Origin of the sequence: Uliginosibacterium sediminicola (assembly GCF_039631295.1) — a bacterium.
Taxonomy (GTDB): Bacteria; Pseudomonadota; Gammaproteobacteria; order Burkholderiales; family Rhodocyclaceae; genus Viridibacterium; species Viridibacterium sediminicola.
The window spans coordinates 114,825-172,157 of record NZ_JBDIVE010000002.1; the positions used below are offsets into that span (position 1 = coordinate 114,825).

A 57,333-nucleotide genomic window follows, 5' to 3' on the forward strand; every position below is an offset into this window, starting at 1 on the left:
ACCATGTCCGGCAGATGTTCGAGCATGCCGGTAACGGCCAGGTGGACACAATCGGTGGGCGTGCCATTGACATAATGGAAGCCGCTGGGCGCACGGCGCAGCTGCAGCGGACGGTCAAGGGTCAGCGAATTGCTGGCGCCGCTGCGGTCCCTCTCGGGGGCCACCACGGTAATGTCGGCAATCGGATCGAGGGCATGCGCCAAAGCGGCGATCCCCGGAGCGTGATACCCATCATCGTTGCTCAGGAGAATACGCATGGAACCACTCGAAAGTAGGCTGTCAGGATGATCAGGAATCCTGCACGCTGCGCGGCATGATCCTGGTGATCAGCCGCGGCGCCTGCCCGCTTACATCCATGCAAGCGACGCCATGACAGCAAACAGAAGAACTACGGAAGGATTTGGTCGGGGCGGCGGGATTCGAACTCGCGACCCCTTGCACCCCATGCAAGTGCGCTACCAGGCTGCGCTACGCCCCGACACAAGGCGCGCATTGTAGCAGGGATACCCCGCTTCTGCACGCCTGAAAACGTAATTTCAGTGCTTGAGAAATTCCAGCAGATCGAGTAGCTCGGCGCGCACGCTTTTGACGCGATCGAGCACGCGAACATTCTCTTCCGCAACCTCGTGCTCGTACAGCGCATTCTCTTCAAGACGATTGCGCGCACCGCTGATGGTGAAGCCATCACGGTAGAGCAGTTCGCGGATGCGCCGCACCAGCAGCACCTCGTGGTGCTGGTAGTAGCGGCGGTTGCCGCGCCGCTTGACGGGCTTGAGCTGGGTGAATTCCTGCTCCCAGTAACGCAGCACATGGGGCTTGACCGCGCACAGCTCGCTGACCTCACCAATGGTGAAGTAGCGCTTGGCTGGAATCGGCGGCAAGACCAGCGGTTCAGGCGTCGGCTGTTCCGTTTGCATCACTCAGTTCTTCCACTGCAGCCTTGAGCTTCTGGCTGGCATGAAAAGTAACCACGCGGCGCGCGGTAATGGGAATCTCTTCCCCGGTCTTGGGATTGCGGCCGGGGCGTTGCGGCTTGTCGCGCAGCTGGAAGTTGCCAAAGCCCGAGAGCTTGACATCATCGCCTTGCGACAAAGCATTGCGGATTTCATCAAAGAAACACTCGACCATATCTTTGGCCTCGCGCTTGTTGAGCCCCACTTTGTCGAAGAGCAGATCGGCCAGTTCGGCTTTTGTCAAAGTCATGTTTGTTGTCTGCCTGTTCATGAGCGCAACTGCCCACCCAGTTGCTCACCTGCTGCCTTGACCAGGGCCTGGATGGCCTGCTCAATTTCAGCCTCTTCCAGCGTGCGTTCAGTGTGCTGCAGCACGACACGCAGGGCAATACTACGCGTATCCGGCTCCAGCCCCTTGCCTGCATAGACATCGAACACGCGAATCGAGCGCACGATCTCGCTGGAGGCTGTCTTGAGCACCGCCAGCAATTCGGCCACTTGCACTTGCGTGCGCAAGACCAAGGCGATGTCGCGTGTGACCGCCTGCTGCCGCGCCAGTTCCTGATACGCCGGCAAGTTGCGCGCAAGCGCCGCATCGAGCTCCAGCTCGAAGAGCACCGGCGCAGACAGCAGATCATATTTCTGCACCCAGGCCGGATGCAATTCACCCACAAAGCCGACGCTGCGTCCATCCAGCACAACCCGCGCACAGCGCCCCGGATGCAGGGCCGGATGCACGGCGGCTTCAAATACTGCCGCGCTACCGAGCAAGGCTTCAACATCCGCCTTCACGTCGTAGAAATCCAGCTTGCGCGTGGCCACGCCCCATTGCTCGGCCAGCGCCGGGCCCCAGGCCAGCGCTGCGACACGCACTGGCTGTTCGTAGCCGGCAACGGGTTCAGTGGCGGAGCTGCGCAGGAAGCAGCGGCCGATCTCGAAAATCCGCACACGTTCGGCACGACGACGCAGATTGCTGCCCAGCACACCAACCAGACCGCCGATCAGCGACGAGCGCATCACAGCCAGCTGACTGGCAATCGGATTGGCCAAGCGAACCGGATCAGTATTGCCGGCGAAGTCCGCTTCCCAGGCTTCCTCGACGAAGGCGTAGCTGATCACTTCCTGATAATCACGCCCCGCCAGCACACGGCGCAGACGATGCGGGCTGCGCTTGCTCTCAGGCAGGGGCAGCATGCTGATGCCGGCCTGCGGCGCAATCGGCGGAATATTGTCGTAGCCAACGACGCGCGCGACTTCTTCGATCAGATCTTCTTCAATGCTGATGTCAAAGCGATACGAGGGCGGCGTCACCTGCCAGCTGTCGCCGGCCGCCATCACGCGCATGCCCAGGCGCTCGAAAGCAGCCTGCATCACACCAGCCTCGACATCGATGCCCAGCACGCGGCAGGCGCGCTGCGGGCGGAAGGCCACGGCCGTGCGCTGCGGCAGCTGCGCCTCAGCAATCGTCTCGCTGACCGGCCCGGCCTCACCGCCACAAATCTCAAGCAGCAAAGCCGTAGCGCGCTCCAGCGCACGCAGCGCCAGATCGAAGTCGACACCACGCTCAAAGCGATGCGAGGCGTCCGAGGAGAAACCCAGCGCCCGCGCACGACCCGCAATGGCATCGGGCTGGAAAAACGCACTCTCGAGAAAGACATTGCGCGTCGCCGTCGTCACTCCGCTCGCCTCGCCGCCCATCACACCGGCCAGCGCCAGCACGCGTTCATCATCAGCGATGAGCAGGACATCGTCAGCCGGCGTGACTTCCTGAGCATTCAGCAAAGTCAGCTGATCGCCCGCGCGCGGCATGCGCACGTGGATCGCGCCACGCAACACATCATCATCGAAGGCGTGCATCGGCTGACCAAGTTCAAGCAGCACGTAATTGGTGATGTCCACCACCGCGCTGATCGAACGGATACCCGAGCGCAGCAAGCGCTGGCGCATCCAGTCCGGTGTCGGCGCTGCGGCATCAACATTGCGCACGATGCGGCCAGCATAGCGCGGGCAGGCTTGCGGCGCGTCGAGCAGCACGGTGCGGCGCGCATCATGCTGCGGCGCCACGGGTGCAATCTGCGGCAATGCCAGCGGCGTATCGCTCAGCGCAGCCAGCTCGCGCGCGATGCCGGCCAGACTCAGACAGTCAGCGCGGTTGGGCGTGAGCTTGATGGTGATCTTCTTGTCATCCAGCGTCAGGTAGTCGCGCAGATCCGCACCGACCGGTGCGTCTTCTGGCAACACCAGCAAGCCGTCGTGATCCTGCGTCATGCCGAGCTCGTCGGCCGAGCACATCATGCCGAAAGACTCGACACCGCGCAGCTTGGCCGCCTTGATGTCGAAACCCGGCAGCTTGGCGCCCACCGTCGCGCAAGGCGCTTTCATGCCGAGCACCACATTCGGCGCGCCGCAGACGATCTGCAGCAGCTCGCCGCTGCCGACATCCACGCTGCAAACCTTGAGCTTGTCGGCGTTCGGGTGCTTTTCGAAGGCGACGATCTGCGCTACGCGCACACCGCTGAACGGCGGCGCCACCGCTTCGACTTCTTCAACCTCAAGACCGGCCATCGTCAACAAATGGCACAGGGCCGCGCTATCGAGCGCGGGATTGCACAAGCTGCGCAACCAGTGTTCAGAGAACTGCATATCAATCCTTGAATTGCGTCAGGAAGCGCAGGTCATTCTCGAAGAACAAGCGCAGATCATTGATGCCATAACGCAGCATGGTGAGACGGTCGAGGCCCATGCCGAATGCAAAACCGGTGTAGTGCGCCGGATCGACGCCGCCATTGCTCAGCACGTTCGGATGAACCATGCCGCAACCGGCAATCTCCAGCCAGCGCCCCTTGTTGGGCCCGCTCATGAAGGCGAAATCGATTTCCGCCGACGGCTCGGTGAACGGGAAGAAGGAGGGACGGAAACGCACCTGCAGTTCCTCGGTTTCGAAGAAACGCTTGAGGAAGTCGATGATCACGCCCTTGAGACCGGCAAAGCTGATGTGCTCGCCAATCCACAGCCCTTCGAGCTGATGGAACATCGGCGAATGCGTCGCATCGGAATCGACGCGATACACGCGACCCGGCGCAATGATGCGCAACTCGGGCATGTCGCCGCCAGCATAGCGCGCCGCATGCGCCTGCATGGCGCGAATCTGCACCGGGCTGGTATGCGTGCGCAGCAATACGCCGGGCGCATCCTGCAGGTAGAAGGTGTCGTGCATCGAACGCGCCGGGTGGTTCGCCGGCGTGTTGAGGGCCGTGAAGTTGTGCCAGTCGCCCTCGATTTCGGGGCCATCCGCCACTTCAAAGCCGATCGAGCGGAACAGCTCGTCCACCCGCTCAAGCGTGCGCGTCACCGGATGCAAGCCACCCAGGCCCGCACCGCGGCCGGGCAAAGTCACGTCCAGCGCTTCGGCCTGCAGCTGAGCTGCCAGCTGGGCCGCACGCAAGGCTTCGCGACGCGCTTCAAGTGCGGCTTCGACCGCGCTCTTGCAGCGATTGATTTCGGCGCCCGCCGTGCGGCGAGCTTCCGCATCGAGCTTGCCGAGGCCCTTGAGCTGCTCGGTCAGGCTACCGCTCTTGCCGAGGAACAGCGCCTTGGCTTGCTCCAGAGCAGGGATGTCCAGCGCCGCAGCAAAGGCTGCCTGTGCGTCGGAGAGGATTTGATCTAGTGGGTTCACGGCGATCCGTCAGCGCTGCAGACCGCCTCGCGGCAGCCCACAAAAAACACGAAGAAAACGATACAAGACCTTGAATTTTATCGGAAGCCCAGATCGATTGCATCTGAATCCATCAAATCCGGGACGAAAAAAAGGAGGCCGCAGCCTCCTTTTTCCGACAGGCGCTTGCGCTTAAGCCAGCTGAGCCTTGGCTTGTGCAGCCAGTGCAGCAAATGCGGGCTTGTCGAACACGGCCAGATCAGCCAGAACCTTGCGGTCGACTTCGATCGCAGCCTTCTTCAGGCCGTTCATGAAGCGGCTGTAGGTCAGACCCAGCTCGCGCGAAGCGGCGTTGATACGGGCGATCCACAGTGCGCGGAACTGACGCTTCCTTTGACGACGGTCACGGTAGGCGTATTGACCGGCCTTCATCACCGCTTCTTTAGCGATGCGATAGACCGTGGAACGACGACCGCGGTAACCCTTGGCCTGGTTCAGAACTTTCTTGTGACGGGCGCGAGCCGTTACACCACGCTTAACTCTAGGCATTTTCTATCTCCTCTCTATTAAGCGTAGGGCATCATGGCGCGGATACGATCGGTATCCGTGCTGTGCACGGCCGTCATACCACGGAGCTGACGCTTCGATTTGGTGGTTTTCTTGGTCAGGATGTGGCGCTTGAACGCTTGACCGCGTTTGACGCTGCCACCGGCGCGAATCTTGAATCGCTTCGCCGCGCCAGACTTTGTCTTCATCTTGGGCATTGCTTACTCCAGTTTTTGACATGACAGCCGGTGGTCTGCCCTACAACGTAAATACTGCACCTACATGCAAGACGCTTGCTTACCGGACCATCACTTGTTGTGCAGCACCTTTTGCGGCGGTGCTGCGAGCCGTGCAGGGCGCGAACCCCGCGAAACCTTAAACCTTCTTCTTGGGCGCCAGCACCATGATCATCTGGCGACCTTCAAGCTTGGGGAACTGCTCCACCACGGCCAGTTCTTCAAGATCGGCCTTGATGCGCTCAAGCTGGCGAATACCGAACTCCTGGTGAGCCATTTCACGGCCCCGGAAGCGCAGGGTCACCTTGACCTTGTCACCGTCCTGCAGGAACTTGGTCATGTTGCGCATCTTGATCTGGTAGTCGTTCTCGTCAGTCTGCGGCCGAAGCTTGATCTCCTTGACCTGGATCTGCTTCTGCTTGAGCTTGGCTTCGTGAGCCCGCTTCTGCTCCTGATACTTGAACTTGCCGAAGTCCATCAGACGACAGACCGGTGGCTTGGCCTGAGGCGCAATTTCCACGAGGTCGACGGCAGCTTCTTCAGCCATAGCGAGCGCCTGCTGGATCGACACGATCCCGAGCGGCTCGCTCTCTTCTCCTACCAAACGCACTTCGGGAACAGTGATTTCCCGGTTGATGCGATGCGACTTGTCCTGAGCGATGGTTAGTTCTCCGTAAATTCCAAAAAAATCAAGCGCCTGCGCCGCGTGCCAAAACCTCGCGACGAAGCCGCTCGATGAGTTCGCTTACCGGCATGACGCCCAGATCCTGACCGCCACGTGCCCGCACCGCAACCGTACCGGCTGCCTTTTCCTTATCGCCGGCAACCAGCAAATAGGGGTGCTTCTGCAAGCTATGTTCGCGGATTTTATAGGTAATCTTCTCATTCCGCAAATCCGCTTGCGCACGAATGCCTTGCGCGAGCAGGGTTTTCACGACTTCCGCAACATAATCAGCCTGGCCTTCGGAGATATTCATCACCACGACTTGCGTCGGCGCCAGCCACAGCGGGAAGGCGCCACTGAAGTTTTCGATGAGAATCCCGATAAAGCGCTCCAGCGAACCAAGGATCGCGCGGTGCAGCATCACCGGGCGTTGGCGGCTATTGTCTTCGGCAACATATTCGGCGCCAAGACGCTCGGGCAGCACGAAGTCAAGCTGAATGGTGCCGCACTGCCAGGAGCGACCGAGCGCATCCTTGATGTGGTATTCCACCTTGGGGCCGTAGAAGGCGCCCTCGCCCGGCATCTCTTCCCATTCCTTGCCGGACGCACGCAGCGCCGCGCGCAAACCTTCTTCGGCACGATCCCAGGTTTCATCCGAACCGGCACGCTTTTCCGGACGCAGCGCCAGCTTGACAGCCACGTCGGTAAAGCCGAAGTCGGTGTAGACACTCATCAGCAGCTTGTCGAAGGCCGTCGCTTCCGCTTCGATCTGCGCTTCGGTACAGAAGATGTGGGCGTCGTCCTGCACAAAGCCACGCACGCGCATCAAGCCATGCAGCGCGCCCGAGGGCTCGTTGCGATGGCAGGAGCCGAATTCGGCCAGGCGCAGCGGCAGATCGCGATACGAGCGCAGGCCGTGATTGAAGATCTGCACGTGACCCGGGCAGTTCATCGGCTTGACGGCGTAGTCGCGCTTTTCGGACTCCGTCGTGAACATGTTGTCGCGGTAGTTTTCCCAGTGGCCGGACTTCTCCCACAAAGTGCGGTCCATGATCGTCGGCGTGCGCACTTCGTCGTAACCGGCATCGATCAGACGTGCCCTCATGTATTGCTCGACCTGCTGCCACAGCGTCCAGCCCTTGGGATGCCAGAACACCATGCCCGGCGCTTCGTCCTGCATGTGGAACAGATCGAGCTGGCGACCGAGGCGACGATGGTCGCGCTTATCCGCCTCTTCCAGCATGTGCAGATAGGCTTCAAGCTCTTCCTTCTTGGCCCATGCCGTACCGTAGATGCGCTGCAGCTGCGCGTTCTTGGCGTCGCCGCGCCAGTAGGCGCCGGCCACCTTCATCAGCTTGAAGAATTTGAGCTTGCCGGTCGAGGGCACGTGCGGGCCGCGACAGAGGTCGATGAAATCGCCTTCGCGGTAGAGCGAAATGGTTTGTCCGGCGGGAATCGCCGCAATCAGTTCGGCCTTGTAGTGCTCGCCGAGGCCGAGGAAGAATTTGACCGCTTCATCGCGATCCCACTCTTCGCGCGTGACGCAAATATCCTTCTTCGCCAGCTCGCTCATGCGCTTTTCGATGGCGACCAGATCTTCGGGCGTGAAGGCGCGCGAATAGGCGAAGTCGTAATAGAAGCCGTTTTCGATCACCGGGCCGATGGTGACCTGCGCCTCGGGGAACAGCTCCTTGACCGCGTAAGCGAGCAAGTGCGCGGTCGAGTGGCGAATCACCTCCAGGCCATCCGCGTCCTTGTCGGTGATGATGGCCAGCGCGGCATCGCGATCGATGACATAGGAGGTGTCGACCACCGCGCCATCGACCTTGCCCGCCAGCGCCGCCTTGGCGAGACCTGCGCCGATCGAGGCAGCAACGTCGAACACGGAGACTGCTGCATCAAAACTGCGCACTGAACCGTCAGGAAGCGTGATGTTGGGCATGATGATCTTTAAAAACGTGGACGAAAAAAAAGTGCGGACAAGCCGCACTTTTTCTTTTACAGACTATCTTCAGGTGACGAAGTCTGGAACTGAGGCCGGCTTGTTTTACAACGCGAGTTGAAAGCAAGTTCGAAACATCATTTCCTGCATCTCCGTCATGCAAAAATTTGGTAGGCGCGATTGGACTCGAACCAACGACCCCCACCATGTCAAGGTGGTGCTCTAACCAGCTGAGCTACGCGCCTGAAGAGCTGCGCATGATAGAGAGTGACTGAGGCTTTGTCAAACCTCTGAAGGCATTTTCAGAAAAGTATTTCGATAATGCTGCAATTCAGCGATCGATTCCTGGATGTCCGCCAGCGCCGTATGCGCGCCACGCTTGACGACGCCCTTGAATACTTCGGGGTTCCAGCGCCGCGCCAATTCCTTCAGGGTGCTGACATCGAGGTTGCGGTAGTGGAAATATTCTTCCAGCTTGGGCATCCAGCGCGCCATGAAACGGCGATCCTGACAGATGGTATTGCCACACATCGGTGAAGTGCGCGAAGGCACATACTGTTTCATCCAGTCGAGGAGGAGCTGCTCGGCCTGAGCGTCGTCGAGCGTCGAAGCCTTGACGCGATCGATGAGGCCGGAGCGGCCATGGGTGTTCTTGTTCCACTCGTCCATCGCATCGAGCACGGCATCGCTCTGGTGCACGGCGATCACCGGGCTCTCGGCAATGGTGTTGAGATTGGCATCGGTGACGATCATCGCCACTTCGATGATGCGATCACGATCCGGCTCCAGCCCGGTCATCTCCATATCCAGCCAGACGAGGTGGTTCTGGTCCTGTGCCATAATCTTTGTTACTCCGCAAAATTGGTGCGGCATTGTCGCACGCAGCCGATCACCACTCCACCTTCCATGAGCGCATCGAACTTCACCAGCCTGTTCCTCCTTGTCCTGATCATCAGCCTCACGCTGCGCCTGTGGCTGAGCTTGCGTCAGGCGCGCCATGTCGCTGCGCATCGCTCGGCCGTACCGGCCGCCTTCGCCAGCAGCATTGCACTGGCCGACCACCAGAAGGCAGCGGACTACACGCTCGCCAAGGGCAAGCTGGGGCGCATCGATCTGGCTATTTCGACGCTGTGGCTGCTGGTGCTCACGCTCGGCGGTGGCCTGCATTATCTATATGAAGTCGCAGCACTGTGGATCGCGCCGACCAGCCTGTGGCATGGCGTGCTGCTGTTCGGCCTGCTGTCCGGCGCCGGCTTCGTCATCGATCTGCCACTGACGCTCTACCGCACCTTCGTGCTCGAAGAGCGCTTCGGCTTCAATCGCACCACGCCGCGCCTGTTCCTCATCGACCTCGTCAAGCAGAGCCTGCTCGGCATCCTCATCGGTGCGCCGCTGCTGTGGGCCGTGCTATGGCTGATGCAGGGCATGGGCGAGCATTGGTGGATCTGGGTGTGGGCCTTCTGGCTGGGCCTCAATCTGGTGACCATGGTGATCTACCCGATCTTCATTGCGCCGCTGTTCAACAAATTCACGCCGCTCAACGACGAAGCAATGAAGACGCGCGTCGAAGCGCTGCTGACGCGCTGCGGTTTCCGCTCGCAAGGCCTGTTCGTGATGGATGGCTCGAAGCGCTCGGCGCATGGCAATGCCTATTTCACCGGCTTTGGCGCCGGCAAGCGCATCGTTTTCTTCGACACCTTGCTGAACAGTTTGCAGCCGGCTGAAGTTGAGGCCGTGCTGGCGCACGAGCTGGGCCATTTCAAGCACAAGCATCTGTGGCAACGCATCAGCGTGATGGGCCTGGCGGTGCTGGTGCTGCTGTGGGTGCTGGCCTGGCTGATGCAGCAACAAGCCTTCTACAGCGGCCTCGGCGTCGAGGCGCAAAGCAATGCGCTGGCGCTGATCCTGTTCTCGCTGACCCTGCCCTTGCTGCTGTTCCCGCTCACCCCGCTGACCAGCATGTGGTCGCGCAAGCATGAATTCCAGGCCGATCGCTACGCACGAGAGCAGGCCAGCGCGCAAGACCTCGTCAATGCGCTGGTCAAGCTGTATAAGGAGAATGCCTCGACGCTGACGCCCGACCCGCTGCACTCGCTGTTCTATGATTCACACCCGCCAGCCTCGATCCGCATCGGACAATTGCTCAAGCCATGACCCACGGCACCATCGTAGCGGCCTTCGGTCGCCAGTACGAAGTCCTGCGCGACGACACCGGCGAGACCACGCGCTGTTTTCCGCGCGCCAAGAAGAGCAACTTTGCCTGCGGCGACCGCGTCGCGATTGCTGCGGCGGGCGACGTGATCGACGAGTTGCTGCCGCGGCGCAACCTGCTCTACCGGGCAGATGCGTTCAAGGAAAAGCTGATCGCCGCCAATCTCACCCAGGTCGTCATCGTCGTCGCCACCGAACCGGGCTTCAATGACGAGTTGATCACGCGCTGTCTCTGCGCCGCCGAATCGCAGGACATCCAGGCGCTGATCGTGCTCAACAAGTGTGATCTGAGCGACAGCCTGCCGCTGGCACGCGAAGCGCTGCGCCCTTTTGCCGAGATCGGCTACCCGGTGCTGGAGCTGAGCGCCAAGGAAGATGTCAGCGCACTGCGCGAACGCCTGCAGGGCGAAATCAGCTTGCTGGTCGGGCAGTCCGGCATGGGCAAATCGACGCTGACCAACGCGCTGATTCCCGAGGCGCAGGCAGCAACACGCGAGATTTCCACCGTGCTCGATTCCGGCAAGCACACCACCACCCATGCGCGGCTTTACAAGCTGCCCGAAGGCGGCGCCCTGATCGACAGCCCCGGCCTGCAGGTATTTGGCCTGGCTCAGCTGGGCACCGGCGAACTGGAAGCGAGCTTCCGCGAGATTCGCGAGCTGCTGGGCACCTGCCGCTTCCGCGATTGCGGCCACGCCAAGGAGCCGGACTGCGCAGTGCTGCAAGCCGTCGCCCAGGGCCGCATGCACCCGCGCCGCCACAAGACCTTGCTGGCCTTGCTGGCCGAAAAGCGCGCCTCCATTACCGCCCTCTATTAAGCCGTCCGGCGCGCCTGACTCAAGCAGCGCGCGATAGCTTCCGTAAAGGCTGCAGATCGCCTCGATTTGACGAGGTGGCTGAACGCCGCAATGCGGAAGGGGCTGTGCATGAAATCGGCGCAAATTTCACTCCAGGCGGTCGATCAGATCCGCGCTGAACAGCTGCAGACGCTGGCGAGTCTTGAGCCGCACTTGCTGATCGTCTTTGGCAGTAGCGCAGTCTTCCGCCATCCGGAACTGGTCGAGCGGCTGCGCCGAAATTTTCCGACGGCAGAGATCGTCGGCTGCTCGACCGCCGGTGAAATCTGCAACGACGGCGCCCACGACGGCAGTGTGCTGATCAATGCCCTGCACTTCGAACACCCCGCCCTGCGCGTCATCTCCACCCGGCTGGCCGATATGGATGATTCCTTTGCCGCCGGCGAGCGCCTGGGGCTGGCCCTCAAACCCTCGGGCGTGCACACCGTGCTGGTCTTCGCGCCCGGCACACAGATCAACGGCAGCCTGCTCATCGAAGGCATGCGCAGCCAGCTGGGCAAGGCGCACATCGCAGGCGGGCTGGCCGGCGATGGCGCCGACTTCAAGCAGACCTACACCCTGCACAATATGTCGATTGCAAGCGAACAGGTGGTCGCTGTCGGGCTGAGCAGCAATCGCCTGAACACCGGCTTCGGCTCCTATGGCGGCTGGAAACCCTTCGGCCCGGCACGCAAGGTCACGCGTTCGCAGCACAACCTGCTGTTCGAGCTCGATGGCGAGCCGGCCCTGGATGTCTATAAACGCTACCTGGGCGAACATGCCGAGCGCCTGCCCGCCTCCGGACTGCTGTTCCCTTTCTCGATGCTCTCGGAGTCGCGCGCAGAGGTCGGCGTCATCCGCAGCATTCTGGCGGTCGACGAAGAACAGGGCGCCCTGGTGCTGGCCGGCGATGTCGTCGAAAACGGCTTCCTGCAACTGATGCACGCCAGCACCGACGCCCTGGTCGACGGCGCGGTCACCGCCGCCGAAGCCGCGCATGTCTATGGCGCCGGACAAGGCTTCGCCCTGCTGGTGAGCTGCGTGGGGCGCAAACTGGTGATGGGCGGCCGCACCGATGAAGAAGTGGATGCCGTCATCGAGGTGCTCGGCAGCAACAATACCTATGCCGGTTTCCACAGCTATGGCGAGATCAGCCCCGGCAACACGCAAAAGGGCTGCAATCTCTACAACCAGACCATGACCATCGCCTACCTGGTCGAGCAGTAGGGCGTGTCACATTCACCCGGCGGATTGCGTTGAATGTGAACACGCCCTAGCAGGCCGACTTAAGCGGGGAAAAGTCAGAGATCCGCGAGCCAGTCCGGACGCGGCAGCTCGTCGAAGGCATGGCGCAGGGACTCGCCCCAGCGCGTACGCAAAGCGGAAAAATAGGGATTGGCGGCGTCGATGCTCTGATGCAGGGCGACGCGGAAAGCGTCGCTGCGCACACAGACCAGATCCAGCGGCAAGCCCACCGAGAGATTGGACTTGATCGTCGAATCCATCGAGATCAGCGCACACTTGACCGCATCGTCCATCGGCGTGGCGCGGGTGATGGTGCGGTCGATGATCGGCTTGCCGTACTTCGACTCACCGATCTGGAAGTAAGTCGTCTCTGGCGTCGCTTCGATGAAGTTGCCCGCGGCATAGACGGTGAACAGACGCGGCGCCTCGCCCTTGATCTGGCCACCGAGAATGATCGAAGCATTGAATTCGATGCTGAACGCGGCCAGGCCCTCGGCATCGCGCTGGTGCACCTCGCGCAGGGTTTCGCCGACATGGCGCGCGGCGGCGAACATGTCCGGCACGTTGTAGAGGCTTTCCACATCCTCGCCCGCATTGAGCTTGGAACGCAGCATCGACACCATGGCCTGAGTCACCGCCAGGTTGCCCGAGGTCATCAGGACCAGCACGCGCTCGCCGCTGCGCTCGAAAATGAAGGTCTTGCGGAAGGTGCTGATGTGATCAACCCCCGCGTTGGTGCGCGAATCAGCGAGAAAAACCATGCCTGCGTCGAGCAGCATGCCTACACAATACGTCATGCGGAAATCCGTGAAATTGTTAATGCAAACCGGAGTTTAGGTGCCAGACCGCAACTGCACAAGCTAGACACGCGCCGCGCCCGCTCGCCCGGCATGGGCGCGGACGGCCTGCCAGGGGCAGGCCGTCCGCGCCGGACAGATCAATTGACCGGAACGAGGAAGTCGTTGGAGATGCGCCCGCCCAGATCGGCGACACGCTCGATGAAAGTCGTCAGCCAGTCGTGCAGGCCGTCTTCGAAGATGTCCTCGATCCGCCCGAAGCGCAGGGAAGCGGCGATCTCGCCGGCGCGGCGCTCGGTCTCGGCCGAGCGCTGGTTGGCCACCTTCTGCAGGAGTTCGTGCACTTCTTCCATACAGCTGGCCAGCGAACGCGGCATGTCACGATGCAGGATCAGCAGCTCGGCGACGCGGCTGGGCGTGATCGAATCGCGATAGACCTTGCGGAAGATCTCGAACGCCGACACCGAGCGCAGCAGCGCGCTCCACTCGTAATATTCGGCGGCTTCGTCGGCGCGGCCGGAATTGCTCAGCTCGTTGAATTTGACATCGAGCAGGCGTGCCGTGCTGTCAGCGCGCTCCAGGAAGGTGCCCAGGCGCATGAAGTGCAGCGACTCGTCACGCAGCATGGTGCCGACCGAGACACCACGCGAGAGGTGGGAGCGGAACTTGACCCATTCGAAGAATTCGCTGGCGCCATCCCCTTCCAGCCCGGCCTGGCTGAAGCTGCGCATGGCAATCCAGGTGGAATTGGTGGTCTCCCACAGTTCCGAGGTCAGGGTGCCGCGCACCGCGTGGGCGTTTTCACGCGCCGAGCGCAGGCAGGAGAAGATGCTGGAGGGATTGTTGCGATCAAGCACCATGAAGCGGATCACATCGGTCGGTGCATAGGCGCCGCCGGTTTCCTTGTACAGATCGAGCAGGCCCATGGTGTCGAGCGCGGCGCGCCACTGGCGTTCGACCGCCGCATCGCTCTGCGGCAGCAGGCTCATGCGGTAATTGACGTCGAGCATGCGCGCGACATTCTCGGCTCGCTCGATATAGCGAGCCATCCAGAAGAGGTGGTCTGCGGTACGGCTTAACATTGATGAGCCTCTGTTTGACGCCATCCCCACCAGCGGGGATCGCGATGTATTCCAAGATGGGCAAGCCCGCTCGTGCTGCACAAGGCGCGGGCCAGGCCCGCGCGCCGCTCAGCTCTCGAGTACCCAGGTATCTTTCGTACCACCGCCCTGCGAAGAGTTCACCACCAGAGAACCTTCCTTGAGCGCGACACGCGTCAGCCCGCCCGGCACGAAGCGCACTTCCTTGCCCGACAAGACAAAGGGACGCAGGTCGATGTGACGCGGTGCGATGCCTTTTTCGACAAAAGTCGGGCATGCGGACAGCGACAAGGTCGGCTGGGCGATGTACTTTTCCGGCGCGGCAAGGATGCGCTTGCGGAAGTCTTCGATCTCTTCCTTGGTCGACGCCGGCCCGACCAGCATGCCGTAGCCGCCCGCGCCGTGCACTTCCTTGACCACCAGCTCGGGCAGATGCGCCAGGGTGTATTCGAGGTCTTCCTTCTTGCGCAACATGTAGGTCGGTACATTGTTGAGCAAGGGCTTTTCGCCCAGATAGAACTCGATCATGTCCGGCACATAGGGATAGATCGATTTGTCATCCGCCACGCCGGTGCCGATGGCATTCGCCAGGGTCACGCCGCCATCGCGATAGGCATCAAGCAGGCCCGGCACGCCGAGCATGGAATCGGGACGGAAGGCGAGCGGATCGAGGAAGTCGTCGTCGATGCGACGATAGATCACATCGACCTGTTTCGGACCTTGTGTGGTACGCATGAAGACGCGGCCTTCACGCACAAAGAGGTCACGGCCTTCGACCAGTTCGACGCCCATCTGCTGCGCCAGGAAGGCGTGCTCGAAGTAGGCGCTGTTGAAGGCTCCTGGGGTCAGCACGGCCACTGTGGGGCCGGAGACGCCCTTCTGGCCCAGCACGCGCAGGGTATCGAGCAGCAGGTCGGGATAATGCTCGACCGGCGCCACACGATACTTGGCAAACAGTTCGGGGAAGAGCCGCATCATCATCTTGCGGTCTTCGATCATGTAGGAGACGCCGGAAGGCACGCGCAGATTGTCTTCGAGCACGTAGTACTCGCCGGCCCCGGCACGCACCACATCGATCCCGGCAATCGCCGCGTAGATGTTGCCCGGCACATCGACTCCCTGCATCTCGCGCCGGTACTGGCCATTGCTCAGCACCTGCTCGCTCGGGATGCGCCCGGCCTTGAGGATTTCCTGATCGTGGTAGATGTCGTGGATGAAGGCATTCAGCGCCTGCACCCGCTGGCGCAGACCGGCCGCCATATCCACCCATTCCTGCGCCGGGATGATGCGCGGAATGACATCGAAGGGAATCAGGCGCTCGGTACCCTCGGCCTCGCCATACACGGCGAAGGTGATACCCACCCGGTGAAACAGCGCATCGGCCGCTTCACGCTTGTCGGCCAGCCTTTGCGGCGGGGTGCTTTGCAGCCAGTCAGCAAACTTGTTGTAGTGAGGACGGATCGTTCCTGCGCTGTCCGTCATCTCGTTGAAGAATTGCGCCACGGTCATGGATTAGCCTCATTGCATCCTTCAAACAGGTACTGAAGCATAAGCGAAACACATGCCATCGCATCATGCCCCCGCCCAAAAGCCTATTTTGCACCAGAGCCGAACACTTGCTCCAAAGCTGCGCTCTAGACTAGCACCATACCGGTGCAAACACACACGCACATAAGCTTCCTGCTCAGACCTTCAAAGATGCGCAGCGGGCGCGCTGCGTAACCGGATTCAGCCCTTCCAGGCGCATCCGGCCTGCATACTCCGCTCAGGCCGGGTGCCGCCCATCATGCTCCAGTACTGTGACGAGGATGCCTGCGCGCCGCTACCACCCAAGAGGCAGCATGCGCGCCGGCCGACGCACCACAAGCGCGCCTCAAGCGCGCAGATGCAATTCATCCGCCGCATAGCTCAGGGCCAGCGGCTCGATGACCACCTGCTTGGCGCCTGCTTCAACGCGCCCGGCCAGCCAGGCCTGCACACCCAGCGACTGGGCGATGCGCACAACTTCGGCGCCCTGCCCGGCCGCCACGTAAAAGGCGAAGCCGGCGCCCATATTGAGGCTGCCATAAGCTTCACGATCATCGATGCCGGCGTGCTGCTGGATGAAGGCGAGCACCGGCGGCACATCCGGCAGCGTATGGATGCGATAGGTGAAATTGCCGGCGTGACGCATGATCTTGCGCCAGCCGTGGCCAGTGATGTTGGCCGAGTAATGCGGCACGATGCCCGCAGCGAACAGCGCTTCGGTCACCGGCACGTAGAGCACGGTCGGATCAAGCAGGGCTTCGCCGTACAGACGGCCGTCCGAGAGCTTGCTCGCATAACCTTCCGGCAGACGATCGACCAGCTTACGCGCCAGGCTCACGCCATTGGCGTGGATGCCGCTGGAGGCCAGCAGCACGATTTCATCGCCATCGCCGAGCTTGTCGCCGAGGGTCAGGCGCTCGCGGCTGGGGATGATGCCGACCGAGGAGGCCGCCAGATCGATGCGGCCGGCTTCGACCACGCCCGCCAGCGCCGGCGTCTCGCCGCCGCCCCAGCTGACCTTGCAGACATCGCAGGCCTTTTGCCAGCCGCTGACCAGGTCGCGCATGCGCTGCTCGTCGGCAAACCAGTCGCTGCCGCCGGCCGACCAGTAGGCGTGCACCGACAGCGGCGTGGCGCCGACGGTGATCAGGTCATTGACCGCCATGGCGATGGTGTCCTGCGCAATCGAGTCGTAATGCGTCTTGCCGCTGATCGGGCGCACCGCGTCAGCCACCAGGGCCTTGGTGCCCAGGCATTCGGTGATCGAGGCGATCAGCAGATTGCCAATCTCCATGACGTAGGCCGATTCCCCGCGCGAGGCGGCAATTTCGCTGACGCCGTGGGCGGCAAGATTGCCCTGGGTACTGCGTGCCGCCTGCTGGGCCAGGATCTTGAGCGGGTCGATCTTGCTGTAGTCAACGCCGGCGGCGGTGTAGTCGAGGGGCTGGGATGTGGGAGCTTGCGACATGGAATGTCCGGTCAATGCAGAAAGGCGGCATTTTACCTGTTCGCGGCGGTCACGCCGCAGGCGCGGTAAGATTGCGGCCATCATGCGCTGTGCCAGAGCCTGGCCGACGCCGTCCAAACCGCCTGCCATTGCTACTTTTGCCCCTTGAAACAGCTCATTCTCGACGTCCGCCCCGATTTTCAACCGAGCCTCGCCAACTTCGTCCCCGGCGACAATGCGGCCCTGCTGGCTGCGCTGCAGGAGCAATGCAGCCGCGACGATGGCAGCCTGCTCTACCTGTGGGGCGAGAGCGGCAGCGGCCGCAGCCATCTTTTGCAGGCCGCTGCGGCCAGCGCCAGCGCCCGCCCGGTGGTCTATGCACAGCCGGCGCAGGGCATCGAATCGCCCGGGCCGCGCGGCCTGCTGCTGGTCGATGACCTGGCCCGCCATGACGAAGCCGCGCTGGCCGAGCTGTTCCGCCTGATGATCAATGCGCGCACCATGCAGCAGAGCTTCATCATCACCGGCGATGTGCCGCCCACCGTCCTCACCCTGCGTGCCGACGTGGCCAGCCGCGTGGCGCAAGGCCTGGCTTTTGAAATCCGCCCGCTCAGCGATGCGCAGAAAAAGACCACCTTGCTCGAACACGCCCGTGCGCGTGGCATGCAATTACCCGGCGAGCTGATCGACTACCTGCTGCGCCACAGCCGCCGCGACCTGCCCTGGCTGATGGCGGTGCTCGACGCGCTGGATGAAGCCAGCCTCAGCCTGGCGCGGCCGATCACCCTGCCCTTGCTGCGCGAAATCCTCAAAACTCCTTAAGAAGCCCAGAGCATGAACCTCGCCCTTTTTGATCTCGACAACACCCTGCTGGCCGGCGATTCCGACCACGCCTGGGGGGAATTCATCTGCGCGCGCGGCGCCGTCGACGCCCAGGCCTACCAGGCGCGCAACAATGCCTTCTACGAGCAGTACAAGGCAGGCACGCTGGACAACAATGCCTTCCTGGCCTTCGTGCTGGAGCCGCTGGCGCGCCTGACGCGTGGCGAACTCGATGCGCTGCACGCCGATTTCATGCGCGAAGTGATCAGCACCATGATTCTGCCGCAAGGCCAGGCGCTGATCCGCCAGCACCGCGAAGCCGGCGATCTGGTCGCCATCGTCACCGCCACCAATGCCTTCGTCACCGCGCCGATTGCCCGTGCGCTGGGCGTCGAACACCTGATCGCCACCATCCCGGCGCAGGAAGACGGCCGCTTTACCGGCGCGCCGCGTGGCACGCCGGCCTTCAAGGCCGGCAAGATCACCCGCGTCGAAGCCTGGCTGGAGTCGCTGGCGCTGAACCTGCACAGCTTCCCGCGCAGCTGGTTCTACAGTGATTCGCTCAACGACCTGCCCCTGCTCTCGCGGGTCAGCGATCCGGTGGCCGTCGATCCGGACCCGACCTTGCGCCAGCATGCCGAGCAAGCCGGCTGGCCAGTCATCAGCCTGCGCTGAAAAAGCGCTGCCGGCACGCCGTGTTCGCGTATTGTCGAAGCCTTCCAATCTCCTCGCACCCAAGCCACCTTGCCCGACACTACTGCGGAATCCCTGCTCCAGGCCCTCACCCACGCCCTGCATGCGCGCAGCGCGCTGATCGCACAGCTGCACGCCGAGCAGACCAATGCCTACCGTCTGTTTCACGGCAGCGTCGAGGGCGTGGCGGGCCTCTGCGTGGATCGCTACGGCGAGCTCCTGCTGGTGCAGAGCTTTCATCGCCCGCTGCCGGCGGCCTTGCTCGACACCTTGCGCGCGTTCTACGCGCAGGCGCTGCCCGGGCTGCAGCTGGTCTATAACGACCGCAGCCAGGCGCATTCACGGATCCGCAACACGCTCGATGCGGCCGAGCAGATCGCCGCCGCGCAAAGCCATGAAATCAGCGAGGGCGGCGTCAAATACCTGATCCAGGCGCGCCATGGCGGGCAGGACCCGTGGCTGTTCCTCGACCTGCGCGCTGCGCGCCGGCGCGTCATGCAGGAGGCCGCCGGCAAGCGCCTGCTCAACCTCTTCGCCTACACCTGTGGCGTCGGCGTGGCGGCCGCCTGTGCCGGCGCGGCACAAGTGCTCAATATCGATTTCGCCGAGGCCAGTCTGGCCGTCGGCAAGCAAAACGCCCAGCTCAACCGCCCGCCCATCGGCGTGCGCTTTCTCAAGAGCGACGCCTTCGCCGCGATGCGCCAGTTGAGCGGCATCGGCCAGCCGCAGATCGTGCGCGGCAAGCGCCTGCCGCCCTTCCCCAAACTCGACAAGCAAAGCTTCGACCTGGTCTTCCTCGATCCGCCGCGCTATGCCAAGAGCCCTTTCGGCGTGGTCGACCTGATCAATGACTACCCGGCCGTATTCAAACCGGCCCTGCTGTGCACCGCCGAAGGCGGCAGCCTGATCTGCAACAATAATGTGGCCGACGTCCGCCGCGACGCCTGGCTGGCGCAGCTCGAACGCAGCGCACTCAAAGCCGGCCGGCCGATTCGCGAGATCGAATGGATCCAGCCTGACAGCGACTTCCCATGCCGCGACGAACACGTACCGCTGAAGACCGTGCTGCTGCGGGTGTGAGCACGCCAGCCACGCGCCTGCAGAGCCTGCCGCCGCGCGCCCGCAGCGATGCGCGCCTGCTGATCCTCGGCAGCATGCCGGGCACCGCCTCGCTGCGTGCGCAGCGCTACTACGCCCATCCGCAGAACCAGTTCTGGCGCCTGCTCGGCGAGCTGCTCGGCTTTGACCCGGCGCTGCCCTATGAAGCACGCATCGACGCCATGCAGCAAGCCGGCATCGCGCTGTGGGACGTGCTGCACAGCTGCGAGCGGCCGGGCAGCCTGGATGCCGACATCGTCCGCGATTCACTGCAGGTGAATGATTTTGCAGGCTTCTTTGCCGCACACCCGCAGATCCAGCATGTCGGCTTCAATGGCGCAGCGGCCGAGCAGCTATTCATGCGCCATGTCGCGCCGCAGCTGGTGTTGCCACAGCCCTTGCGCTACCGTCGCCTGCCGTCGAGCAGCCCGGCCAATGCGGCGATCAGTGGTGCCGACAAGCTGCACAGCTGGCGCCAACTGATTGACGAAAGCCTAAAAACACCACGCTGAGCCAGCTTTGAGCATGCCGGCAGACGCTGAAGCCCGTATAATTCTTTGTTTTACAAGCAAGCAAACCCGGACCCTGCCTGAATGATCCGCAAATTGTTGCGCCGCGTTTTCAAGCGCGACCCAAGTAAATCCGCTGAACCGTCCCTGATTCCCGTTGCCCGGCATGGCATCCGTCGTGAGGATCTGACGCCGGCGGCGCGGCGTGTCTGCGCGACGCTGCAGGAAGCCGGCCACAAGGCCTATGTCGTCGGCGGCGCAGTGCGCGACCTGATCGCCGGCATCCCGCCCAAGGATTACGACGTCGCCACCAATGCCACGCCCGAGGAAGTGCGCGCGCTGTTCCGCCGCTCGCGCATCATCGGTCGTCGCTTCAAGATCGTGCACGTGATGGTCGGCAACGAGACCATCGAAGTCTCGACCTTCCGCGCCCTGCACGACGAAGACACGGTGACCGACGAGCACGGCCGCGTGCTGCATGACAATGTCTATGGCTCGCAGGCCGAAGACGCTGCACGCCGCGATTTCACGGTCAATGCGCTGTACTACGACCCGGCCGACGAGACGGTGATCGACTACCACGACGGCGTCGCCGACCTCAAGGACAAGACCCTGCGCATGATCGGCGACCCGGTGCAGCGCTATCGCGAAGACCCGGTGCGCATGCTGCGCGCCGTGCGTCTGGCGGCCAAGCTGGGCCTGTCGATCGAAGCGGCCACGCGCAAGCCGATCGGCGAGATCTCCGAACTGCTGGAAAACGTGCCCAGCGCACGCCTCTTCGACGAGATGCTCAAGCTGCTCACCAGCGGCTATGCTGTGGTCTGCCTCAAGCGCCTGCGCGAAGAGGGTTTGCACAAGGGCCTGCTGCCCTTGCTCGACGTGATCCTCAACCAGCCGATGGGCGAGAAATTCGTCTGGCTGTCGCTGGAGAACACCGACCAGCGCGTACGCGATGGCAAGCCGATCTCGGCCGGCTTCCTGTTCGCTACCCTGCTCTGGCACGAGGTGCTGGCCAACTGGAATACCCGCCGCGAAGCCGGCGAGCACAGCACGCCCGCGCTGATGGCGGCGATGAACGAAGTGCTCGAACAACAGGCCGAGAAGCTCGCCATCACGCGCCGCATCTCGGCCGACATCACCGAGATCTGGGCGCTGCAGCCGCGCTTTGAGCGCCGCTCGGGCAAGATGCCTTATCGCCTGCTCGAACAGCCGCGTTTCCGCGCCGGTTACGACTTCCTGCGCCTGCGCGCCGAGAGCGGCGAGATCCCGCTGGAGCTGCCGGAGTGGTGGGACAGCTTCGCCCACAGCCAGCCCGATGCGCGCGAAGCCATGCTGCAACCGGAGCGCGCCGATCCGGCGCGCAAGAAGCGCCGCCGCGTGCGCCGCAAACCCAAGGCCGAGGGCGCCGGCGAGGCGCCCGCCCAATCCACGAGCGAATAATGCTGCTGCCCACCGTCAGTGCCTGGATCGGTCTGGGCGCCAATATCGGCGCTGATCCGGCCGCCGCCGTCCGCGATGCGATGATCGCCATCGGCAAACTGCCGCACTGCCGGCTGCGCGCGCAATCCTCGCTCTACCGTTCGGCACCGGTCGGTTGCGATCCGCAGCCTGACTACATCAATGCCGTGGTACAGATCGACACCGCGCTGGGCCCGGCCCTGCTGCTCGAAACCCTGCTCGCGCTCGAAAAGAGCTTCGGCCGCGAACGCAGTTATACCAATGCGCCGCGCACGCTCGACCTCGATGTACTGCTGTTCGCTGATCGCAGCATCAACCAGGCCGGCCTGCAGATTCCCCACCCGCGCATGCACGAGCGCGCCTTCGTGCTGGCGCCGCTGGCCGAGATCGCGCCGGCGCTGGAAATCCCCGGCCTCGGCCGGGTCGACGCCCTGCTGGCCAAATTGCAAGACCAAGCCATCGAACGCCTGGGTGTGTAATGCCGAACTGGCTGACGACGACCCTGCTGCTGATCGCCTCGAATGTCTTCATGACCTTCGCCTGGTATGGCCACCTGAAGAACCTGCACAACAAACCCTGGATCGTCGCTGCACTGCTGAGCTGGGGCATTGCGCTGTTCGAATACCTGCTGCAGGTGCCGGCCAACCGCATCGGCGCGCAGAGCCTGTCGCTCGGTCAGCTGAAGATCCTGCAGGAAGTGATCACCCTGTCGGTCTTCGTGCCCTTCTCGATCTTCTACATGCAGCAGCCCTTCAAGCTTGACTACGTGTGGGCCGGACTCTGTATGCTGGGCGCCGTGTATTTCATGTTCCGCGCATAAGGCGCTGAACCAGGCTGCGCGGCGCGCACCCCATCTTTCATTCACAGCGGGATCAAGATGCTCGAAAAAGCACGCTACATCGTTGTTGAAGGCCCCATCGGCGCAGGCAAAACCACGCTGGCCAAGCGCCTGGCCGAGCGCACCGGCGCCAATCTGCTGCTCGAACAGCCGGAAATGAACCCCTTCCTCGGCCGCTTCTACCAGAACATGGAGCGCTGGGCGCTGCCGACACAGATCGAATTCCTCTACCAGCGCACCGACCTGCTGGCCCAGCTCGAACCGCTGCGCCGCGACGGCCAGCGAGTGATCAGCGACTTTCTGCTCGAAAAAGATCCGCTGTTCGCCGGCCTGACCCTCGCCGAAGACGAAGAACGCCTCTACCAGCGCCTCTACACCAGCTTCCACCAGCAGGCGCAGGCGCCGGATCTGGTGGTCTATCTGCAGGCCAAGCCGGAGACCCTGATCGAGCGTGTGCGCCGCCGTGGCATGGATGCCGAGCGACGCATCACCGAGCACTATCTGGCGCGGGTGACCGAGCGCTACGCGCAGTTCTTCCACCACTACGACCGCTCGCCGCTATTCATCGTCAATGCGGAACAACTCAATCCGGTCGAGATCGAAGAAGACTTCGAGCTGCTCTACAAACGCCTGTTTGCCATGCGCAGCTATCGCGAGTTCTTTGGCTACTCGCAATAAAACGCAATGCAAAGGAAGCCCGCATCTGGGCATGCTGGCACGCACAAATTGGCTTATCCTTTGCGCCCCAATTAAACCCTTCGCGCCGCAGGCGCGCTGAAGGGCTTTGCAAGCTCTCGGCAGGAGATTCAAGATGAGCGCCCAAGCAGACCTCAAGGCCCTGAGCCTGTTCGATTTCGGCAAGATGCGCGCCGCCGGCGAGAAGATCACCATGCTCACCTGCTATGACGCCAGCTTTGCCGCGCTGTGCGAGCAGGCCGGCGTTGACTCGCTGCTGATCGGCGACTCGCTGGGCAATGTGGTTCAGGGGCAGACCAGCACCCTGCCGGTGACGCTGGAGCACATGGCTTATCACACCGCCTGTGTGGCGCGCGGCTGCAAGCGCCCCTGGCTGATCGCCGACCTGCCCTTCGGCAGCTACCAGGAAAGCCCGCAGCAAGCCCTGCGCAGCGCGGCCGTGCTGATGGCCGCCGGCGCCCACATGGTCAAGCTCGAAGGCGGCGCCTACATGGCCGAGACGGTGCGCTTCCTGGTCGAACGCGGCATTCCGGTCTGCGCCCACATCGGCTTGACGCCGCAGGCGGTGTTCCAGCTCGGCGGCTATCGCATCCAGGGCAAGACCGAGGACAGCGCACAACAGTTGCTCAACGACGCCAGCGCGCTGGAACAAGCTGGCGCGGCGATGATCGTGCTTGAAATGGTGCCTGCCGCGCTGGCCAGCACGCTCAGTGCCGCGCGCAGCAGCATGGCCACCATCGGCATCGGCGCGGGCGCCGACACCCACGGCCAGGTGCTGGTGCTGCACGACATGCTGAATATCTATCCGGGCCGCAAGGCGCGCTTCGTGCGCAATTTCATGCACGGCGCCGAGAGCATCGAAGCAGCGCTGCGCAGTTATGTGCAGAGCGTCAAAAATGGCAGCTTCCCCGCCAGCGAGCACAGCTACTGATTCTGCAGCGCAGCGTAAATCAGCAAAAACAATAAATATCCCGATACGCATCTTGCGCTATTTCAGCGCTAAAAATCATGGCCTTGCCGATCTGCGACAGCGGATCGGCAGAATCTTCGCGCTTATAACTTTAGTTTAGCCCGCGCCTTTTTTTGCGACAAATCCGACAGAGTCGCCAACGCGCCAGGGAAAATAAAAAAGCTGCAAGATCAGCCACCTGCAAAACAAGAATGAGTCCCGCGTGATGAATTCACGCTTTGCACACTATCCTGATCAGATTCCGTGCATTATTTCCTTAACGGGACTTGACCCGGTTGAACGAAGCACGCATATTTCGCCCCGCGGGCAGCAATAAAAAATTCAATCTGTCCACATCGGGCCTGACTCAGCCAAACACCGGAAACACGGTGTGAGTCTGGAAAAGACCCGTTCAATAAAACAAATTAGGAGACACACATGTTTCGCAAGATTCTGATCGGCGCGGCGGTGACGCTCGCCGTCTCGGGCGCTCATGCAGCAACCGACTATCCCTCCGGCTACACCAAGTGTGCGCAAGTAGGCAGCACCTGCACCATGAGCGGCACCCACAAGGTCGCGCTGGGCAAGTCCGGCTCCTTCGTCTATGCCACGCTGACCGGCAGCTTCACCTGCAGCACCTCGCTGTTCCCGAGCAACAGCTTCACCTCCAGCGCCTGGTGTTCCTATGACCCGGCCAGCGCTTCGAGCTCCAGCAGCTCTTCGTCGAGCAGCAAGTCCTCGTCCAGCGCCGCAACCTCCAGCGCATCGAGCAGCAAGGCTTCGAGCTCGTCGAGCAGCACCTCGACGGCAGGCAGCGCGTCCTGCGTCGCCGGTGCAGTGCTCGATGGTGTGTCGGTCGATTGCGGCGGCAAGACCATCGGTACTTCCTGCCTGAGCGACACCGAAGGCCAGGCTGCCGTGATCTCGCTGCAGAACGGCGCCACCCTGTCGAACGTCCACATCAAGTCGGGCGCCGGCGGTCATGGCATCTCCTGCCTGGCAGGCAACTGCACGCTGAAGAACGTCACCTGGGATGAAGTCTGCGAACACGCTGCAGGCAACTACTCGGAAGGCGGCACTTTCTCGATCTACGACAGCACTGCGACGCAGATCCTCGACAACGCCTACGAGCATGGCAACAAGCCGGACAAATTCTTCCAGGACAATGCCTTCAACGCCAAGATGTACGTGCGCAACTTCACGGCCATCATGCAGGCTTCGACCCTGAGCAAGGATTCGCAAGGCAACTCGGTAACCACCTACACCAGTGCTGGCAAGATCCTGCGCACCTGCGGTGACTGCTCGTCCAACAAGGGTGGTCGTTCGCTGGATCTGGACGGCCTGACCGTCAAGCACGTGGATGCATCCGGCACGCGCGTCTCCGGCCCCGGCCTGGACAGCATCGTCGGCATCAACACCAAGTGGGACAGCAGCGTGCCGAGCGAATTCGCCATCTCGGACAAGGCCATCCTGCGCAACCTGACGATCCAGGACTACAAGCTGTCCAGCGACGGCGTGAAGAGCACGCCGAAGGTTTGCGTGACCTACACCGGCAGCCGCACGCACAATGGTTCAAGCAGCATCGGCCAAGAGTGGGGCACCACCGCCTGCGACGTGAAGACCAGCGACGTAAAGTCGTTCTGATCTGATCGCATCCCGCTGTAAATTGAGGCCCCCTCGCGAGAGGGGGCCTTTGTTTTGCCCGCCACACGCTTTTCTGCCGGAGCTTCTCAGACCATGCTGCGCCCAGTCCTGTTGATCAGCCTCTGCTTGTCCCTCTCCCTGTTATGCCCCAGTGCCTGGGCGGCGCCGGCACAGATCCTCAACAGCCCGCTCTACGCGCTGTGGCAGGACAAGGCCGACAAACATCTGCTGCTCGGCGGTGGCGATGGCACGCTATGGCATTCCAGTGACGGCGGCCGGCAGTGGACACAACAAGCCGACACCGGCGATTCGCGCATCCAGACTTTCGCCAGCCACGACGACCGCCTGGTCCTCGCCATTGCCGAGGATTACCTGTTGCGCTCCGACGATGCGGGCGAGCATTGGCAGCAGATCCGTCTCCCCGAAGGCGAACTGATCAGCAGCCTGCACTACCAGCGCCGCAGCCGCAGCTGGATCGCCGGCAGCAACCAGGGCATCCTGATCAGCCGCGATGCAGGGCAAAGCTGGCAGCCGGTGCTGCGCACGCCCGACAATATCCCGATCTACACGCTTGGCGAGACCGCACAAGGCACGCTGCTGGCCGGCGGCGCGGCCGGCTTGCTGCTCAGTTCGCGCGACGGCGAACACTGGCAGACGCTCAGCGCAATCAATCGCGCCAATCTGATCCACCTCGTCAACACGCCGGGCCAGGGCGGCACGCTGGCAATCTGGAACAATGGCGACTTCAGCCTGCTCTCGCCCGGCGGCAAGCTGCTGCGCAGCGGCAGCCTCGATACGCCCGATCCGATTTACTCCGCGCTCTACGACACGCGCCACCAGCAAATCCTGCTCGGCACGGCTGGCGGCGCCGTGCTGCGCTCGCGTGACCTGGGTCGTAGCTGGCTGCAGAGTCAGGTCGCCGAGCGCGCCTACCTCAATGCGCTCTACGTCGATGCCCAGCAAGGCGACATCTACACCGTCGGCGCACGCGCCATCATTGCCCGCTCGCGCGACGCCGGCCGCAGCTGGGATATCCTCAACGGCCCGCAATGGACCTCGCGCCTGAATGCGCTGCACGCCTCCAGCGACGGCAAGACCTTGCTCGCGGTAGGCAGCGGCGGGCTGATCCTGCGCAGCGAAGACCGCGGCCAGCACTGGCAGATGCAAAGGCCCGACATGTCGCGCTACATCAGCGATCTGGTCGCCCTGCCGGAACCTGGCGCGCTGCAGCTGATCGGCTTTGACGGCCTCGTCGCACGCTCCGCCAACGGCGGCCTGGACTGGCAGCTGAGCAACGCCGGACTGGCTTCGCCGGTGTCCTTGCAGGCGATGAATCTGGATCCGCACAGCGGCCGCCTGCTCGTCTGCGGCCCGGTCGGCAGCGTGCTGCGCAGTACCGATGGCGGCCTTAGCTGGCGCAGCCAGCAGCCGATTGCCGACGCCGGCGAAGGTTTCCTCAAACAATTGTCCAGCCTGGATCAGACCGTGCTGGCGCTGGGCAATCCGGGCCGCCTGATGCGCTCGCAGGACGACGGCCGCAGCTGGCAGGCCAGCCTGATCGCCAAGGACGAATCCAGCCTCAGCGCGGCCCTGGTCCTCAGCCCGCAGGTATTCCTGGTGGCGCAAAGCGATGGCAGCATCCTGCGCTCAAGCGATGCCGGCGATCACTGGCAGAGCGTGACGAAACTGCCCGGCAGCGTCAGCAGCTTGCAGCACGATGCGCGCAGCGGCCATGTCTGGGCGCTGGGTGCGGCAAACAGCGTGTTCCGTTCGAGCGATCAGGGCCAGAGCTGGACGACGATCCGCCTGCCCGAGCGCGGCCACATCGCCTACCTGCTGCGCAGCCCCGCCGGCAGCCTGCTCGGCTTTGGCGAACGCGGCAGCATCCTGCGCTCGACCGACGAAGGCGAGCACTGGCAGCAGACCGGTTTTGTCAGCGCTTCATCGCTGCGCAAACCGCTGCTCGATACGCAGAGCGGCGATATCTGGGTACCCGGCCGCGACGGCACCCTGTTGCGCTCCAGCGATGACGGCCAGCACTGGCAGGCGGTGGCCACGCATACCCGCGCCCACCTCAACCGCGTCGCGCTGGATCAAGCCTCGCGCAGTCTGATCATCAGCGGCGAACGCCTGATCCGCCTGCCGCTGCCATAGCTCAGGCGTTCATGCCGGCGAACAGGCGGCGCGTGTTCTCGCGTGTCGCCTGAGCCAGCTCGGCGATGTCGATGCCGCGCAAGCGGGCAATCTCGGCGGCCACCTGCGGCACATAGGAAGGTTCGTTCATCTTGCCGCGATAAGGCGTCGGCGCCAGATACGGCGAATCGGTCTCGATCAGCAGGCGATCGAGCGGCACCTGCTGGGCGACGTCCTTGACCTGCTGCGCATTCTTGAAGGTGACGATGCCCGAGATCGAGATGTAGAAGCCGAGTTCCAGCGCCGCGTCGGCGACCGCCTGGGTCTCGGTGAAACAGTGCATCACACCGCCGACCGCCTCTGCATGCTCTTCGCGCAGGATGCGGATGACATCCTCGGCCGAATCACGCGTGTGGATCACCAGCGGCTTGCCACAGGCCCGTGCGGCGCGGATATGCACGCGAAAGCGCTCGCGCTGCCATTCCGGCTTGTCCTTGTGCCAGTAGTAATCGAGACCGGTTTCGCCAATCGCCACCACCTTGGGCTGCGCCGCCAGCTCAAGCAGGCGTTCAAGACTGGGCTCCTCGCCCTCGGTGTGCTCGGGATGCACGCCGACCGTGGCGAAGATGTTGTCGCGTGCAGCAGCCAGCGCGAGCACGCGGCCGATGTTTTCGAGATTGACGCCAATGCACACAGCCTGCATCACCTGCGCCGCCGCCATGCGTTCAAACAAAGCATCGCCCTGCGCGGCGAGATCGGGAAAATCGATGTGACAGTGTGAATCGATGAACATTGGGGAGTCGGGAGTCGGGAGTCGGGAGTCGGGAGTCGTGAGTCGTGAGTCGAGCGTACGCGGATTTCTGCGGCACAAGGCCGCACATGCTACCCCACTCCCCACTCCCCACTCCCGACCAACCACTCCCCACTTTACAAAGTATGCGTCGGCCGGCTCGAGCCCAGCGCGCTGCCCAGTACCTGTTCGATCTTGATGCGCGCCGAGTAGCTGCCTTCGTCGGCGGCGAACTGGATGCCGATGCCCTGGGTTTTGCCGTTCTGCGCATTGGCGGGCGTGATCCACACCACCTTGCCCTTGATGGCGAGCTTGGCCGGGTCGTCCATCAGCTGCAGCAGCATGAACACCTCGTCGCCCGGCTTATAGGCACGCGCCGTGGGGATGAACAGCCCGCCGTTCTTGACGAAGGGCATGTAGGCCGCGTGCAGCGCCGAACGCGAATTGATGTTCAGCGACAGGACGCTTGGGCGGGCAGCAGCGGGACGAGCTTCCATGAATGACCTCGATCAGCAGCGGGCGCCACCGTGGCGCCCTGTAAAGCCGGCCTGAGACGCAGAAGCGGACTCAGGCCTTGTTCAGCGCGCGTGCCACGCGCAGCAAGACATCTTCGAGAAACAGGCGCGCATTGAGCGGATGCTGGGCGACACGGCGATAGGCCAGCAACTCATTGTAACAACTGATCCAGTTTTCGCTGTGGCGGGCGCTCTGCGCCTGCAGGCCGGCCTCGAAATCGCGGAAGAAACGCGCCTTGCCCCCAGCCGCCAGACGCGCGCCATCCGATAGCCAGCGCTGCAACCAGCTGACCAGCAGCAGCAACGAGAGCCCTTGCTTGTCGGCGTCCTTGGCCTTGAGCCAGGTATCCCATTGCGCGGCGAGCTTGAGCGGATCGCTCTTGGGCAGGGCCAGCATGTCCTTGGCAAAGCGCGCCCGCGCCTCGGCCTGCGGCCCCTTGACGAAGGCCAGCGCCGCCAGCGGCAAGCCGCTGGCAAAACCCAGCAGGGCCTCGCTCTCGGCGGCGGTGTGGGCCGCGCCATGTTGCTGCAGCCACTGCGTGGCCAGTTCCGGCGCCGGACGCTCGAAATTCCACACCTGACAACGGCTGCGAATGGTCGGCAAGAGGCGGCGCGGCGCATGGCACACCAGCAGGAACACCGCGTCGATGGCCGGCTCTTCCAGCGATTTGAGCAGGGCATTGGCAGCGGCCGGATTCATCGCCTCGGCCGGGTCGATCAGCACCACGCGGCGCCCGCCCTGATGGCCGCTGACTTCGAGCAGGCTCTGCATCTCGCGTACCTGATCGATGAGAATCTGCTGCGACTTCTTCTTTTCCTTCTTGCCGCTGTCGCTCTCGGCTTCGCCCTCGTCATCCTCGGCCTCATCGGCGGCCGGCACCATGCGATGCATATCGGGGTGATTGGCGGCGGCAAACCAGGTGCAGGCGCCGCAGTGGCCGCAGGCAAAACCACTCGCCGTGCGCTGCTCGCAGAGCAAGGCGCGGGCAAGCTGTTCGGCAAACAGGCGCTTGCCGCTGCCCGGCGCGCCGCACAGCAAGATCGCATGCGGCAAGCTGGCGTCACGTGCAAAAGCGCGCTGCCACAGCGGCATCAGCCAGGGCGGAAAATCTGCAGGCAACTCAGCCAAGGAGCAACTCCAGTCGCGCCAGCACATCGGCGGTGATTTGCTCGGGGCTGCGCGCAGCGTCGATCACCGCGATGCGCCCGGCGCTCTGCTCGGCACGCAGCAGATAGGCGGCGCGCACGCGCTCGAAAAAGTCAGCTTGTTCACGCTCGAAACGGTCGCTCTCGGCGCGGCCCTGCGCCAGTCTTTGCGCGGCCACGGCGGGGGCGACATCGAAGAGGAAGGTCAGATCAGGCTGCAGCGCCGGATGCACCCAGGCTTCCAGCGCGACGAATTTCTCGCTCAGCAAGCCGCGGCCACCGACCTGGTAGGCGTAGGTGGCGTCGCTGAAGCGGTCCGACACCACCCAGGCGCCGCGAGAGAGCGCCGGTTCGATCAGCTGGGCCAGATGCTCGCGGCGGGCGGCGAACATCAGCAAGGCTTCGGTTTCCAGATGCATGCTCTGGTGCAGGACGATCTCGCGCAGGGCCTCGCCCAGCGGCGTGCCGCCGGGTTCGCGGCTGCTCAGCACGTCCAGGCCGGCGGCGCGCAGGCGCTCGAGCACGGCCGCAATCTGCGTGCTCTTGCCGGCACCATCGATGCCTTCAAACGTGATGAAGCGTCCGCGACTCATCCCTTGCCTTTCTGATAACGGCTGACCGCCCGATTGTGCTCTTCAAGCGAGCGCGAAAACTGGCTGCTGCCATCGCCACGGGCGACGAAGTAGAGAAAGTTTGTCGCTTCCGGATGCAGCGCTGCCCGCAAGGCCGCGAGGCCCGGCATGGCAATCGGGGTCGGCGGCAAGCCGCGCCGGGTGTAACTGTTGTAGGGCGTGTCGGTCTGCAGATCACGCCGTGTCAGATTGCCATCGAAATTGCTGCCCAGACCATAGATCACCGTCGGGTCGCTCTGCAAGGGCATGCCGATGCGCAGTCGATTGACGAAGACGGATGCGATCTTGCCACGATCAGCAGAGATGCCGGTCTCCTTTTCGACCATCGAGGCGAGGGTGAGTCCTTCATAAGGCGTTTGCAGCGGCAGATCGGGCGCCCGGCGCGCCCATTCCTGCGCCAGCATCTTCTGCATCTGGCTGGCGGCGCGGCGCAGCACTTCCAGATCGCTGACGCCACGCGCGACGAAATAGGTGTCGGGGAAGAACTGGCCTTCCGCGCTCTCGCCCGGCAAACCCAACTCAGCCAGCACCTGGGCGTCGGACATGCCCAGGGTGTCGTGCTTGAGGTCGGGCATGGCATCGAGGGTGGCGCGCAGACGGCGGAAACTCCAGCCTTCGACGAGGGCGATCTCGGCATAGCTGGTCGAGCCGGCCGACAGCAGTTCGAGCAGATCCCAGGGCGTGATGCCTTGCTCGATGCGGTAATTGCCGGCCTTGATGCTGTGCGCACGCCCGGCCAGACGCGCCATCCATGAGAGGAAGCGCGGCGACACCTCGACGCCCTGCTCTACCACCTGACGCGCCACATCGCGCATCGTGCTGCCATGGGCGATCTCGACATCCAGCACCGCTTCGCGCTGGGCCAGAGGACGTGTGGCATACCAGGCTGCGGTGCCTGTCACAACTGCGACAAACAACACAGCCCAGCGCAAAAATTTGAAAAAGAAGCGGATCATGCGGGAACCAGCAAACGAAAAGATAGCCGAATCAGGCACAGCGCCCAGCTGCAGTTCCGATGCGGCGGGCGTGCATTGCGGCGGCCTATAATAGCCGAAAGCCGCAAACGCCAAGCCCGCTTTACAGGACTTAGCCCGAAGCTTGCTTGATATGTAGTGGCGTAGCCTCGACGGCTTGGATCAATGCTTCATTAGAATCAGACAGGACACCCCCATGCAATCTCCCTGGCTTGTATTTCTCGACCAAATCGGCGCCCGTTTCGAAGAAGGCGTCGCCGGCAGTCTGCACTTTGGCAGCGCGGCCGATGATGTGCGCGCCGCCGCTTCCGGCACGGTGATCGTGCCGCTCACGCACACCGGCCTGCTGCAAGCCGAGGGGGAAGACGCTGCAGTGTTCCTGCACAATCTGCTCTCCAACGACATCAAGAAACTGCCACTGCATGGTGCGCAGTACAGCAGCTTCAACTCGGCCAAGGGCCGCATGCTCGCCAGCTTCACCATCTGGCGCGACAACCAGGGCTATCTGCTGCAACTCTCGGCCGACCTGCTCGCCGCAATCCACAAAAAGCTCGGCATGTTCATCATGCGCTCCAAGCTGCGCCTGCATGATCTGACGCCGAATGTCGCGCTGATCGGCCTCTCCGGTGCCGGTGCCGCCACCGCGCTGGACGCAGCCGGCCTCGCCCTGCCACCCGAGGTGATGACCGTCTCGCAAGGCGGCGTGCAAGTGATCCGCATCGATGCCAGCCGCGTGGTGCTGGCCGTGCCCGTGGCGCAAGCGGCCGACATCTGGAAGAAGCTTGCCGCCAGCGGCGCCCAGCCTGCTGGCACGGCAGCCTGGCAGTGGCTGGACATCCAGGCCGGCATCCCGCTGATTAGCGCCGCCACGCAGGATGAATTCGTCGCCCAGATGCTCAATTTCGAGCTCATCGGCGGCGTCAATTTCCAGAAAGGCTGCTACCCCGGCCAGGAAATCGTCGCCCGCACGCAGTACCTGGGCAAGCTCAAGAAGCGCATGTACCTCGCCCATATCGACGGCGACAGCGCGCCGGCAGCGGGGAGCGATCTGTTCTCGGCGGAATTCGGCGTGCAGTCCTGCGGCAAGCTGCTGGCGGTGACGCCGGCGCCGCAAGGCGGCTTCGACGCGCTGGCGGTGCTGCAGATCGCGGCTTTCGAGTCGGGCAATGTGCATCTGGGCAGCCCCGAAGGTCTGGCCCTGAGCTTCGGCAGCCTGCCCTACACTATCAGCTGATGGCGGACGCCTGCAGCGTCTACATCTACTATCGTGTCGCGGCGGCCCAACAAGCCGCTGCGCGTGAGCGGGTCACGCAGCTCTTCGCCCAGCTCGCCGCGCAAAGCGGCATCCACGGCCGCCTGCTGTGCCGCCGCGATGACGATACGACCTGGATGGAAGTCTATGCAGCGGTCAGCGCGCCGGAAGCCTTCCTCGCGCAGCTCAAAGCCGCTGAAACCACGCTGGCACTGGCCAGCCTGATCGAAGGCGGCCAGCGCCATGTCGAGGTGTTTCAGCCGCGCTGAACCTGTAATGCATAACGCATCGCGCAGTGCGCAATGCCGGCTTCCATGAATACCTCGCTGCACACCTCGAAGCCCAAGGCCGCGTAAAAGCCCTCGGCCGAACACTGTGCGTGCAAGACCACCTCGGCATGGCCACGCGCGCGTGCCGCCTCGATCAGCCCCCGCATCAGCTGCTGGCCCAGACCGCGCCCGCGGCAATCGGCGCGCACGGCAACACGGCCGATATGTCCATCAGGCAGCAGACGCCCGGTGGCCAGCACCGTGCCCGCCTCGTCGCGCAGCACGGCATGCAGGGAGAGGATATCGAATTCATCCTGCTCCAGTTCCGGCGGCACGCCTTGCTCGATGACGAACACCGCACGACGCAGGGCGTAGGCCTCGGCGCCCAGGGTGGCCCAGTCGCCCAGCTGCAAGGACAACTCACTCATTCAATCAACTCCGCAGCAAAGGCGTAACGCAGGCGGTAGCCGGCTTCATCGGCAAGGATGCGCGCATAGCCGCCGACCGGCAGACTGAGCTTGTCGGCGACATGGCCATGCGGCAGACCACTGAAGATCGGCAGGCTCAGCTTGTCCTGCCAGTGGGCGATCACATCGGGCAGGTCATAGCCATTGTCGCGCGCGGTCAGCCGGTATTCGGAGAACTGGCCGAGGACGATGGCACGCTGCGCCTGCAGGATGCCGGCGTGCCACAGCTGGTAGAGCATGCGTTCAAGGCGGAACGGCGTCTCGCCGGCATCTTCGAGGAACAGGATGCCGCCTTCGATACGCGGCAGATGCGGACTGCCGACCAGATGCGTGAGCATGGTCAGATTGCCGCCCCACAGCATGCCGGAGAGCTCGCCCTGCCAGCCTGCCGGCTGCGCCACCGTGATGCTGTCCTCGCGCGCCTCGAACCAGCGCTGGAAATGCTGCAAGGTGAAGGCGCTGGGCTGCTCGACGCCGAAATCGGTCGCCACCATCGGCCCGGCCAGGCTGGCCTGCGCCGTGTGCTGCAGCAGCGCCAGCTGGAAGGCGGTGAAATCGCTATGCCCGACCCACAGCTTGTTGCCGGCTGCCAGGCGCGCGTAATCGAGCCCGTCGAGCAGGCGGCTGATGCCGTAACCGCCGCGCAGGCCCATCACCACATTGACCTCAGGATCTTCGGCCGCACGGTACAGCGCGGCGGCACGGTCGGCATCGCTGGCGGCAAAGCGGCCGACGCGGCCGAGCAGATCCTCCGGCGTATAGCGGCATTCCCAGCCCAGTGCCGCCATCGCCGCCAGCGCCCGCTGCAAAACCTCTGCATCAGGCAGAAAGGCTGAAGGCGCGACGATGGCAATGACCGGCTGGACGAGGACGGGACTCATGGGCCGCAAGCTTACACGCGCACGGCATCCCCTGCACGGCTCGCCGCGATGCGCCGCGAGCGCCGCTTGCGCGCCCAGATCCACACGCCAGTCACGCACAGCATGGCGATGCCAAGACCGCACAGGCTCATGAAGCTCTGCATCGGCAGCCCCCAGCGCGCCGCCATGTGCAAGGTGGTGATCCAGGTCCGGAAGGTATCGCCGGCGGCCGCTCCCGTCGGCAACCAGACCGGGCTTTGCACGCCGCTGCTGGCGTCGATGGTGATGTGGGTGATGCCCCAGCGCTGCGAGACATCGCGATCGGTCTGCACGTAATAGCTGTAGCGGCCGATCAGCGGGTTGTAGATCAGCATGTACTCGCCAAAGATGCGAAAGCCCTGCGCACGGGCGTGCTGCGCCATGCTGTCGCGCGCCATGCTGCGCGCCTGCTCCCAGTCGATCGGCGGGCGCAGCAGCGGCCGCGCCAGACGGGGCGGTGTCTCTTCTGGCTGATACGCCAGCAAGGCCTGCATGCTGGCGTCGTACACCGGGCGCAGATTGAAGGACACACTGCTCCAGGCGATCACGAACAAGGCCGCCCACAGCCACAAGCTGCCCGCACGGTGCAGATCGAAATAGCGCTTGTACTCACCGCCGCGCCAGCGCACCTGCCAGGACTGCCGCCAGCGCTGCCACCAGGGCGTCGCACTCGCGCTGCGCGTGCGTGCCGGAAAGGTGAGAAAAATCGCCGTCACGCAGTCGATGCTCCACAGCAAGGCCACCACGCCGAGCAAGATGGTGCCGGCGCGGCCCAGCGCCAGCGAATCGTGCAGCGCGTAGATGAAGGGCATCAGATTGACCAGGCCTTGCGACAGCGCGCCGAACTTGCGCTCGCCCTGCACCGCGCCGGTGTAGGGATTGACGAAGACTTCGTCATTGGCCAGCTCCGGCGTCTTGCCGGTTTTCGGGTCGGGCAAGGCGTAGAGGCGGAACTTCACGCTGCGCTCCGCCTCCAGCTGCAGCAGCACGCGCGGCACGAAGGTGTGACGGTACTGCGCCTGCACCTGATCACGCAGCTGCAGCGGGTCGAGCATCGCCGCGCCGGGCGCCGGTGGTTTGGCCACGAAGAGCTGCGGGCTGATCAGCGCCTCCAGCTCGTCGTTCCACGCCAGCAAGCTGCCGGTGAGGCTGGCGACGAGCAGGAACAGCGCGATCACCAGCCCGACGTAGCGGTGCATCAGCACCAGGTAGCGACGCATGCTCAGAAGTCCACTTGCATGCCGAGTTTGATGGTGCGCGGCGCGCCTTGCTGCACCGAGCTGCTCTCCGGCGCCGTAACCCAGTAAGCCTTGTCAGCCAGATTGTCGATGTTCAGACGCAGCGTCGTCGGGTAGCCGGCCAGCTCGGTCTCGTAACGCGCGCCCGCATCGAGCAGCGTCACCGAGCCGACGTTCCACTGGTTGTTGGCATCCAGCGGACGCTTGCCGATGTAGCGTGCGCCACCGCTCAGGGTCAGCGGCAGGCCGGCGACGCGGTATTCGACATAGTTGCTCAGCTGGGTGCGTGCCACGCCCTGGATCTTCTTGCCGTCGTAGAGCCCACCGCTGGTCTTGCGCCCGCTCGCATCCAGCCACATGGCGCTGCTGCTGAGCAGCCATTGCGTGCCGAGGCGCTTTTTCAGCGATGCTTCAAGCCCCTTGTAGAGCGCTTCGCCGTCTTGCGAATAGGTCGTGCCGATGGTCATCGTGCGGCCACGCTGCAAGCGGAACAGTGCCGTGCTGGCCGACCAGGTATCACCCTCGGCCTTGAGCCCCACTTCGTGCTGCTTGCTGATCAGCGGCTCGAACACCTCGCCGGCATTGCTCGCCGTCGTCGGCGCGGTGGCGCCTTCCTCGAAGGCTTCGACATAGCTGGCATAGGTCGACAACCAGGGGCGCGGGCGGAACACCACGGCCAGGCTGGGCGTCGTCGCGCTGCGCTTGTAGGCGGCGTATTTGTCTTCCAGACGACCACGTCGCGCACCAAGGATCAGATCCCAGTCCGCGCCCACATGCAGGGTGTCGGACGCGAAGAGTTCGCGCCGCACGATGTTGTCGTACTCGGTACGGGCATCGTGGTAGGACACGTAGGACGAATAGGGATTGTTGAAGTTCTGGATCGAGGCCAGGCTGCCCATCGGCGCATACACCGAGACGGCTGGCGTGTTGAAGCTCAGCGTCTGGGTCCGCGCCACGCCGGCGGTCAGCTCATGACTGACCGGACCGGTGACCAGCTTGCCATTGAGCATGGCTTGCGACTGATCGCTCTCGAAGCGGTTGGCGTAGTTCCAGATGCGCATCGAATAATGCCCCTGGGTGTCGGCATAGATCGCCGGCGCCATGAACTCACGTGCATTGACCGATACGCGATGCGCGAGGCTCAGACGCCAGTCCGGCACAATCGTCCACGCCACATCGCTGCCGAGGCTCTGGTGCATCGAACCATAGCGCGTGAAGCTGGGCGCCAGGCGCTCGCTGCCGTCAATCGGCGAGAGCAGCTGGGCCACCGCCGTATTGGTCGGCACGCCATTGGAGTTGGGCGACAGCGCCCAATAGCCACCAAAGCGTTCATGCTGCGCAAACAAGGCATCGACGCGCCACAGCAGGTCGGGACGAATGCGCCAGTCCGCCGTCAGCGAAGCCGAGCTGCGCTTGGATTTGCCGTCATTGATATAGGTCTCGCCTTCCTCGTGCACCAGATTCAGGCGATAGCCGAAGGCTTTGTCCTCACCGAGACGGCCGCCGAAATCGCCATGCACCAGGCCCAGACCGCTATCCATGACTTGCGTGCTCAGCCGGCGCAGCGGTTCCTCGGTCGGCCGCTTGAGTACGTAGTTGATCACCCCGCCCGGCGCGCCAAAGCCATACAGAAAGCCTCCCGCCCCCTTGAGGATGTCGATGCTCTCGAAATGCTCCAGCGGCAGATCGGCCGCCCGCGAACGCGTCGCCAGGCCATCGATGCGCTGGCCGGTATAGAAGTCCGGCGCAATGCCACGGATCGCAACAGCATTGTTCTCCGAGGTCAGATTGCCATTCGAGAGGCTCACCGAAGCATCGCCCTTGGTCGCGTCGGCCAGCGAGCGCGCCTGCTTGTTCTCGATCAGCTCGCGCGAATAGACCTCGATGCTGAACGGCGTGTCCTGGAGGCTCTTGTCGCCCAGCGCGCCGACCTTGGCCGACTTGACGCTGTAGGCGCGGTCCTCGCTGCCCTCGGCCAGCTGAGCGCGCACCGTCACCGCCGGCAAGCTCGGCTCGCTAGTGCTCTGCGGCCTCAGCACCAGCTTGCGCAAGCTGTAGCTGCCATCGCTGCGCGGTACCAGCTCCAGGCCACTGCCTTCGAGCAGCTTGCTGAGCGCCGCCATGGCGGTAAAACGCCCTTCCAGCGCCGGACTGCGCAGCCCTTCGGCGAGCGCCGGTTCAAACACCAGCGAGATGCCCGCGCCGGCAGCCACCGTCGCCAGCGTGCGCCCCAGCGGCCCGGCCGGCAGCTTGTAGAGCTGTGCTGCGCTGCTTGCCGGCGCTTCAGCCGTGGCGGCGAGTGCTGGCGCGCTCAGCACGCCCAGGCTCATGCCGAACACGAGTGCGGAGATAGCGGCCACCAAGGGTTTGCGGCGAAAGCTGAATTCTTCGATATGCGGGCGCTGGAACATGTGCATCCATCCTTGTACTGAGCAAAAGGTTTAAGTCCCCGAAATGGAGGTTTCATCCCTGTTGCCAGCCGAGCCGCAAAAAAGTGTCAGCGCGCGCACAAATACCGTTCAATTAGGCTATGTGCATGTTTGATACGCTAGCTTTTGACGCAAAGGACGCAAAGGAAAAGCAAAGGTCCACAAAGGAAAACAATTTTGGGTTTCCTGTGTGGACCTTCTGTCTTTCTTCGCGCCCTTTGCGTCGAAAATCCATCGCACCAAAACTGAATACGTCTTAACTGAACTGCATTACAGCGCACGCACACTTTTTTGACTCAGGTTTGCACGCCGCCACGCGGGCGCCAGCTCACCCACAAACCCTGCATCGCCACGCGCACTTCGAGCGGATAGATGCTGCTGAGCATCGCGAAAGTGCGCTCGGTCGCCGCTTCCGAGCCGACCGGAAAAGCACCGCTGACGCGCAGCCCGGCCAGCGCCGCATCGCAGTGGATGAGGCCACGCCGGTAGCGCTCCAGCTCGCTGGCCAGCTCCGCCAGCGTCATCTTGTCGGCCAGCAGCATGCCGTGCGTCCAGGCCGTCGCCGCCACCGCGTCCGAGGCATGCGGGCCGGCCAGCTGCGCGGCCGAGAAATGCACGCGCTGCCCCGCGTGCACGGTCTGCGTCTGGCCCAGCGCCGCCGGCGTCACGCGCACTGCGCCGTCGAGCACATCCAGCCGCGCGTGCGCCTCCAGCACACGCAAGACAAAACGCCCGCCGCGCGCATCGATCCGCCCGTGCCGGGTCTGCAGGCGCAGGGGCTGCCGCCCGGCCTCGACCAGCACTTCGCCGCAGTGCAGCTGCAGCGCGCAATGATCGCTGGCGGGCCGCACATCGATGGCCGAATCGGTATTGAGCAGCAGCTGCCCGCCATCGGCGAGCGCCACGCGCTGCGACTGCCCAACCTGGGTGCGGTAATCGGCAAACCAGCCCGCCTGCTCGCGCACCCGCCACAGCTGCCAGCCCATCGGCAGCGCCGCCAACCCCAGCGCCAGCTTGCCGAGCGTCGCCAGTGCGCGGCCGCGTGAATTGCGCTGCGGCCGGTCCAGCGCCGGCATGGCCAGCTCGACCGGCACCGCGCCCAGCTTGTGCAGCAGCCGCTGCGCACGCTGCCAGGCACGCGCATGGGCCGCGCTGCGCTGGCTCCACTGCAGGCAGGCCTGGCGATCCGCCTCGCTGGCGTCAGCCTCGGCCAGACGCACCAGCCAGTCTGCCGCCTCATCGATGAGACGCGCCTCCACGCCAGCCGATTCCGCAAACGGTGCTGACATGGCTAATCCATCAAGCTCAGGCATTGCACGAAGGCCTGGCGCATGTAGCGCTTGACCGTCGCCAAGGAGATGTCGAGCTGCAGCGCGATGTCCTCATATTTCAGGCCCTCCAGCTGGGAGAGCAGGAAGCAGCGCCGTACCAGGGGCGGCAAGGCCGCCAGCAGGCGATCAAGCTCATTGAGGGTTTCGAGGATCAGATAACGCTCTTCTTCCGAGGGCGCCAGCGGCTCGGGCAAGGCCGCCAGGGCCTCCAGATAGGCGCGTTCGAGATCCTGCCGCTGATACCAATTGACCAGCACACCCTTGGCCACCGTGGTCAGGTAAGCACGCGGCTCATGCAGTGGCTCGGGCAATTGCGCGGCGAGGATGCGCACAAAAGTATCCTGCGCCAGATCCGCCGCCCGCTGCGAACAGCCCAGCCGCTTGCGCAACCAGCCCTGCAACCAGCCATGGTGCTGACTATAGAGCTGCTCGACCGGCAGCAAGTGGCAGACAGTACTCGACACAGCAAGCTTCCCGGAAAACGCTTCGAGCACAGACTCGAACACAAATGCGAACAATTCTCATTTTACAGACCAAAGCCGGGAACTTGCAATGCACGACGGAGTGGCGGGCGAGGCTTTCACTGCGAAAGCAAGCCTTCACCGCAAAGGCGCAAAGGACACGCAAAGGGCCGCGAAGGGTTCAGGCTTGAGAAGCGTTCAGCGTAGAGACAAGGAATGCAAAGGCGCAGAGAAAGCACGGGACAGCGCAAGGCACGAGCCGCAAACCCGGAGGAACGCCTGCCGTCCCCTCGCCCGCTTGCGGGAGAGGGTGGCGCGCTGCGCCGGGAGAGGGCATCGCGGCATATGCATTGCCCGCCTTTTATTTTGCTGCAGCGGGATGCTCGCGAAAGGAAAATCGACCCGCTGTGGGCGGTCGAAAATTAGCAGTAGGGTGCGCATTGCGCACCATTCCAAGAATCAATCCACCGCCGATTCAGATAAAGATGCCGCAAGGGTAAGAACGTAGATTCAGCGTGCGCGGTGCGCACCCTACCTGGCTCGAACGTCGGAAGGCGCTTCGCTTTTCCGACCTACAGCCGTGCATTTAATCATTCCGACTTACGGACTTTGACCCGATCCGCATATGCAGCACAACACTCCTATGGTTTGGATGAACCACCCTGTTGTACCGTAATCAAGCGTTCCACCACACTCAGCTTATCCCTCGCGTGCTGATAGCCTTGATTAGCCGCCAGTGTCAACCACGCCTTGGCTTCCTGCAGATTCACGGGATAACCGCTGTCACCGCTCATGTAGTAGTAACCGATATTGTTCTGCGCATACTTGTAACCAAGCATCGCAGAGGCAGCCTGATCTGCGAAATAGCGAACATTGTCATGCTTCTCTTCACGATAGGTGACCCCGCGCTGAAACAAGGCTTCATAATCATCCTTGTTGACCGACAGCGCCTTATTATAAATTTCGATCGCAAAATCTACCTTGCGGGCTTGCCGCGCGTAGTAGCCTGCATCATGAAGCCAATTCAGATGTTCTGCTTTCGGCGCATGGTTAAACGCCTTTATAAAAAGATCTGCCGCACGGGCCGGATCCTTGTCCAGATCAGCTGCGTCTCGGGCCTGAAAGTACATAATGTAGGCTTCCAGATCAGTCAGCCGATCAGTTGTAATATGCCCATTCTGTCTGGCGCGTTTGGCCAGTTCGTAAAGCGTGCCATAGTTTTTACCCCAACGCGGGGTGTTATAGTCGATATAGATCTCGTAGAGTAGGTACTGATCTGGCTCGACCTCCGTCGCTGCCATCAGAAACTCTTTAGAAAGATCGGAAGAGTCCGAAACCTTGGCGCATTCATTCGTGCGTTGGGGCAAAATTACACGTAATTGAGCACAGGATTCGGCAAAGTACTTTTTATCAGCATTCAGCACAAAACTTCCCACCGGAACCAGAATGCGATAGACCGGGATGAAACGGGGATTTAACGAAAGTGCCTTCAGTCCGGCGGCGTGTGCCATCCTTGCGTATTTGTCCATTTCCGCAAACTGATCCCGTGACACATCTGACGCCCACTTATCGCCACGAATAACCCGTGCAATATTCAGGTACTGTCGCCCCAGAACGTACCAGGCCACGTAAGATTTCGGTCTTTCCTGCGTCCAGGCCTGCAGATCAGGAAGCTGCAACTTGTCCGAGTCCATCGGCACAAGCGCCGCAGCCTGCAACGTAAAATCATCGGCAGAAATTTTATGCTGGCGATAGGCCTCGGCGATCTTTTCTGCAGCCTTTTCAAGCGTATCAAAGTCACGCTTGCCGATCATGACAGAATAAAATGCCCGGTCTTTTCGTATCTGCTGATCAGCCAACACGGCTAGCGTTGGCGTAGGGCTCGTAAGCGCTTCCACAGAGCGAGGCGTGATGTAAACAGCCGCCGCATGAGCAGCCGAAACTAGCCCTTGTAGAAAAACAAGCACAAAAATCATGTATTTCATGACTGCCTCAAGAAAAAAACCTTGTAGGGTGCGCTCCGCACACGTGGAACTCATGTTCAAACTCGCACGGCGTTTTTTGACATATTGACTGACGGATTAATGGAATGGTGCGCAATGCGCACCCTGCATTTTTACCCGGCCCAGCTTCCGGCTCGTCTCAACGAATCGCCATACCAAGCATCAACGCCCCATCATGCCACACCCCACTATGCCCATGGCAAAAACCCGGAATGGATTTTTCACCAAGCTGTGCGGGAAGCGTCTGTGGCGCGCATTTGGCTGATCAGTCGGCCGGCGGACGGTCCTTGTCCATGCAGCGCTTCAGGCTTGCTTTTGCGGGGTGTTTTGTGCATCAAAATGCGGCGGCGCGGGCTGCGCAAAATTTCAACATTGCCTGAAAGCCTTTGTACGCCAAGGGCTTGCGTAGACTGTCCCGACCCTACTCCCAGCCTTGTCCACAGTTTTTGTGGGAAAGATCCTGGCGCACGGTGAGCGGCGCGGGTTTATCCCCAGCGCGGCGCTGAAAAGCGGGTTGGGATGGGGGAAATCGGGATTTTGGGCGGGCTTGCCCAAAAATTGAACAGCGCCGGTTTTTCCTTTCGTGCCAGCGCTTTGCGCCAGCTGTCCCGGCACAACTCACGGGCTTGTCCACATTTTGTGTGGGAAAGTCGAAGCGCGCTTCACTGAGCGCGCCATTCAGCGATGGCGCCGCAATCAGCTTCACTCGCAGCAAAGAGCGCGACTTCAAAAAAACACTGCAACACGGCCTGCGAGGCCTCGGAGCGGGAGTTTGTCGAACACTCGGCCGACACTGGCGGCCCGCCAGCGCCTTCCTTTTTCGGGCGAGAAGAAGGAAGGCGCAACAATGATGCTTATTTCATGGCCAGCGAGTTATTACCCCAACATTGCTCGTACTTCCAGCCGGTCAGCTCTTCAGCAATAGCCCGCGCCTCAGCGGAGGCGTCTTCGATCTTACCGCCTGCTTTAATACGCGCTATTTCCTTGAGCAAAACGGCATGGTTTTTACGATCAAGCTTCATTTGCGTCGTGTAATAAATGCCGCCCAAGGCCAGGCCAATCACGCCGAGAGAAAAAACGCCCACAATGGCTTGCACCGCTGACTCCGGCTGTGCTGCCTGGCCGGAAACGAAGCCATATTGACCCAGCACCCAGCCCATACAAAAAACAATGATAGAGCGTATGATTTTCCCGGCAAAAGTCATCGCGCCCGCATAGATACCCTCACGGCGGCGCCCGGTCAGCACCTCATCCACGTCGGCCAAAAATGTGTAGATCGTCCATGGAATATAATAAACACCGCCGGTACTAAAGCCAAAAATCGCTGTAACCGCATACAAAACGATAAGCGTGACTTGTTGCGACCAGCCCAGAAAATACAGTGAAACATAAGCCATGACCGAGATACAGACAACCATCAAGGCGACACGGTAAGGCTTTGCGAATCCGTATTTAATACAGATCCCAATAAACATGAATGTCGATACAAACTGCAAGATCGAGCTAAAGCTGTTGAGCCCGGCCACGATCTGCTTGTCCTGCCCCAACGCGAAGATGATGAAATAGGTGAACGCGGAGGTAAACAGCCATTCAGCGCCAAAGCCCAGCAGATACATCCCCAAGTGCTTTCGAAATATCTTCAAGCGGAATGTCGAGGCCATATCGATGCTCAGCTTTTTCAGGGCCTGCCACAGGCTCGTCGTAGTCTCCCGCACCACTTCCGATGCCGGCCGCTCCCACGAAGTCAGATAGAGCGCAATCATCGCTACACACATGATTGCCGCGTAGATAACCCCGGTCATCAAAAATGGGATTGGCGAGTCTTTGCTGTAGACCAGAAAGAGCTGCGCAGGGATGAAGGCTCCCAAGAAGTTCGCCGCTTTACCAAACATGGCTTTCGAGCCGGTCAGCTTGGAACGGACCGCGAAATCCGAAGTCATTTCGGCCGCCAGGGTTTCATAGGGCACCATGATTGACGTATAGATCAGCTCGAACAGCGCGTACGTTGTCAGGTAATACCAAAAGCCGAATCCCTGCATCCAGAGAAACGGGTAAAGCAAAACGAGCGGAATCCCCAACAGAATAAAGAAGCGCCGCCGGCCAAAGCGCTGGCCAATACGCGTGTTATAAAAATTGTCACTTATGTAGCCCATCACCGGATTGCTGATCGCATCCAGCACACTCGCGACAGAGAAAATAGCTGCGGCTTGAACAACAGACAGATTACAAAATGTCGTATAAAAATAGATCAGCCATGCACCACTGATCGCCAGAGCTCCACTGCCTAACAAATTCGCGCTGCCATAACCCAGCGTATGCTTAAGTTTTATTTGCTTAGTCATTTTTAATACTATTTTTTAGAGGGAAAACGTTATTTTTAGTGATTGTTTCAATCTCGCGAAAGCTCAGCCTTGAGCCAGCGCAAGAGCGTGGGTATTGCTCAGAACTAAAAAAACAATTGATTAATCACAAGAGCGCCAAAGGCAAAAAAATCAATTGCCGCACATTTAGTGCTTGACTGATTTTGTTTGCCGTACCGACTCGCGCAAAGCTTTTCGACTTTCGCTGCACAGTACGCCCTGGCCCACACAGGTGGCCGATGGCGCGCGGACAAAGGGGCGCCCACTATGCCAAGCCGCGAACGAAAGACAAAATCAAATTTTTTTTGATCCGCCGCGGCCATGAAAACAGCGCGAAGCTTGATATTTGTCATGCTCCGGCAGGTGCGGAGCTTGGTTTCAACAGCGCCCCGACTTCTCCGCGTGCTGGAGATGAAGCGGGTGAAGATCGCGGCCAGCGCGATCAGCAGCGCTTCGCTTGAGATCATGGCCGTGGCTGCCCAAAATTTGCGCATCCATTAAAAATCCATTTCAGACAATCACTTGCAAAGCCTGTCCCGCAGCGCCCCCCAAGCTTATCCACACATTCTGTGGGGAAGATCGCAGCACAGCGGCCGCCAACGAGGGTTTATCCCCAACAGGACGGCGTGAAACGGTGTTGCGTGTGAAAACGGCGATCTTTGGGCGGCTTGCCCAAAAATTGAACAGCGCCTGTTTTTCCTTTCCGGCCAGCGCTTTGCGTAGTCTGTCCCGACGCTACTCCCAGGCTTGTCCACATTTTCTGTGGGAAAGCGGGCGCTGCGCGGGGCGACGGCGGGCTTTATCCCCAGCCAGGCCGCTTGGCAGGCGGTTTTGCGCAACAATGAAGCGATTTTCCAGTGCCCGGCGCGGTCTGCCCAAAATTTGCGCAGTGCGCAAAAAGCCTTTTCTGCCAAACGTTTGCGGAAGCTGTCCCGACGCAACTCCCAGGCTTGTCCACATTTTCTGTGGGAAAGCCGCAATACCCACAGGCGCGGGCGACTCAGGCCAGCAGGGGCTTTTGCCGGCGGGCGGCGAAGAAGCTTGAGAGCAGGCCACCGGCCTCGCTGGCGAGCAGGCCGCCTTCGACGCGGGCGTGGTGGTTGAGGCGCGCTTCGGCATACACATCGAGCACGCTGCCGGCGACACCGGTCTTGGGGTCGGTGGCGCCGAACACGACCCGCGCGATGCGCGCATGCATGATCGCGCCGCTGCACATCAGGCAAGGTTCGAGGGTGACGTAGAGTTCGCAGCCGGGCAGGCGGTAGTTGCCGAGGGTCTTGCCGGCATCGCGCAGGGCCATGACTTCGGCATGCGCCGTGGGGTCGTGGCGCAGGATGGGCTGGTTGAAGCCGCGGCCGACGATCTTGCCTTCCAGCACCACCACCGCGCCCACCGGCACCTCGCCCAGGCTGCCCGCCTCGCGCGCCAGCGCCAGCGCTTCGCGCATGAAAAATTCGTCTTGCTCGCCCATTGCCTAGTCCTATAGGTTTTTATTTTTACAATCGCTAAATCAGCCGGGCCGCCACCCGGAGGAATACCTAGCCAAGCTTCGCATTATCGCTTGTGCGAGCCCCTGACCATATGGCGCGTTGTACTGCGTTGCATCCGGGGACGCCTTACGTATAATAAGAACGATTCTTATTTGCAAAGCAAGCTTCCCGAGCTTGCGAATGAGGCTTCATGTCCGCAGCACCGTCTTCGCTCCTGCAGCAAGAAATCCAGACGCTCTACAGCGAGTATTACGGCTGGCTGCACACATGGCTACGCAAAAAACTGGGCTGTGCACACAATGCCGCCGATCTGGCGCACGACACCTTTGTGCGCATCATCGCCTCGCGCGACGCACTTCTGGGCATCCAGGAACCACGCGCCTATCTCACGACAACAGCCAAACGCTTGATGATTGACCGCGCCCGCCGCCAGCTCATCGAGCAAGCCTATCTTGCCGAGCTGGAGATGCTGGACGTTGCGCTGCATGCCTCGCCCGAAGAGACGCTGATGGCCCTGCAGGCTTTGGAGCAAATCTGTGCAGCACTGGAGCACGTGTCGACCAAGGCACGCGAAGCCTTCGTACTGCATTATCTGGAACAGCAGACACACGCACGCATCGCGGAGCACCTGGCGGTGTCAACACGCATGGTGCAGAAATACCTTGTTCAGGCCTTGTTGCAATGTCGCCAGCAGTGCGCTGCGATGGCTGAACACTAGGCATGAACGCGCGCGCTGTCGAGCCGGATGAGGACGCGATTGCTGCGCAGGCGGCCGAATGGATCGTCATGCTCAGCGCGGATGACCCGGCCGAGCGTGCCGAAGCGCAGGTGGGCTTCAGCACCTGGAAGCAGGCTGATCCACGCCACGCGGCAGCCGCCGCACAACTGGAAGGGCTGATCGGCCAGCTGCAGGCCATGCGCCAGCAAGCCGGCGGCAGCGCCGGCCCGGCACGTGCCGCACTGCATGCCGCGCAAGGCACCAAGCGCAGCCGCAGCAAGCTGCCGCGCGCGCTCGGTCTTCTGCTGCTCATGCTGGCGCCCGCTTATGTCACGCTACAAATCCGTCCTCCCGCGTATTGGCTGGCTGACTTCCACACCGCCACCGGCGAGTGGGCCACGCATACTTTGCAGGACGGCACACGCGTCACACTCAATAGCGCCAGCGCCATCAACCTGCATTACGACGCAGGACAACGCCGCATCGAACTCGTCCAAGGCGAGATTCTTGTCGACGTTGCCAAGGACAGGACACGCCCCTTTGTCGTAGAGACACCTGAGGGGAACATCCGCGCGCTGGGAACACGTTTTGTCGTCGACCGGGAAGAGGACGCAACCCTATTGAGCATGCTCGAATCGAAAGTGCTGGTCCGTACAGCCAGAGAAATCGCTGCACAGCCACTCGGAACGGATGCCAAAACAAACGCCGAGGGACTGCGTGTCAGCGCTGGCGAACGTGTGCGCATGACACCGGAAGCCATCAGTCCCGTTGAAAAAATCAATCCGCGCGAACTTAGCGACGCTTGGCAGAAGCACGAACTCATCGTCAATAACGCGCCACTGAGTCAAGTGCTGGACGCCCTCGCACGTCAACGCCCTGGCTACATTCAGTACAACCGTGCGCAAATCGAAAACATCCGCGTCTCAGCCGTGCTGCCATTGAACGATAGCGAGCGGGCACTGCAACTGCTGCTCAATAATTTTCCTCAGCTACGCATCCGCATGCTCACACGTTACCTGGTGCTGATTGATGCCCCCACCAGGCAATAGCGATTAATTTAGTTTTTTTGGCACTGACTGGTTCCACTTTGTGTTTCTCGCGCGTCAAGGCAGATGAAACCCACAAACAGGAGCCCGAACATGAACATCCACCAACAGCCGACCGCGGCAAGCACCACGCGCCTGCGCCTGAGCCCTCTGGCTGTCGCCTTTCATATCGCCTTTGCCAGTAGCCTGTTCGCCGGCTATGCACCGGAGGCCAGCGCGCAGGGCGCCGCAGCACTTACCCAATATGACATCCCGAGCGGGCCGCTTGCCGAAGCGCTCAATCGCTTTGCGCAACAATCCGGCGTCGCCATCGCCGTCGATGCCAAACAACTGCAAGGCTTGCTTACGCGTGGCCTCAAGGGCCGTTACAGCATTGAAACAGGCTTTGAATCACTGCTACGCGATAGTGGCTTTGCTGCCAGCAAAACGAATGCTGGCTATGTGCTGCGGGCAGTGCCTCGAACGCCTGCCGCCAAGGCGGCGGAACCGGAGCTGCCCGCGGTGACGGTAAGGGCCCGCGCAGAACAGGAAACCGCGACCGGCCCTGTTTCGGGCTACGTCGCCAAACGCAGCGCCACCGGGACCAAGACCGACACACCGATCATCGAAACACCGCAGTCGATCACGGTCATCAGCCGCGAGCAGATGACGACCCAGGCGACGCAGACCGTGGGTGAGGCCCTGCGCTATACCTCTGGCGTACTGGCTGAACAATACGGCGGCACCGACCTGCGCATCGATCAGTTCATGCTGCGCGGCTACTCCAGCAGCATGCCCTATCTAGACGGGCTCACCACCGCCAGCCGCTACACCCTGCTGTCGGAGAACGTCGAGCCTTACGGACTGGAGCGAGTCGAAGTGCTGCGCGGCCCTTCATCGGTTCTTTATGGGCAGAACATCCCCGGCGGACTGGTCAGCCTGCAGAGCAAGCGCCCCACCGATGAGGCTTTTGGTGAAGTCGGCCTGCAGACCGGCAACTACGGCCGGGCAGAAGCCACTTTCGATCTCGGCGGCCCGCTTGGGGAAAGCGGCCAGCTCAGCTACCGCCTCACTGGCCTGACCCGCAACACGGGCACACAAGTGGATGAGGTGGACTCGAAGCGCTACTACCTGGCCCCCTCGCTGACCTGGAAACCCACGGCCAACACCCGTCTGACCGTGCTGGCAAAAATCCAGCGCCAGGAAGACGGCTACTCGACGCAATACCTGCCCGCGAGCACCACACTCAATGCGGGCACCTACGGCCGCGTTCCCACCAGCCTGTTTACCGGCGAGCAAGATCTGAACAAGGTCAATCGCACTCAGCAAAGCCTGGGCTACAGCCTCGAACACAGCCTGAACAGTGCCTGGACGTTCCGCCAGAACCTGCGCTTGTCGCAGACCCGCACCGACATCGGCTACGTCTATGCCGCCGGGCTGGCCACCGGCACCTCCAAACTCAACCGCTACACGCTGGCGGCAGATGCCAAACAGCTCAATCTTGCGGTCGACACCCAGGCGGAAAGCCGATTCCGTCTGGCCAATACCGAACACAAGGCGCTGATCGGCGTGGATTACTTCCGCGCCCACGACCACTGGTCGGAGCAGGATGGGGACGCCACCGCGCTCGACATCCTGAATCCGGTCTATGGCCAAAGCTACACCTTGCCGGAAGTAGATTTCGCAACCGAAGACACGCTCAAGCAGATCGGCCTCTATCTGCAGGATCAGGTTCGCCTTGGCGCCTGGTCATTCACCGGTGGCCTGCGCCGTGATCAGGCCGACACCAAGACCATCAATCTGCTCGCCGCCTCGACCACCAAGCAAACGGACAGGAAACTCACTGGCCGCTTGGGCCTCGTCTATCTCTTTGACAACGGCTTTGCGCCCTACGCCAGCTATTCAACCTCCTTCACCCCGACCATTGGCACCCGTTTCGACGGATCCCCTTTCAAGCCGACCACCGCCCGCCAGGCAGAGCTCGGCCTCAAGTATCAAGCTCCGGACGCGAAGAGCTTCATCACCACCTCGCTGTATCAACTGACCCAGCAAAACGGCCTGACGTCCGACCCCGATCACCTCTACTACTACGTGCAGACCGGAGAGGTCCAAGTGCGCGGCGCAGAAGTTTCCAGCACCGTCGAACTGCGCCGTGGCCTGTCGGCCATCGCGGCCTACACCCTCATGGATGCCGAAATCACGAAGAGCAATGACGGCTACACCGGCAAAACGCCCAAAGATGTACCACGCCAGATGGCCAGCCTCTGGTTGGACCAAAAATTCGGCAGCACATGGAAGGGCATGCAAGCCGGCGCGGGCATCCGCTATATCGGTTACCGCTATGGCAGCAATGACAATAGCTTGCGCATCCCGGCCAATACCTTCGTCGATGCGATGCTCGGCTACACGCTTGGCCAATGGAGCTTCGCCCTCAACGTTCGCAACCTGTTCGACAAGGTCACGGTTGCCACCTGCGACAGCAGTAGCCGTTGCGTCTATGGCTTGCGTCGCTCGGTGATCGCCTCCAGCAACTATCGCTGGTAAGCATCCATGCATCCAGATTCCCGCCCCGGAGAGCGGCGCCTGCGCCGCTGGTTCGCCCTGCACAGCTGGAGCTCGCTGCTGTGCACCCTGTTCTTGTTTGGCGCTTGCCTCACCGGGCTGCCACTGGTGTTTGCCGACGAACTCGGAGACGCACTCATACCCATGGCGGCTTACGCCGAGCTGCCGCAAGACACGCCGCGAATCAGTCTGGACCGCATCACCCAGTCGGCACGGCAGGCTTTTCCAAAGGATCTGATCACCGGCATCTTCTTGGATCCGGACGCACCCCAGATCCGGGTCTATATGGCACCTTCATGGGAACTTTCGGAAGATCCGCAGCACATGCACTGGCTCGCCTTCGACGCCCGCACGGGCAGCCTGCTGGGCGAATCCGCCAACTCGCCGGCATGGCTGCCCAAGTTCAATCAAAGCCTGTTTGCCCTGCATACCGGTCTGTTCGCAGGTTTGCCCGGGGCGCTCGTGTTCGGTGCAATGGGACTGCTGTTCGTCCTCGCCATCATCTCCGGCGTCGTGCTCTACGGCCCTTACATGCGCAAACTGGAATTCGGCACCGTGCGCAGCGGGAAATCCCGCCGCCTGAAATGGTTGGATCTCCACAACCTGCTGGGCATCGCCACGGTGGTCTGGGCACTGGTGGTCGGGCTCACCGGCGCCCTGAACGAGCTGACCACCCCCTTGTTCGCACTGTGGCAGCGTACGGATGTGCAGGCAGTCATCGCGCCCTGGCGGGGCAAAGTACCGCCCTCACCCGATGAAATGGGCTCGCTGCAGGCTGCGCTGCAAAAAGTGCTCGCCGCACAGCCGGGCATGATCGTCACCGGTATCGACTTTCCGGGCAGCCGCTATGGCAGCTCGCACCACTACGTGCTGTGGGCCAGGGGCAATAGCGCGCTGACCTCCCGGCTACTCAGCCCGGCACTGGTGGATGCACGCAGCGGCGAACTCAATGCAATCGTGACCATGCCCTGGTATCTGCGCATGATCGAAGTTTCGCGCCCGCTTCATTTCGGGGACTACGCCGGGCTACCGCTCAAGATCGTCTGGGGCTTGCTTGATCTCATCACCCTCGTGGTGCTGGGCAGCGGGCTGTATCTTTGGATCACGCGCCGTCACACCCACAAGGCGCGGCTCGCGCACATCCTGGCTGCCCACGAGGCGCTGGAAAAACAGGAGTCATCCGCATGAGCGCCGCGCAAAAACCTCGCAATAGCCTGCTTCGCGTCTGGGCGATGCCGGTGCTACTCGCCGCGCTCACCCTCTTCGGTCTGCTCGCCGCATTGCTGGGCAGCGGTGCATGGCATGTCTTGTCGTGGGTCTCCCTGTGTCTGCCACTGCTGATCGTGCTGCGATACCTCCTCTAAACTCGACAAGCCCTCACGAGACGCCCTGCAACGGGCCATCAGGATTTGACGCCAAGCGCCCATCAGCCTGACAATAAGAATCATTCTCAATGGCAAGCCAGGCCTTCAGATAGCCAGCCAGTGATTCCTGTTCTTCCGGAGGCTTCCCGTGAGCGCTATCGCTTCATCCCACCCCGTCGCCGAACTCTATGTCGAGCACCACAGCTGGCTGCAGGGCTGGCTGCGGCGCAAGCTGGGTTGTACGCATCGCGCCGCCGATCTCGCCCACGACACCTTCCTGCGCCTGATCAATCGTGAGGAGCCGGTCGCCATCCAGGAGCCGCGTGCCTTTCTGACGACGGTCGCGCAGCGCGTGCTGGCCAACCACTGGCGGCGCGAATATCTGGAGCAGGCCTATCTTGCCGCCCTGGCCTTGCAGCCGGAAGCGCTGGCGCCGTCGCCGGAGGAGCGCCAGATCATCCTCGCGACGCTGAGCGAGATCGACGCCCTGCTCGCCACCTTGCCGGACGAGGTCCGCCGCGTCTTCCTGCGCTCACAGCTCGATGGCCGCAAGCAGGGCGAGATCGCCGCCGAACTGGGTATTTCGGTCACCACCGTCAAGCGCCATCTGCGGCGCGCCGGCGCGCTGTGCTACTTCGCGCTTGATGTGGCCTGAGATGAACAGCGCCCTGCCGCGTTCGCCGACCGTGGACATCGCCCCGGACATCGCCGCCCAGGCCGTGGACTGGTTGTTCGAGCTGCAGGAGGCGGGCGATGCCGAGGCGCCGAGGCGCGCCTTCGCCGACTGGCTGGCCGCGCATCCCGAACACCGTCGCGCCTGGGACCACATCCAGCGCGTCAATGGCCGCCTGCAGCAAGTCGCCGAACACGCACCGCCGGTACGCCAGGCCCTGCTCGGCGGCCCGCGCCGCCAGCGCCGCGAGCTGCTGATCGCACTGCTGACGGCGGGCGCCAGCGGCGGGTTATGGTTGAACAGTGCTTCCGGCCGCCAAAGCACCGGCTGGCTGGCCGACCTGCGCACCGGCGTCGGCGAACGGCGCACGCTGAATCTGGCCGATGGCAGCGAACTCTCGCTCAACAGCGACAGCGCGGTCGACCTGCAGTTCGATGCAACACGCCGCCAGCTGACCCTGCAGCGCGGCGAGATCCTGATCCGCACCGGCCACGACGCGCAGGCGCGCCCCTTCCTCGTCCGCACCCCTTACGGCGTGCTGCGCCCGCTCGGCACGCGTTTCGCGGTGCGCCTGCTGGCAGATGCCGGCCAGCTCGCCGTGTTCGAGGGCGCCGTTGCCATCCAGACCGGCGACGACACGGCCACTCGGCAGGTGTTGCACGCCGGCGAACAGAGCCGCTTTGCGCCCGGCCTGGCTGTGGTGCCGCGCGCGGCCGATGAAAACGCCGTCGCCTGGCGCGAGGGCATGCTGGTCGCCAGCGGCATGCCGCTCGCCGGATTCCTCGCCGAGCTCAGCCGCCACCGCTACGGCCGCCTCGCCTGCGCGCCGGAAATCGCCCATCTGCAGGTTTCCGGCAGCTATCCGCTGGCCGACACCGAACGCATTCTCGACGCGCTGTGCGCCAGCCTGCCGGTGCGCATCGACGCCCTCACCCGCTACTGGGTCACGCTGCGCCCCGCCGCCTGATCGACAGATCGACAGATCGACAGATCGACAGATCGACAGATCGACAGATCGACAGATCGCGGGCGAAAAATGGTCTACTTTTTTTTCTCGTGGGACATACCCGGTGAAACAACACATTTCACCCTTCACGAGGATGCACCATGCCCCACCGCACTCTGCCCCGCCTGAGCCGCCTGGCCCTGGCCGTCGCCCATCTCGGCCTGCTGCCGGCCTTGAGCTTGCCAGCCAGCGCCGCCGAAGCGGCCAGCGCCACCGCGCAACGCAGCTACAACATTCCCGCCGGCCCGCTCGAAGCCGCCCTCAACCGTTTCGGCCGCGAAGCGGGCATCCTGCTCAGCTTCCCGACCAGCCTGACCGCCGGGCTGCACAGCCCCGGCCTGCAAGGCAGCCATAGCGCCAGCAGCGGACTCGCCCGCCTGCTGCAGGGCACCGGGCTGGTGGCCGAAGCGCGGCGTGACGGCAGCTTTACCTTGTACAAGTCGCCGCAGACGGCACCGCGAGAACCCACGCTCGCACCAGTGACGGTGCGCGCCGGCCAGCAAAGCGAGAACGCCAGCGGCCCGGTCGTTGGCTATGTGGCCAAACGCAGCAGCACCGGCACCAAGACCGATACGCCCATCATCGAGATACCGCAGTCGATTACGGTCGTCACGGCGGCGCAAATCGAGACGCAGAAGTCCGCCAACCTGACCGAGGCGCTGGGCTATTCGGCCGGCGTGCTGCACTCCGAAGATGTCGATTCGACGCGCGACCAGATGCGCGTGCGGGGCTTTGATCTTGACGCCGAATACGGCAGCTACTTCCGTGACGGCCTCAAGTACAACGTCAATGGATTCAATGGCCAGCAGGAACCCTATGGTCTGGAGCGCGTCGAGCTGCTGCGGGGCGCCTCCTCGGTGCTCTACGGTCTGTCCGCCCCCGGCGGCCTGGTCAACACGGTCAGCAAACGGCCGACGAAAGACCCGCTGCACGAACTGAATGTCGAAGTCGGCAGCTATAACCGCAAACAGCTGTCGGGCGACTTTGCTGACGCCTTGACGGAAGATGGCACCTGGTCCTACCGGCTGACCGCCCTGCGACGCGATAGCGATACCTTCATTGATCACATCCCCGACAAACGGACCTACCTCGCGCCCGCGCTGGCCTGGCAGCCCAGCGCAGCAAGCTCGCTGACCCTGCTGTCCGAATACCAGCACGACCGCAGTGCCTACAATCCGGGGCTGCCGCAGTCGGGCACGCTGCTGTCCAACCGCAACGGCCAGCTGCCCTCAAATCGCTACCTGGGTGAGCCGGGCATCGACAAGTACGAGAACAAGCGTTACACCCTCGGCTATTTGTTTGAGCACGCCTTCAACGACGCGCTGAAACTGCGTCACAGCCTGCGTTACTTCCATAACAAGAATGACTATGTGAATACCTGGATCGGGGAGCTGGACAGCGATGAGCGGACCACGCTCAGCCGTGGCGTCAACAAGCGCCATGACGAGTCTTCCGCCACCACCGCAGACTCCTCGCTGCAATACCATTGGCATCACGGACGGGTGAAGCACACCAGCTTGCTGGGCGTTGATTACACCCAGGCCAAACACCAATCCGAGCGTTATGCCGCGGATATTGCGTCCATCGATGTCTATGCGCCGACTTACGGCGCAGCCCCGGGCAGCTTCAGCTACCAGGATTACTCATGGAAGGCGCAGAGCACGCGCATGGGCGTCTACGTTCAGGATCAGATGAAGTTCGCTGATCGCTGGGTGATGAGCTTGGGCGGCCGCCAGGACGACACCAAGGACAAGAGCTGCGCCTTTGCCGACGCGAGCAATTGCCCCGTCAACAACGAGAAAAGCAATGCCTTTACCGGACGGGCCGGCCTGGTGTATCTGGCCGACAATGGTTTGGCCCCGTTCCTGAGCTTCAGTCAGTCATGGGAGCCGAGCACCGGAGTTGCCCGCAGCGGAACGCGCTTCTCCCCCACCAAGGGCGAACAATACGAATTGGGCTTGCGCTATCAGCCCAGCGGCTCGGCCACCATGCTTTCGGCAGCGATTTATCAGCTGACGCGCACCAACGTACTGGTTGATGACCCGCTCAATGCGGACCTGGGCGACTACTTCCAGGTGCAGCAGGGCGAGGTGCGTTCGCGTGGTATCGAGCTGGAGGCCAAGACCAGCCTTGATCGCAATACCAGCCTCATCGCAGCCTACGCCTACACCGACGCGAGGACGCTCAAGAGCAGCCCGCTGACCCCGACGCAGGATGGTCGGCGAACCGGCGGCGTCCCCTACAACCAAGTTTCCCTGTGGGGCGAATATGCATTCGGCGCCTTCGGCTTGCCGGGCCTGAAGTTCGGCGCTGGCGCGCGCTATGTCGGGGAAACCATCGGCACCTGGACCGATCTGGAAACACCCGCCTACACCGTGTTCGACGCGATGAGCAGTTACAGCACCGGGCCGTGGCGCTTTGCGCTCAACATCAGCAATCTTGCCGACAAGACTTACGTCGCCCTGTGCCCCTACCGCTGCTTCTATGGCGAGCGCCGCAAAGTCATTGTCAGCGGCAGCTACCGCTGGTGAGCTTCGGGCCTCCCTTGGCATAAGGTCCTTATGGTCCTTATCGCTGACATCTTGACCCGCGATCCCGCGCCGCACAGGCTCGGGATCGCCACCTGACGATGCTTGATCAGCCTGGGTAACCTCGTGGCAAAAAGCCAAGTTCATTGAGGAAGCCGCCGCAGATATCTTCAGACAACAATTGACGCACCCGGAGCAAATGCAGAGAATGGGAATCATTCTTATCTCCGTGCCGCTCACCTGCACTCCAAACAGGCGAAGCAGCACCTTCGATTTCCCGGAGCAGCTCCTTGACGACCGCCGCCGCAACACTCGACCCCGTCGCCGAACTCTATGTCGAGCACCACAGCTGGCTGCAGGGCTGGCTGCGGCGCAAGCTGGACTGCCCGCAGCAGGCGGCGGACCTGATGCAGGAGACCTTCATCAAGGTGCTGCTCAACCAGGCCGAGGCGCAGATCCGCGAGCCACGGGCGTATCTGGCGACCATCGCCAAGCGGCTGACGGTGGATCTGTTCCGCCGCCAGCAGATCGAGCGCAGCTATCTGGAAGCCCTGGCGGCGCTGCCTGAACAAAGTCATCCGTCTGCCGAAGACGAGGCGCTGTTCAAGGAAGCGCTGTTCGAGCTGGACCGCCTGCTCGACGGCTTGGGACCCAAGGTCAAGCAGGCTTTCCTGCTCGCCCAGTGTGAGGACCTGAGCTATGCCGAGATTGCCGAGCGCCTCGGCATTTCGCTGCGTTCGGTCAATACCTATGTGGCGCGCGGCATGGCGCATTGTTGTCTGGCGCAGCTATGAACGCGCCCAGCGAGGCCAATGTCCGCGCCATTCACGCGGCGGCCGACTGGTACGCGCGGCTGCGCGGTGAGCCCAGCACGCCGGCGCTGGAACAAGCCTGGCGGGATTGGCTGGCCGCCGATGTCGCGCATCGCCAAGCCTGGCAACGCGTGGAGGCGGTATGCGGCGAATTCAAACGCGTGCCCGGCGAGCTGGTACTGCCGGCGCTGGGCAAGCCGTCGAGCCGGCGCAGCGTGCTACGCAGCCTGGCGCTGCTGGGCGTGCTCAGCGGTAGCGGCCTGCTCGCCTATCGGCAGGCGCCGTGGGCCGAATGGCGCAGCGATTACCGCACCGCGACCGGTGAGCGCCGCCGCATCGAACTCGCCGATGGTTCGCAACTGACGCTCAATACGCGCAGTGCGGTCGATG

At 62.5% G+C, this 57,333-nt stretch carries 55 protein-coding genes and 2 tRNA genes (2 of these 57 running past the window's edge); 26 read left to right on the top strand and 31 right to left on the bottom strand.

Features of this window, described 5'->3' with window-relative positions; genetic code table 11:
- The 12 genes from surE to orn form a co-directional block, all read right to left on the bottom strand.
- Positions 1-257, bottom strand: partial view of a 5'/3'-nucleotidase SurE gene (surE, locus tag ABDB84_RS04305; protein WP_345918460.1) — the 5' portion only. The gene continues 487 nt to the left of window position 1, outside the view; only the first 257 of its 744 coding nucleotides appear in the window; it begins with the start codon at positions 255-257; its stop codon lies beyond the left edge, outside the window.
- Positions 258-401: 144 nt separating this feature from the next.
- Positions 402-478 (bottom strand) — tRNA-Pro (locus tag ABDB84_RS04310).
- A 58-nt stretch (positions 479-536) separates the two neighbouring features.
- Positions 537-917: a MerR family transcriptional regulator gene (locus ABDB84_RS04315; RefSeq protein ID WP_345918461.1), complete on the bottom strand. Its 381-nt coding sequence runs from the start codon at positions 915-917 to the stop codon at positions 537-539.
- Positions 892-1,224 (bottom strand): integration host factor subunit alpha, encoded by a 333-nt coding sequence (locus ABDB84_RS04320; RefSeq protein WP_345918462.1) that lies wholly within the window; start codon positions 1,222-1,224, stop codon positions 892-894. Before ABDB84_RS04320 ends, ABDB84_RS04315 begins: the two co-directional genes overlap by 26 nt.
- A complete protein-coding gene (gene pheT, locus ABDB84_RS04325; protein WP_345918463.1) occupies positions 1,221-3,596 on the bottom strand; it encodes a phenylalanine--tRNA ligase subunit beta in 2,376 nt (791 codons plus the stop codon). The genes ABDB84_RS04320 and pheT overlap by 4 nt, the downstream gene beginning before the upstream one ends.
- Before the next feature lies 1 nt (position 3,597).
- Positions 3,598-4,629 carry a phenylalanine--tRNA ligase subunit alpha gene (gene pheS, locus ABDB84_RS04330; protein ID WP_345918464.1) on the bottom strand — a complete coding sequence of 344 codons (1,032 nt, stop codon included), beginning with the start codon at positions 4,627-4,629 and terminating at the stop codon, positions 3,598-3,600.
- A 171-nt stretch (positions 4,630-4,800) separates the two neighbouring features.
- Positions 4,801-5,157, bottom strand: a complete 357-nt coding sequence (rplT, locus tag ABDB84_RS04335; protein ID WP_345918465.1) for a 50S ribosomal protein L20 — start codon at positions 5,155-5,157, stop codon at positions 4,801-4,803.
- A 17-nt stretch (positions 5,158-5,174) separates the two neighbouring features.
- On the bottom strand, positions 5,175-5,372 hold the full coding sequence (rpmI, locus tag ABDB84_RS04340; protein ID WP_327599512.1) for a 50S ribosomal protein L35: 198 nt from the start codon (positions 5,370-5,372) through the stop codon (positions 5,175-5,177).
- 157 nt (positions 5,373-5,529) lie between these two features.
- Positions 5,530-6,069, bottom strand: a complete 540-nt coding sequence (infC, locus tag ABDB84_RS04345) for a translation initiation factor IF-3 (protein ID WP_428715077.1) — start codon at positions 6,067-6,069, stop codon at positions 5,530-5,532.
- 10 nt (positions 6,070-6,079) lie between these two features.
- A complete protein-coding gene (thrS, locus tag ABDB84_RS04350) occupies positions 6,080-7,996 on the bottom strand; it encodes a threonine--tRNA ligase (RefSeq protein WP_345918466.1) in 1,917 nt (638 codons plus the stop codon).
- 168 nt (positions 7,997-8,164) lie between these two features.
- Positions 8,165-8,241 (bottom strand) — tRNA-Val (locus tag ABDB84_RS04355).
- A gap of 37 nt (positions 8,242-8,278) precedes the next feature.
- A complete protein-coding gene (orn, locus tag ABDB84_RS04360) occupies positions 8,279-8,836 on the bottom strand; it encodes an oligoribonuclease (protein ID WP_345918467.1) in 558 nt (185 codons plus the stop codon).
- A gap of 66 nt (positions 8,837-8,902) precedes the next feature.
- Here orn and ABDB84_RS04365 point away from each other — a divergent pair, with 66 nt between their 5' ends.
- The 3 genes from ABDB84_RS04365 (at position 8,903) to ABDB84_RS04375 (ending at position 12,270) form a co-directional block, all read left to right on the top strand.
- On the top strand, positions 8,903-10,150 hold the full coding sequence (locus ABDB84_RS04365; RefSeq protein ID WP_345918468.1) for a M48 family metallopeptidase: 1,248 nt from the start codon (positions 8,903-8,905) through the stop codon (positions 10,148-10,150).
- A complete protein-coding gene (gene rsgA, locus ABDB84_RS04370; RefSeq protein ID WP_345918469.1) occupies positions 10,147-11,025 on the top strand; it encodes a ribosome small subunit-dependent GTPase A in 879 nt (292 codons plus the stop codon). The genes ABDB84_RS04365 and rsgA overlap by 4 nt, the downstream gene beginning before the upstream one ends.
- A 108-nt stretch (positions 11,026-11,133) precedes the next feature.
- Positions 11,134-12,270, top strand: a complete 1,137-nt coding sequence (locus ABDB84_RS04375; RefSeq protein WP_345918470.1) for an FIST signal transduction protein — start codon at positions 11,134-11,136, stop codon at positions 12,268-12,270.
- Between the two features lie 74 nt (positions 12,271-12,344).
- Here ABDB84_RS04375 and ABDB84_RS04380 read toward each other — a convergent pair whose 3' ends face one another.
- The 4 genes from ABDB84_RS04380 to ABDB84_RS04395 all read right to left on the bottom strand — a co-directional run bounded on the left by ABDB84_RS04380 (position 12,345) and on the right by ABDB84_RS04395 (position 17,180).
- Entirely contained in the window at positions 12,345-13,085 is a 741-nt protein-coding gene (locus ABDB84_RS04380) for a proteasome-type protease (protein ID WP_345918471.1), read from the bottom strand.
- 140 nt (positions 13,086-13,225) lie between these two features.
- Complete coding sequence (locus ABDB84_RS04385) at positions 13,226-14,167, bottom strand: alpha-E domain-containing protein (RefSeq protein ID WP_345918472.1); 942 nt, start codon at positions 14,165-14,167, stop codon at positions 13,226-13,228.
- 108 nt (positions 14,168-14,275) lie between these two features.
- A complete protein-coding gene (locus tag ABDB84_RS04390; RefSeq protein ID WP_345918473.1) occupies positions 14,276-15,694 on the bottom strand; it encodes a circularly permuted type 2 ATP-grasp protein in 1,419 nt (472 codons plus the stop codon).
- 364 nt (positions 15,695-16,058) lie between these two features.
- A complete protein-coding gene (locus tag ABDB84_RS04395; RefSeq protein WP_345918474.1) occupies positions 16,059-17,180 on the bottom strand; it encodes an AIR synthase related protein in 1,122 nt (373 codons plus the stop codon).
- A 144-nt stretch (positions 17,181-17,324) separates the two neighbouring features.
- On the opposite strand from ABDB84_RS04395, the gene ABDB84_RS04400 reads away from it, so the two are divergent.
- The 11 genes from ABDB84_RS04400 to ABDB84_RS04450 all read left to right on the top strand — a co-directional run bounded on the left by ABDB84_RS04400 (position 17,325) and on the right by ABDB84_RS04450 (position 28,020).
- A complete protein-coding gene (locus ABDB84_RS04400; protein ID WP_345918475.1) occupies positions 17,325-17,981 on the top strand; it encodes an HdaA/DnaA family protein in 657 nt (218 codons plus the stop codon).
- Between the two features lie 12 nt (positions 17,982-17,993).
- Complete coding sequence (locus ABDB84_RS04405; RefSeq protein ID WP_345918476.1) at positions 17,994-18,656, top strand: histidinol-phosphatase; 663 nt, start codon at positions 17,994-17,996, stop codon at positions 18,654-18,656.
- A 69-nt stretch (positions 18,657-18,725) separates the two neighbouring features.
- Positions 18,726-19,754 (top strand): class I SAM-dependent rRNA methyltransferase, encoded by a 1,029-nt coding sequence (locus tag ABDB84_RS04410; protein ID WP_345918477.1) that lies wholly within the window; start codon positions 18,726-18,728, stop codon positions 19,752-19,754.
- Positions 19,706-20,284, top strand: coding sequence for a DNA-deoxyinosine glycosylase (locus tag ABDB84_RS04415; RefSeq protein WP_345918478.1), 579 nt, complete (start codon positions 19,706-19,708; stop codon positions 20,282-20,284). Before ABDB84_RS04410 ends, ABDB84_RS04415 begins: the two co-directional genes overlap by 49 nt.
- A gap of 81 nt (positions 20,285-20,365) precedes the next feature.
- Positions 20,366-21,721 carry a polynucleotide adenylyltransferase PcnB gene (gene pcnB, locus ABDB84_RS04420; protein ID WP_345918479.1) on the top strand — a complete coding sequence of 452 codons (1,356 nt, stop codon included), beginning with the start codon at positions 20,366-20,368 and terminating at the stop codon, positions 21,719-21,721.
- A complete protein-coding gene (gene folK / locus ABDB84_RS04425) occupies positions 21,721-22,218 on the top strand; it encodes a 2-amino-4-hydroxy-6-hydroxymethyldihydropteridine diphosphokinase (protein WP_345918480.1) in 498 nt (165 codons plus the stop codon). Before pcnB ends, folK begins: the two co-directional genes overlap by 1 nt.
- Positions 22,218-22,559 (top strand): DMT family protein, encoded by a 342-nt coding sequence (locus tag ABDB84_RS04430; protein ID WP_345918481.1) that lies wholly within the window; start codon positions 22,218-22,220, stop codon positions 22,557-22,559. Before folK ends, ABDB84_RS04430 begins: the two co-directional genes overlap by 1 nt.
- Before the next feature lie 57 nt (positions 22,560-22,616).
- Positions 22,617-23,255 carry a deoxynucleoside kinase gene (locus ABDB84_RS04435; protein ID WP_345918482.1) on the top strand — a complete coding sequence of 213 codons (639 nt, stop codon included), beginning with the start codon at positions 22,617-22,619 and terminating at the stop codon, positions 23,253-23,255.
- Between the two features lie 133 nt (positions 23,256-23,388).
- A complete protein-coding gene (panB, locus tag ABDB84_RS04440) occupies positions 23,389-24,204 on the top strand; it encodes a 3-methyl-2-oxobutanoate hydroxymethyltransferase (protein ID WP_345918483.1) in 816 nt (271 codons plus the stop codon).
- 456 nt (positions 24,205-24,660) lie between these two features.
- Positions 24,661-25,866, top strand: a complete 1,206-nt coding sequence (locus tag ABDB84_RS04445; protein ID WP_345918484.1) for a pectate lyase — start codon at positions 24,661-24,663, stop codon at positions 25,864-25,866.
- A gap of 93 nt (positions 25,867-25,959) precedes the next feature.
- Positions 25,960-28,020, top strand: a complete 2,061-nt coding sequence (locus tag ABDB84_RS04450) for a WD40/YVTN/BNR-like repeat-containing protein (protein ID WP_345918485.1) — start codon at positions 25,960-25,962, stop codon at positions 28,018-28,020.
- Position 28,021: 1 nt separating this feature from the next.
- On the opposite strand, the gene ABDB84_RS04455 is transcribed toward ABDB84_RS04450, so the two are convergent.
- From ABDB84_RS04455 to mltG, 5 genes are all read right to left on the bottom strand, one after another.
- Positions 28,022-28,792: a TatD family hydrolase gene (locus ABDB84_RS04455; protein ID WP_345918486.1), complete on the bottom strand. Its 771-nt coding sequence runs from the start codon at positions 28,790-28,792 to the stop codon at positions 28,022-28,024.
- Positions 28,793-28,926: 134 nt separating this feature from the next.
- Positions 28,927-29,286: a PilZ domain-containing protein gene (locus ABDB84_RS04460; protein WP_345918487.1), complete on the bottom strand. Its 360-nt coding sequence runs from the start codon at positions 29,284-29,286 to the stop codon at positions 28,927-28,929.
- Between the two features lie 70 nt (positions 29,287-29,356).
- On the bottom strand, positions 29,357-30,433 hold the full coding sequence (gene holB / locus ABDB84_RS04465; RefSeq protein ID WP_345918488.1) for a DNA polymerase III subunit delta': 1,077 nt from the start codon (positions 30,431-30,433) through the stop codon (positions 29,357-29,359).
- Positions 30,426-31,043: a dTMP kinase gene (gene tmk / locus ABDB84_RS04470; protein ID WP_345918489.1), complete on the bottom strand. Its 618-nt coding sequence runs from the start codon at positions 31,041-31,043 to the stop codon at positions 30,426-30,428. The genes holB and tmk overlap by 8 nt, the downstream gene beginning before the upstream one ends.
- Positions 31,040-31,984 carry an endolytic transglycosylase MltG gene (mltG, locus tag ABDB84_RS04475; RefSeq protein WP_428715068.1) on the bottom strand — a complete coding sequence of 315 codons (945 nt, stop codon included), beginning with the start codon at positions 31,982-31,984 and terminating at the stop codon, positions 31,040-31,042. Before mltG ends, tmk begins: the two co-directional genes overlap by 4 nt.
- Positions 31,985-32,252: 268 nt before the next feature.
- Here mltG and ygfZ point away from each other — a divergent pair, with 268 nt between their 5' ends.
- Together ygfZ and ABDB84_RS04485 are read left to right on the top strand one after the other, a co-directional pair.
- A complete protein-coding gene (gene ygfZ / locus ABDB84_RS04480; protein ID WP_345918491.1) occupies positions 32,253-33,290 on the top strand; it encodes a CAF17-like 4Fe-4S cluster assembly/insertion protein YgfZ in 1,038 nt (345 codons plus the stop codon).
- Entirely contained in the window at positions 33,290-33,577 is a 288-nt protein-coding gene (locus ABDB84_RS04485) for a DUF4936 family protein (protein ID WP_345918492.1), read from the top strand. Before ygfZ ends, ABDB84_RS04485 begins: the two co-directional genes overlap by 1 nt.
- On the opposite strand, the gene ABDB84_RS04490 is transcribed toward ABDB84_RS04485, so the two are convergent.
- The 10 genes from ABDB84_RS04490 to tadA all read right to left on the bottom strand — a co-directional run bounded on the left by ABDB84_RS04490 (position 33,565) and on the right by tadA (position 46,236).
- Positions 33,565-34,005: a GNAT family N-acetyltransferase gene (locus ABDB84_RS04490; protein ID WP_345918493.1), complete on the bottom strand. Its 441-nt coding sequence runs from the start codon at positions 34,003-34,005 to the stop codon at positions 33,565-33,567. The genes ABDB84_RS04485 and ABDB84_RS04490 overlap by 13 nt on opposite strands.
- On the bottom strand, positions 34,002-34,925 hold the full coding sequence (locus tag ABDB84_RS04495; RefSeq protein ID WP_345918494.1) for an LD-carboxypeptidase: 924 nt from the start codon (positions 34,923-34,925) through the stop codon (positions 34,002-34,004). Before ABDB84_RS04495 ends, ABDB84_RS04490 begins: the two co-directional genes overlap by 4 nt.
- An 11-nt stretch (positions 34,926-34,936) precedes the next feature.
- Positions 34,937-36,163 carry a PepSY-associated TM helix domain-containing protein gene (locus ABDB84_RS04500; RefSeq protein ID WP_345918495.1) on the bottom strand — a complete coding sequence of 409 codons (1,227 nt, stop codon included), beginning with the start codon at positions 36,161-36,163 and terminating at the stop codon, positions 34,937-34,939.
- A gap of 2 nt (positions 36,164-36,165) precedes the next feature.
- Complete coding sequence (locus ABDB84_RS04505; RefSeq protein WP_345918496.1) at positions 36,166-38,592, bottom strand: TonB-dependent siderophore receptor; 2,427 nt, start codon at positions 38,590-38,592, stop codon at positions 36,166-36,168.
- A gap of 314 nt (positions 38,593-38,906) precedes the next feature.
- Positions 38,907-39,899, bottom strand: coding sequence for a FecR domain-containing protein (locus ABDB84_RS04510; RefSeq protein ID WP_345918497.1), 993 nt, complete (start codon positions 39,897-39,899; stop codon positions 38,907-38,909).
- Positions 39,900-39,901: 2 nt separating this feature from the next.
- Positions 39,902-40,405 carry a sigma-70 family RNA polymerase sigma factor gene (locus ABDB84_RS04515; RefSeq protein WP_345918498.1) on the bottom strand — a complete coding sequence of 168 codons (504 nt, stop codon included), beginning with the start codon at positions 40,403-40,405 and terminating at the stop codon, positions 39,902-39,904.
- Positions 40,406-41,043: 638 nt separating this feature from the next.
- The gene (locus ABDB84_RS04520; protein ID WP_345918499.1) at positions 41,044-42,387 is read right to left on the bottom strand and encodes a DUF4034 domain-containing protein; all 1,344 of its coding nucleotides are present in this window, start codon (positions 42,385-42,387) and stop codon (positions 41,044-41,046) included.
- A gap of 872 nt (positions 42,388-43,259) precedes the next feature.
- Positions 43,260-44,747 (bottom strand): MFS transporter, encoded by a 1,488-nt coding sequence (locus tag ABDB84_RS04525; protein WP_345918500.1) that lies wholly within the window; start codon positions 44,745-44,747, stop codon positions 43,260-43,262.
- A 104-nt stretch (positions 44,748-44,851) separates the two neighbouring features.
- A complete protein-coding gene (locus ABDB84_RS04530; protein WP_345918501.1) occupies positions 44,852-45,232 on the bottom strand; it encodes a hypothetical protein in 381 nt (126 codons plus the stop codon).
- Positions 45,233-45,765: 533 nt separating this feature from the next.
- Positions 45,766-46,236: a tRNA adenosine(34) deaminase TadA gene (gene tadA, locus ABDB84_RS04535; protein WP_345918502.1), complete on the bottom strand. Its 471-nt coding sequence runs from the start codon at positions 46,234-46,236 to the stop codon at positions 45,766-45,768.
- A 209-nt stretch (positions 46,237-46,445) separates the two neighbouring features.
- Between tadA and ABDB84_RS04540 the strand changes: the two genes are divergently transcribed.
- The 10 genes from ABDB84_RS04540 to ABDB84_RS04585 form a co-directional block, all read left to right on the top strand.
- On the top strand, positions 46,446-46,973 hold the full coding sequence (locus ABDB84_RS04540) for a sigma-70 family RNA polymerase sigma factor (RefSeq protein ID WP_345918503.1): 528 nt from the start codon (positions 46,446-46,448) through the stop codon (positions 46,971-46,973).
- A 2-nt stretch (positions 46,974-46,975) separates the two neighbouring features.
- On the top strand, positions 46,976-48,022 hold the full coding sequence (locus tag ABDB84_RS04545; RefSeq protein ID WP_345918504.1) for a FecR family protein: 1,047 nt from the start codon (positions 46,976-46,978) through the stop codon (positions 48,020-48,022).
- Between the two features lie 90 nt (positions 48,023-48,112).
- Positions 48,113-50,542: a TonB-dependent siderophore receptor gene (locus tag ABDB84_RS04550; protein WP_345918505.1), complete on the top strand. Its 2,430-nt coding sequence runs from the start codon at positions 48,113-48,115 to the stop codon at positions 50,540-50,542.
- Between the two features lie 6 nt (positions 50,543-50,548).
- Complete coding sequence (locus ABDB84_RS04555) at positions 50,549-51,748, top strand: PepSY-associated TM helix domain-containing protein (protein ID WP_345918506.1); 1,200 nt, start codon at positions 50,549-50,551, stop codon at positions 51,746-51,748.
- Complete coding sequence (locus ABDB84_RS04560) at positions 51,745-51,924, top strand: hypothetical protein (RefSeq protein WP_345918507.1); 180 nt, start codon at positions 51,745-51,747, stop codon at positions 51,922-51,924. The genes ABDB84_RS04555 and ABDB84_RS04560 overlap by 4 nt, the downstream gene beginning before the upstream one ends.
- 148 nt (positions 51,925-52,072) lie before the next feature.
- Positions 52,073-52,579, top strand: coding sequence for a sigma-70 family RNA polymerase sigma factor (locus tag ABDB84_RS04565; RefSeq protein WP_428715069.1), 507 nt, complete (start codon positions 52,073-52,075; stop codon positions 52,577-52,579).
- 1 nt (position 52,580) lies between these two features.
- Entirely contained in the window at positions 52,581-53,564 is a 984-nt protein-coding gene (locus tag ABDB84_RS04570) for a FecR domain-containing protein (RefSeq protein ID WP_345918508.1), read from the top strand.
- 140 nt (positions 53,565-53,704) lie between these two features.
- Complete coding sequence (locus ABDB84_RS04575; RefSeq protein WP_345918509.1) at positions 53,705-56,134, top strand: TonB-dependent siderophore receptor; 2,430 nt, start codon at positions 53,705-53,707, stop codon at positions 56,132-56,134.
- 287 nt (positions 56,135-56,421) lie between these two features.
- A complete protein-coding gene (locus ABDB84_RS04580) occupies positions 56,422-56,925 on the top strand; it encodes a sigma-70 family RNA polymerase sigma factor (RefSeq protein ID WP_345918510.1) in 504 nt (167 codons plus the stop codon).
- Positions 56,922-57,333: the beginning of a FecR domain-containing protein gene (locus tag ABDB84_RS04585; protein WP_345918511.1), read on the top strand. The gene runs 551 nt beyond the window's last position; only the first 412 of its 963 coding nucleotides appear in the window; the start codon lies at positions 56,922-56,924; the stop codon falls past the right edge of the window. The genes ABDB84_RS04580 and ABDB84_RS04585 overlap by 4 nt, the downstream gene beginning before the upstream one ends.

Coding starts and splice junctions, on each gene's coding strand:
- rsgA (WP_345918469.1), top strand. CDS start 10,147: ATGACCCACGGCACCATCGTAGCGGCCTTCGGTCGCCAGTACGAAGTC.
- tmk (WP_345918489.1), bottom strand. CDS start 31,043: ATGAGTCGCGGACGCTTCATCACGTTTGAAGGCATCGATGGTGCCGGC.
- ABDB84_RS04530 (WP_345918501.1), bottom strand. CDS start 45,232: ATGATCTCAAGCGAAGCGCTGCTGATCGCGCTGGCCGCGATCTTCACC.
- ABDB84_RS04525 (WP_345918500.1), bottom strand. CDS start 44,747: ATGACTAAGCAAATAAAACTTAAGCATACGCTGGGTTATGGCAGCGCG.
- folK (WP_345918480.1), top strand. CDS start 21,721: ATGCTGCTGCCCACCGTCAGTGCCTGGATCGGTCTGGGCGCCAATATC.
- ABDB84_RS04430 (WP_345918481.1), top strand. CDS start 22,218: ATGCCGAACTGGCTGACGACGACCCTGCTGCTGATCGCCTCGAATGTC.
- ABDB84_RS04390 (WP_345918473.1), bottom strand. CDS start 15,694: ATGACCGTGGCGCAATTCTTCAACGAGATGACGGACAGCGCAGGAACG.
- ABDB84_RS04315 (WP_345918461.1), bottom strand. CDS start 917: ATGCAAACGGAACAGCCGACGCCTGAACCGCTGGTCTTGCCGCCGATT.
- ABDB84_RS04455 (WP_345918486.1), bottom strand. CDS start 28,792: ATGTTCATCGATTCACACTGTCACATCGATTTTCCCGATCTCGCCGCG.
- ABDB84_RS04395 (WP_345918474.1), bottom strand. CDS start 17,180: ATGTCGCAAGCTCCCACATCCCAGCCCCTCGACTACACCGCCGCCGGC.
- thrS (WP_345918466.1), bottom strand. CDS start 7,996: ATGCCCAACATCACGCTTCCTGACGGTTCAGTGCGCAGTTTTGATGCA.
- ABDB84_RS04445 (WP_345918484.1), top strand. CDS start 24,661: ATGTTTCGCAAGATTCTGATCGGCGCGGCGGTGACGCTCGCCGTCTCG.
- rpmI (WP_327599512.1), bottom strand. CDS start 5,372: ATGCCCAAGATGAAGACAAAGTCTGGCGCGGCGAAGCGATTCAAGATT.
- ABDB84_RS04415 (WP_345918478.1), top strand. CDS start 19,706: ATGCCGCGACGAACACGTACCGCTGAAGACCGTGCTGCTGCGGGTGTG.
- ABDB84_RS04405 (WP_345918476.1), top strand. CDS start 17,994: ATGAACCTCGCCCTTTTTGATCTCGACAACACCCTGCTGGCCGGCGAT.
- orn (WP_345918467.1), bottom strand. CDS start 8,836: ATGGCACAGGACCAGAACCACCTCGTCTGGCTGGATATGGAGATGACC.
- ABDB84_RS04510 (WP_345918497.1), bottom strand. CDS start 39,899: ATGTCAGCACCGTTTGCGGAATCGGCTGGCGTGGAGGCGCGTCTCATC.
- ABDB84_RS04460 (WP_345918487.1), bottom strand. CDS start 29,286: ATGGAAGCTCGTCCCGCTGCTGCCCGCCCAAGCGTCCTGTCGCTGAAC.
- ABDB84_RS04380 (WP_345918471.1), bottom strand. CDS start 13,085: ATGACGTATTGTGTAGGCATGCTGCTCGACGCAGGCATGGTTTTTCTC.
- ABDB84_RS04540 (WP_345918503.1), top strand. CDS start 46,446: ATGTCCGCAGCACCGTCTTCGCTCCTGCAGCAAGAAATCCAGACGCTC.
- pcnB (WP_345918479.1), top strand. CDS start 20,366: ATGATCCGCAAATTGTTGCGCCGCGTTTTCAAGCGCGACCCAAGTAAA.
- panB (WP_345918483.1), top strand. CDS start 23,389: ATGAGCGCCCAAGCAGACCTCAAGGCCCTGAGCCTGTTCGATTTCGGC.
- ABDB84_RS04575 (WP_345918509.1), top strand. CDS start 53,705: ATGCCCCACCGCACTCTGCCCCGCCTGAGCCGCCTGGCCCTGGCCGTC.
- ABDB84_RS04375 (WP_345918470.1), top strand. CDS start 11,134: ATGAAATCGGCGCAAATTTCACTCCAGGCGGTCGATCAGATCCGCGCT.
- ABDB84_RS04545 (WP_345918504.1), top strand. CDS start 46,976: ATGAACGCGCGCGCTGTCGAGCCGGATGAGGACGCGATTGCTGCGCAG.
- pheT (WP_345918463.1), bottom strand. CDS start 3,596: ATGCAGTTCTCTGAACACTGGTTGCGCAGCTTGTGCAATCCCGCGCTC.
- ABDB84_RS04435 (WP_345918482.1), top strand. CDS start 22,617: ATGCTCGAAAAAGCACGCTACATCGTTGTTGAAGGCCCCATCGGCGCA.
- ABDB84_RS04495 (WP_345918494.1), bottom strand. CDS start 34,925: ATGAGTCCCGTCCTCGTCCAGCCGGTCATTGCCATCGTCGCGCCTTCA.
- ABDB84_RS04490 (WP_345918493.1), bottom strand. CDS start 34,005: ATGAGTGAGTTGTCCTTGCAGCTGGGCGACTGGGCCACCCTGGGCGCC.
- ygfZ (WP_345918491.1), top strand. CDS start 32,253: ATGCAATCTCCCTGGCTTGTATTTCTCGACCAAATCGGCGCCCGTTTC.
- ABDB84_RS04570 (WP_345918508.1), top strand. CDS start 52,581: ATGAACAGCGCCCTGCCGCGTTCGCCGACCGTGGACATCGCCCCGGAC.
- ABDB84_RS04505 (WP_345918496.1), bottom strand. CDS start 38,592: ATGTTCCAGCGCCCGCATATCGAAGAATTCAGCTTTCGCCGCAAACCC.
- ABDB84_RS04450 (WP_345918485.1), top strand. CDS start 25,960: ATGCTGCGCCCAGTCCTGTTGATCAGCCTCTGCTTGTCCCTCTCCCTG.
- ABDB84_RS04385 (WP_345918472.1), bottom strand. CDS start 14,167: ATGTTAAGCCGTACCGCAGACCACCTCTTCTGGATGGCTCGCTATATC.
- ABDB84_RS04550 (WP_345918505.1), top strand. CDS start 48,113: ATGAACATCCACCAACAGCCGACCGCGGCAAGCACCACGCGCCTGCGC.
- rplT (WP_345918465.1), bottom strand. CDS start 5,157: ATGCCTAGAGTTAAGCGTGGTGTAACGGCTCGCGCCCGTCACAAGAAA.
- ABDB84_RS04485 (WP_345918492.1), top strand. CDS start 33,290: ATGGCGGACGCCTGCAGCGTCTACATCTACTATCGTGTCGCGGCGGCC.
- ABDB84_RS04555 (WP_345918506.1), top strand. CDS start 50,549: ATGCATCCAGATTCCCGCCCCGGAGAGCGGCGCCTGCGCCGCTGGTTC.
- ABDB84_RS04320 (WP_345918462.1), bottom strand. CDS start 1,224: ATGAACAGGCAGACAACAAACATGACTTTGACAAAAGCCGAACTGGCC.
- ABDB84_RS04560 (WP_345918507.1), top strand. CDS start 51,745: ATGAGCGCCGCGCAAAAACCTCGCAATAGCCTGCTTCGCGTCTGGGCG.
- tadA (WP_345918502.1), bottom strand. CDS start 46,236: ATGGGCGAGCAAGACGAATTTTTCATGCGCGAAGCGCTGGCGCTGGCG.
- ABDB84_RS04365 (WP_345918468.1), top strand. CDS start 8,903: ATGAGCGCATCGAACTTCACCAGCCTGTTCCTCCTTGTCCTGATCATC.
- ABDB84_RS04500 (WP_345918495.1), bottom strand. CDS start 36,163: ATGCGTCGCTACCTGGTGCTGATGCACCGCTACGTCGGGCTGGTGATC.
- ABDB84_RS04520 (WP_345918499.1), bottom strand. CDS start 42,387: ATGAAATACATGATTTTTGTGCTTGTTTTTCTACAAGGGCTAGTTTCG.